Source organism: Albimonas pacifica (genome assembly GCF_900113695.1).
Classification (GTDB): domain Bacteria; phylum Pseudomonadota; class Alphaproteobacteria; order Rhodobacterales; family Rhodobacteraceae; genus Albimonas; species Albimonas pacifica.
Window position 1 is genome coordinate 57672 of sequence record NZ_FOQH01000001.1, and the last position, 56708, is coordinate 114379.

The 56708-nt window shown below is 72.7% G+C and carries 47 protein-coding genes (2 of these 47 cut by a window edge); 34 read left to right on the top strand and 13 right to left on the bottom strand.

Annotation, left to right across the window (positions count from 1 at the left end):
• Window positions 1-738, bottom strand: partial view of an ABC transporter substrate-binding protein gene (locus BM064_RS00210; RefSeq protein WP_218160903.1) — the 5' portion only. The gene continues 399 nt to the left of window position 1, outside the view; only the first 738 of its 1137 coding nucleotides appear in the window; it begins with the start codon at window positions 736-738; its stop codon lies beyond the left edge, outside the window.
• 146 nt (window positions 739-884) lie between these two features.
• Here BM064_RS00210 and BM064_RS00215 point away from each other — a divergent pair, with 146 nt between their 5' ends.
• The 4 genes from BM064_RS00215 (at window position 885) to BM064_RS00230 (ending at window position 5590) form a co-directional block, all read left to right on the top strand.
• A complete protein-coding gene (locus BM064_RS00215; RefSeq protein WP_092856544.1) occupies window positions 885-1973 on the top strand; it encodes an SDR family oxidoreductase in 1089 nt (362 codons plus the stop codon).
• A 217-nt stretch (window positions 1974-2190) separates the two neighbouring features.
• On the top strand, window positions 2191-2988 hold the full coding sequence (locus BM064_RS00220; RefSeq protein WP_092856546.1) for an enoyl-CoA hydratase/isomerase family protein: 798 nt from the start codon (window positions 2191-2193) through the stop codon (window positions 2986-2988).
• A gap of 69 nt (window positions 2989-3057) precedes the next feature.
• A complete protein-coding gene (locus BM064_RS00225; RefSeq protein ID WP_092856549.1) occupies window positions 3058-4617 on the top strand; it encodes an AMP-binding protein in 1560 nt (519 codons plus the stop codon).
• 91 nt (window positions 4618-4708) lie between these two features.
• A complete protein-coding gene (locus tag BM064_RS00230) occupies window positions 4709-5590 on the top strand; it encodes an alpha/beta fold hydrolase (RefSeq protein ID WP_092856552.1) in 882 nt (293 codons plus the stop codon).
• A 70-nt stretch (window positions 5591-5660) separates the two neighbouring features.
• Here the strand turns inward: BM064_RS00230 and BM064_RS00235 are convergent, their stop codons facing one another.
• The 3 genes from BM064_RS00235 to pncA all read right to left on the bottom strand — a co-directional run bounded on the left by BM064_RS00235 (window position 5661) and on the right by pncA (window position 8120).
• On the bottom strand, window positions 5661-6059 hold the full coding sequence (locus tag BM064_RS00235; protein ID WP_218160904.1) for a Zn-ribbon domain-containing OB-fold protein: 399 nt from the start codon (window positions 6057-6059) through the stop codon (window positions 5661-5663).
• Between the two features lie 4 nt (window positions 6060-6063).
• Window positions 6064-7224 (bottom strand): thiolase domain-containing protein, encoded by a 1161-nt coding sequence (locus tag BM064_RS00240; protein WP_092856556.1) that lies wholly within the window; start codon window positions 7222-7224, stop codon window positions 6064-6066.
• Window positions 7225-7511: 287 nt separating this feature from the next.
• Window positions 7512-8120: a bifunctional nicotinamidase/pyrazinamidase gene (pncA, locus tag BM064_RS00245; RefSeq protein ID WP_092856559.1), complete on the bottom strand. Its 609-nt coding sequence runs from the start codon at window positions 8118-8120 to the stop codon at window positions 7512-7514.
• Window positions 8121-8738: 618 nt separating this feature from the next.
• On the opposite strand from pncA, the gene BM064_RS00250 reads away from it, so the two are divergent.
• From BM064_RS00250 to BM064_RS00290, 9 genes are all read left to right on the top strand, one after another.
• Entirely contained in the window at window positions 8739-10232 is a 1494-nt protein-coding gene (locus BM064_RS00250; RefSeq protein ID WP_092856562.1) for a hypothetical protein, read from the top strand.
• A gap of 143 nt (window positions 10233-10375) precedes the next feature.
• Window positions 10376-11689 carry an ABC transporter substrate-binding protein gene (locus tag BM064_RS00255; RefSeq protein WP_092857612.1) on the top strand — a complete coding sequence of 438 codons (1314 nt, stop codon included), beginning with the start codon at window positions 10376-10378 and terminating at the stop codon, window positions 11687-11689.
• A gap of 150 nt (window positions 11690-11839) precedes the next feature.
• A complete protein-coding gene (locus BM064_RS00260) occupies window positions 11840-12778 on the top strand; it encodes a branched-chain amino acid ABC transporter permease (RefSeq protein ID WP_092856565.1) in 939 nt (312 codons plus the stop codon).
• Window positions 12779-12786: 8 nt separating this feature from the next.
• Window positions 12787-13719, top strand: coding sequence for a branched-chain amino acid ABC transporter permease (locus BM064_RS00265; RefSeq protein WP_092857614.1), 933 nt, complete (start codon window positions 12787-12789; stop codon window positions 13717-13719).
• Entirely contained in the window at window positions 13716-14453 is a 738-nt protein-coding gene (locus BM064_RS00270; RefSeq protein ID WP_092856569.1) for an ABC transporter ATP-binding protein, read from the top strand. Before BM064_RS00265 ends, BM064_RS00270 begins: the two co-directional genes overlap by 4 nt.
• Before the next feature lie 9 nt (window positions 14454-14462).
• Window positions 14463-15158: an ABC transporter ATP-binding protein gene (locus BM064_RS00275; RefSeq protein ID WP_218160928.1), complete on the top strand. Its 696-nt coding sequence runs from the start codon at window positions 14463-14465 to the stop codon at window positions 15156-15158.
• A gap of 321 nt (window positions 15159-15479) precedes the next feature.
• Window positions 15480-17531 (top strand): hydantoinase/oxoprolinase family protein, encoded by a 2052-nt coding sequence (locus BM064_RS00280; protein ID WP_092856575.1) that lies wholly within the window; start codon window positions 15480-15482, stop codon window positions 17529-17531.
• A 2-nt stretch (window positions 17532-17533) separates the two neighbouring features.
• A complete protein-coding gene (locus BM064_RS00285; RefSeq protein WP_218160929.1) occupies window positions 17534-19270 on the top strand; it encodes a hydantoinase B/oxoprolinase family protein in 1737 nt (578 codons plus the stop codon).
• Between the two features lie 472 nt (window positions 19271-19742).
• Window positions 19743-20384, top strand: coding sequence for a MarC family protein (locus BM064_RS00290; protein ID WP_092856581.1), 642 nt, complete (start codon window positions 19743-19745; stop codon window positions 20382-20384).
• Window positions 20385-20481: 97 nt separating this feature from the next.
• On the opposite strand, the gene pncB is transcribed toward BM064_RS00290, so the two are convergent.
• Both pncB and BM064_RS00300 read right to left on the bottom strand, forming a co-directional pair.
• Window positions 20482-21777 (bottom strand): nicotinate phosphoribosyltransferase, encoded by a 1296-nt coding sequence (gene pncB / locus BM064_RS00295; RefSeq protein WP_092856584.1) that lies wholly within the window; start codon window positions 21775-21777, stop codon window positions 20482-20484.
• A gap of 43 nt (window positions 21778-21820) precedes the next feature.
• Window positions 21821-22306 (bottom strand): MarR family winged helix-turn-helix transcriptional regulator, encoded by a 486-nt coding sequence (locus tag BM064_RS00300; RefSeq protein ID WP_245779007.1) that lies wholly within the window; start codon window positions 22304-22306, stop codon window positions 21821-21823.
• A 241-nt stretch (window positions 22307-22547) separates the two neighbouring features.
• On the opposite strand from BM064_RS00300, the gene BM064_RS00305 reads away from it, so the two are divergent.
• From BM064_RS00305 to BM064_RS00355, 11 genes are all read left to right on the top strand, one after another.
• Window positions 22548-23396, top strand: a complete 849-nt coding sequence (locus BM064_RS00305) for an FAD binding domain-containing protein (RefSeq protein WP_092856587.1) — start codon at window positions 22548-22550, stop codon at window positions 23394-23396.
• A complete protein-coding gene (locus BM064_RS00310; RefSeq protein WP_092856590.1) occupies window positions 23393-26140 on the top strand; it encodes a molybdopterin-dependent oxidoreductase in 2748 nt (915 codons plus the stop codon). Before BM064_RS00305 ends, BM064_RS00310 begins: the two co-directional genes overlap by 4 nt.
• 139 nt (window positions 26141-26279) lie before the next feature.
• The gene (locus tag BM064_RS00315; protein ID WP_245779025.1) at window positions 26280-27773 is read left to right on the top strand and encodes a 6-hydroxynicotinate reductase; all 1494 of its coding nucleotides are present in this window, start codon (window positions 26280-26282) and stop codon (window positions 27771-27773) included.
• The gene (locus tag BM064_RS00320; protein WP_092856596.1) at window positions 27770-28651 is read left to right on the top strand and encodes a UPF0280 family protein; all 882 of its coding nucleotides are present in this window, start codon (window positions 27770-27772) and stop codon (window positions 28649-28651) included. Before BM064_RS00315 ends, BM064_RS00320 begins: the two co-directional genes overlap by 4 nt.
• A 17-nt stretch (window positions 28652-28668) precedes the next feature.
• Window positions 28669-29250 (top strand): amino acid synthesis family protein, encoded by a 582-nt coding sequence (locus BM064_RS00325; protein ID WP_092856599.1) that lies wholly within the window; start codon window positions 28669-28671, stop codon window positions 29248-29250.
• A 437-nt stretch (window positions 29251-29687) separates the two neighbouring features.
• Window positions 29688-30731, top strand: coding sequence for a TRAP transporter substrate-binding protein DctP (dctP, locus tag BM064_RS00330; protein ID WP_092856601.1), 1044 nt, complete (start codon window positions 29688-29690; stop codon window positions 30729-30731).
• 131 nt (window positions 30732-30862) lie between these two features.
• Window positions 30863-31930, top strand: coding sequence for a TRAP transporter substrate-binding protein DctP (gene dctP / locus BM064_RS00335; protein WP_092856604.1), 1068 nt, complete (start codon window positions 30863-30865; stop codon window positions 31928-31930).
• A 146-nt stretch (window positions 31931-32076) separates the two neighbouring features.
• Window positions 32077-32640, top strand: a complete 564-nt coding sequence (locus BM064_RS00340; RefSeq protein ID WP_092856607.1) for a TRAP transporter small permease subunit — start codon at window positions 32077-32079, stop codon at window positions 32638-32640.
• Entirely contained in the window at window positions 32637-33953 is a 1317-nt protein-coding gene (locus BM064_RS00345; RefSeq protein WP_092856610.1) for a TRAP transporter large permease, read from the top strand. The genes BM064_RS00340 and BM064_RS00345 overlap by 4 nt, the downstream gene beginning before the upstream one ends.
• A 163-nt stretch (window positions 33954-34116) precedes the next feature.
• Window positions 34117-36453, top strand: coding sequence for a xanthine dehydrogenase family protein molybdopterin-binding subunit (locus BM064_RS00350; RefSeq protein ID WP_092856615.1), 2337 nt, complete (start codon window positions 34117-34119; stop codon window positions 36451-36453).
• Window positions 36454-37001: 548 nt separating this feature from the next.
• Window positions 37002-37211 (top strand): cold-shock protein, encoded by a 210-nt coding sequence (locus BM064_RS00355; protein ID WP_092856618.1) that lies wholly within the window; start codon window positions 37002-37004, stop codon window positions 37209-37211.
• Between the two features lie 187 nt (window positions 37212-37398).
• On the opposite strand, the gene BM064_RS00360 is transcribed toward BM064_RS00355, so the two are convergent.
• Window positions 37399-37995, bottom strand: coding sequence for a cupin domain-containing protein (locus BM064_RS00360; RefSeq protein ID WP_092856621.1), 597 nt, complete (start codon window positions 37993-37995; stop codon window positions 37399-37401).
• Between the two features lie 83 nt (window positions 37996-38078).
• Here BM064_RS00360 and BM064_RS00365 point away from each other — a divergent pair, with 83 nt between their 5' ends.
• Window positions 38079-38717 (top strand): TetR/AcrR family transcriptional regulator, encoded by a 639-nt coding sequence (locus BM064_RS00365; protein ID WP_092856624.1) that lies wholly within the window; start codon window positions 38079-38081, stop codon window positions 38715-38717.
• Between the two features lie 50 nt (window positions 38718-38767).
• Here BM064_RS00365 and BM064_RS00370 read toward each other — a convergent pair whose 3' ends face one another.
• The 3 genes from BM064_RS00370 to BM064_RS00380 are packed head-to-tail and all read right to left on the bottom strand — an operon-like array spanning window position 38768 to window position 41221.
• The gene (locus BM064_RS00370) at window positions 38768-39970 is read right to left on the bottom strand and encodes an acetyl-CoA C-acyltransferase (protein WP_092856627.1); all 1203 of its coding nucleotides are present in this window, start codon (window positions 39968-39970) and stop codon (window positions 38768-38770) included.
• A gap of 16 nt (window positions 39971-39986) precedes the next feature.
• On the bottom strand, window positions 39987-40745 hold the full coding sequence (locus BM064_RS00375; RefSeq protein WP_092856630.1) for an SDR family NAD(P)-dependent oxidoreductase: 759 nt from the start codon (window positions 40743-40745) through the stop codon (window positions 39987-39989).
• Window positions 40746-40768: 23 nt separating this feature from the next.
• Complete coding sequence (locus tag BM064_RS00380; protein ID WP_177236097.1) at window positions 40769-41221, bottom strand: PaaI family thioesterase; 453 nt, start codon at window positions 41219-41221, stop codon at window positions 40769-40771.
• A gap of 253 nt (window positions 41222-41474) precedes the next feature.
• On the opposite strand from BM064_RS00380, the gene BM064_RS00385 reads away from it, so the two are divergent.
• The 5 genes from BM064_RS00385 to BM064_RS00405 all read left to right on the top strand — a co-directional run bounded on the left by BM064_RS00385 (window position 41475) and on the right by BM064_RS00405 (window position 50649).
• Complete coding sequence (locus BM064_RS00385) at window positions 41475-43586, top strand: 3-hydroxyacyl-CoA dehydrogenase NAD-binding domain-containing protein (RefSeq protein WP_245779008.1); 2112 nt, start codon at window positions 41475-41477, stop codon at window positions 43584-43586.
• Entirely contained in the window at window positions 43586-45238 is a 1653-nt protein-coding gene (locus tag BM064_RS00390) for a class I adenylate-forming enzyme family protein (RefSeq protein WP_092856637.1), read from the top strand. Before BM064_RS00385 ends, BM064_RS00390 begins: the two co-directional genes overlap by 1 nt.
• 35 nt (window positions 45239-45273) lie before the next feature.
• A complete protein-coding gene (locus BM064_RS00395) occupies window positions 45274-46473 on the top strand; it encodes an acyl-CoA dehydrogenase family protein (RefSeq protein WP_092856640.1) in 1200 nt (399 codons plus the stop codon).
• A gap of 7 nt (window positions 46474-46480) precedes the next feature.
• On the top strand, window positions 46481-47620 hold the full coding sequence (locus tag BM064_RS00400; RefSeq protein WP_092856643.1) for an acyl-CoA dehydrogenase family protein: 1140 nt from the start codon (window positions 46481-46483) through the stop codon (window positions 47618-47620).
• Between the two features lie 350 nt (window positions 47621-47970).
• Window positions 47971-50649, top strand: coding sequence for a phosphatidylglycerol lysyltransferase domain-containing protein (locus tag BM064_RS00405; protein WP_092856646.1), 2679 nt, complete (start codon window positions 47971-47973; stop codon window positions 50647-50649).
• 293 nt (window positions 50650-50942) lie between these two features.
• Here the strand turns inward: BM064_RS00405 and BM064_RS00410 are convergent, their stop codons facing one another.
• From BM064_RS00410 to BM064_RS00420, 3 genes are read right to left on the bottom strand one after another with little or no spacing between them, the layout of a single operon-like run.
• Entirely contained in the window at window positions 50943-51674 is a 732-nt protein-coding gene (locus BM064_RS00410; RefSeq protein WP_092856650.1) for an SDR family NAD(P)-dependent oxidoreductase, read from the bottom strand.
• Window positions 51675-51719: 45 nt separating this feature from the next.
• Complete coding sequence (locus BM064_RS00415; RefSeq protein ID WP_092856653.1) at window positions 51720-52592, bottom strand: MBL fold metallo-hydrolase; 873 nt, start codon at window positions 52590-52592, stop codon at window positions 51720-51722.
• Window positions 52593-52648: 56 nt separating this feature from the next.
• On the bottom strand, window positions 52649-53560 hold the full coding sequence (locus BM064_RS00420) for a polysaccharide deacetylase family protein (RefSeq protein ID WP_092856655.1): 912 nt from the start codon (window positions 53558-53560) through the stop codon (window positions 52649-52651).
• Between the two features lie 505 nt (window positions 53561-54065).
• Here BM064_RS00420 and BM064_RS00425 point away from each other — a divergent pair.
• The 4 genes in view from BM064_RS00425 to BM064_RS00440 are tightly spaced (each overlapping or abutting the next) and all read left to right on the top strand, a layout consistent with a single transcriptional unit that may run on beyond the window.
• Window positions 54066-54983, top strand: coding sequence for a branched-chain amino acid ABC transporter permease (locus BM064_RS00425; protein WP_092856658.1), 918 nt, complete (start codon window positions 54066-54068; stop codon window positions 54981-54983).
• Window positions 54983-55912 carry a branched-chain amino acid ABC transporter permease gene (locus tag BM064_RS00430; protein ID WP_092856662.1) on the top strand — a complete coding sequence of 310 codons (930 nt, stop codon included), beginning with the start codon at window positions 54983-54985 and terminating at the stop codon, window positions 55910-55912. The genes BM064_RS00425 and BM064_RS00430 overlap by 1 nt, the downstream gene beginning before the upstream one ends.
• Window positions 55909-56694, top strand: a complete 786-nt coding sequence (locus tag BM064_RS00435) for an ABC transporter ATP-binding protein (protein WP_092856665.1) — start codon at window positions 55909-55911, stop codon at window positions 56692-56694. The genes BM064_RS00430 and BM064_RS00435 overlap by 4 nt, the downstream gene beginning before the upstream one ends.
• Window positions 56687-56708: the 5' portion of an ABC transporter ATP-binding protein gene (locus tag BM064_RS00440; RefSeq protein ID WP_092856668.1), read on the top strand. Its footprint extends 704 nt past the window's final position; 22 of the gene's 726 nt are visible here — the first part of the coding sequence; it begins with the start codon at window positions 56687-56689; its stop codon lies off the right edge, out of view. The genes BM064_RS00435 and BM064_RS00440 overlap by 8 nt, the downstream gene beginning before the upstream one ends.

The following is a 56708-nucleotide window of genomic DNA, read 5'->3' on the forward strand; positions in this document are numbered from 1 at the left end:
CAGGCGGGAGCGGGAGGCCTGGCGGATCAGGGCGGGCATGCCGAGCCCTTCGTTCGCGTTGATCGCGATGGTGATCTCGGGGTCCGCGGCCTTCACCGTCGACAGCGGCACGCGGAAATCGGCCTGGTCGAAGGGGAACTTCTCCACCGCCACGATCTCGTAAGCGTGGCCCGAGGCGTTCAGCGCCGCCTCGATCGAGGCCTGGGCGCCGTTGCCGTAGGCGTCGTTCTCGGTGAGGAAGGCGATGCGCGTGGCGCCCTGGTCGACGATGTATTTGGCGATCACCGCGCCGTCGAGCGCGTTGGAGCTGTTGAAGCGGATCGCCAGCGGGTTGCCCTCGCCCGACAGGATCGGGTCGGCCTTGGAGATCGCGGTGATGTCGAGGATCCCCGCACGCGCGATCACCGGCTGCATGGCCAGCGTCACGGGGCTGTTCCAGCCCTCGATGATCACCTCGACCCCCTCGCCGATCAGCTCGTTGGCGCGGGAGACGCCCACCGCGGGGGTGGATTCGTCGTCGCGCACGTGCAGCTCGATCTTGCGGCCCATCACGCCGCCCTTGTCGTTGATCATGGTCGCCATGGCGTCCAGCGACTCGGCGATGTGCTGGCCCTGCGGACCCGCGCCGCCCGAGAGCGGAAAGATCACCCCGACCTTGACCGTGTCCTGCGCCCAGGCGGCCCCCGCCGCGAAGGCGGCGGCGGCGACGAGCAGCCCCGTCCCGATCATGCGCTTCATGTCGTTCCTCCCTTAATTGGTCGCTTAATTGATTCGACCTTGTGCGGACCTTAGCATCCTCGTCGACGTCGGGGCGAGAATCGTATGCCGTCGCGTCCAACGCTGGCGATCCCGCACGGACGGGCGCCGCATGAGGGGAGAACCGCATGACCCATGTCGTCGTCGCAGGAGGCGCGGGAGTGGTCGGCTCGGCCGCGGTCGAGGCCTTCGCGGCCGCCGGCTGGCGCGTGACCGCCATCTGCCGCCGCCCGCCGCCCGCGCTGCCGGGGGTGGAGCACCTGGCGCTGGACCTCATGGACCGCGAGGCCTGCGCCGCCGCGATCGCCGGGCTGGGGGACGTCACCCACGCCGTCTACGCCGCCCTCTACGAACTGCCGGGCCTGGTGGCGGGCTGGCTGGACCCGGGGCAGATGGAGACCAACCGGGCGATGTTCGCGAACTTCCTCGACCCCCTGGTCGAGGCGGCGCCGGGCCTGCGCCACGTCTCGATCCTGCAGGGCACCAAGGCCTACGGCGGGCACGTGAAGCGCACCATGCCGGTGCCGGCCAAGGAGCGCTGGCCCCGCGACGACCACCCGAATTTCTACTGGCTGCAGGAGGATCACCTGCGCGCCGCGGCCGAGACCGCCGCCTTCGACTGGACCATCCTGCGCCCGCAGGTGGTGTTCGGCGGAGCCGTCGGCTCGGCCATGAACATCGCCCCCGTGCTGGGCGTCTTCGCCGCCCTCTGCGCCGAGGAAGGCCGCCCCTTCGGCTTCCCCGGCGGCCCGGCCTACCTGTGGGAGGCGGCCGATTCCCGCCTCGTCGCCAAGGCCCTGCTGTGGGCGGCGGAGGCGCCGACGGCGGCCAACGAGATCTTCAACGTGGCCAACGGCGACGTCGCCGACTGGCATCGGCTGTGGCCCTCGATCGCCCGGGCGCTGGGCCATGAGCCGGCCGAGCCCGAGCCGCTGGAGCTCGCCGCCTGGCTGCCGCAGCGCGCCGAGGCCTGGGACCGGATCCGCGCCCGCCACGACCTGCTCGCGCCGCCGCTGTCGCGCTTCCTGGGCGAATCCCACCACTACGCGGACCGGGTGATGGCCCATGGCGGCAAGCGCCCGCGGGACCCGTGGATCGTCTCCACGATCAAGATCCGCCAGGCCGGATTCCACGCCTGCCAGGACACCGAGGACATGTTCGCGGAGTGGTTCGCCCGCCTGGTCGGGGACCGGATCCTGCCGCCGCCGGGGGCGTGAGGCTCACGGAAGGATTGCTGTTTAAGCGACCAGCTAATATCTTCGCGCAACGGACGTCGGCGCAGACCGGCGGCGCCCCGAAGGGGGAGGAGACACCCGGACGCCCTCGTCCCGCGACGGACGAGGGCGTCGTCGCGACCCCTCCGCGAGGCCACCCGAAAGACCGACGACGGCCCGCCGCCTCCCGCGGACGGCGCCGCGGGGAGGAGACGACGCCATGGACGGAGCCGCGCCCGGTTTCGACACCCTGATCTACGATGTCCGCGACCACGTCGCCCGCATCACCCTCAACCGGCCCCACCGGCGCAACGCGCTGAACCGGCAGGCCTACGACGAGCTCGAGGCCGCCTTCCGCCGCGCCTCCGCCGACAACGAGGTCCGCTGCGTGCTGGTCACCGGCGCCGACCCCTCGTTCTGCGCGGGCGAGGACGTGAAGGAGATGATGACGGGCGAGAAGAAGCCCCCCTCCACCCTCGCCAAGCGCCCGCCGACGCCGGCCGCGATGGCGGCGCTGGACTGCCCCGTGCCGGTGATCGCCGCGGTCAACGGCTCGGCCGTGGGCTGGGGGATGGAGCTCGCGCTCTACGCCGACATCCGCATCGCCTCCGAGAAGGCGGTCTTCGCCGAGCTCTTCATCCGCCGCGGCCTGATCTGCGACATCGGCGGGCTGCTGCGCCTGCCCGCCATCGTGGGGCCCGAGCGGGCGGCGGAGCTGCTCTACACCGGCGACGCGATCGACGCGGCCACGGCGCTCGACTACCGCCTCGTCTCCCGGGTCGTCCCCCACGAGGACCTGATGCCCGAGGCCGAGGCGCTGGCCGCGCGCATCGCGCGCAACCCGCCGCTGGCCCTGCGCTGCATGAAGGAGGGGCTGCGCCGCTCCGCCTGCGGCGACCCGCGCGAGCTGGGCTCGTGGGCGATCGACACGATCTACCGCCTCTTCGACACCGAGGACCACCGCGAGGGCGTCCGAAGTTTCCTCGAGAAGCGCGAGCCCTCGTTCACCGGCCGCTGAGACCTGCAGGCGCGCCGCCCCGCCCGGCCGGCGGCGCGCTCCGATGAGGCCGGGCGCGGGAGATGCTCCATGACCGTTTCAAAACCCTGGGTCCGGATCGGGGACGAGACCCGCTCCCACGCGCAGATCGACGTCGAGGCGCGCCGCGCCGCCGCCGGCTTCCGGGCCATGGGGGTCGGCGAGGGCGACGTGGTCGCCGTGCTGATGCGCAACAGCTTCGAGTTCATCGCCGCCACCCTCGCCGCCGGCCTGGTCGGCGCCTACGTGGTCCCGGTGAACTGGCACAACACCCCCGAGGAGGTGCGCTACGTCCTCGACAACTGCGGGGCCAGGGCCGTGGTCGCCCACGCGGACCTGCTGCGCCGCGCCCGCGCCGCGATGCCGCCGGGCGTGCGGGTGATCGCCGCCCCCACCCCCGCCCTGATCCGTGAGGACTACAGCGTCGGCGAGGCCGAGGCGGCCGTCCCCGAGGGCGTCGAGGTCTGGGCCGATTTCGTGGCCGCGCACGACGAGCTGCAGCCGCCCTTCGCCGTCTCGCCCGGCTCTATGATCTACACCTCCGGCACCACCGGGAACCCCAAGGGCGTGCGCCGCCTGCCGCCGACGCCCGAGCAGACCGAGGCCTCGGGCGAGATGCTGCGCATCGTCGGCGGGCTCGAGGGCTGGCAGGACCGCATGACCGACGCCGTGTTCCTGATCCCGGGGCCGGCCTATCACTCGTCCCCCAACGGCTGGCTCTTCGGCGTCTACGGCATGGGCGGCAACCTGGTGGTCGAGCCCCGCTTCCGGGCCGAGCGGGTGCTGGCGCGCATCGCCGAAAGCCGCATCACCCATGCGCTGATGGTCCCCACCATGTTCGTGCGCCTGCTGGCGCTGGACGAGGCGACGAAGCGCCGGCACGACGTCTCCTCGCTGGTCAGCGTCAACCATGTGGGCGCGCCCTGTCCGCCCCACGTCAAGCGCGCCATGATCGACTGGTTCGGCCCGGTGATCACCGAGCACTACGGCTCCACCGAGCTCGGCGCCGTGACCTACTGCACCGCGCAGGAGTGGCTCGCCCATCCCGGCACGGTCGGGCGCGCCCTGCCGGGCTGCGAGATCGAAATCCACGACCCTGACGGCGCCCCGCTGCCCCCGGGCGAGAGCGGGGAGATCGTCGCGCGCCGGGTCTGCTATCCCGACTTCACCTATCACGGCGACGACTCCAAGCGCCGCTCGACCGGGCGGGCCGGGGGGCTGCTCGCGCCCGGCGACATGGGTCATCTCGACGAGGACGGGTTCCTGTATCTCTCGGGCCGGGCGTCGGACATGATCATCTTCGGCGGCACCAACGTCTATCCGGCCGAGATCGAGGCCGAGATCCACAAGCTCCCCGGCGTCGCCGACTGCGCCGTCTTCGGCATTCCCGACGAGACCTATGGCGAGGTGGTCTGCGCCCATGTCCAGCCCGGCCCCGGCGCGACCCTGACCGAGGCCGGGCTGAAGGACGCGCTGAAGGCGACCCTCGCCTCCTACAAGATCCCCCGCCGGGTGGTCTTCGAGACGAGCCTGCCGCGCGAGGACACCGGCAAGATCTTCAAGCGCAAGATCCGCGCCCCCTACTGGGAGGCGCTGGACCGCGCCATCTGACCGGCCCGCAAGGCCGCCGACGCGGGCGGCGGGTCGCCTCGCCGCCCGCGATGCGTCATCATCCGGCAAGACGCCGATGGAAGGACCACCGATGCTCGAGACATTGCGGGACGCGCCCGAGGACTGCGCCTGGGAAATCGACGGCCTGCGCTTCGCGGGCCTCGCCTGGGGGCCGAGGGGCGGCACGCCCGTGCTGGCGCTGCATGGCTGGATGGACCACGGCGGCAGCTTCGCCGAGCTCGCGCCCCGGCTGACCGGCTGCCGGGTGGTGGCGCCGGACCTCAGCGGGCAGGGGCTCAGCGGCCACCGGGCGGCGCACGCGACCTACAACATCTGGGACGACCTCCCCCAGCTCGCGGACCTGATCGACCAGCTCGGCTGGGAGGACTGCGTGCTGCTGGGGCATTCGCGCGGCGCCAACATCTCCTCGCTGCTGGCCGCGGCGCTGCCGGAGCGGGTGCGCGCCTACGTGGCGCTCGACGCCCTCGTCCCCCAGCCGATCGGCGAGGACGTGGCCGCCACCCTGCGCGCCTTCGTCCGCGAGACCCGCGGCAGCCGCCCCCTGCGCAGCTTCGCGAGCCCGGAGGAATACATCCGCCGCCGCGGCGACAAGGGCAACGCCGAGCGCACCGGCCAGGCGCTGGCCGAGCGCGCCCTGATCGAGACGCCCGAGGGCTACCGCATCCGCGGCGACGCGCGGCTGTTCGCCTCCTCCGCAGTGAAGCTCAGCGAAGCGCAGGTCGAGAGCGTGCTGCGCGCCATCCGCTGCCCGGTGCTCAACATCTGGGCGACCGAGGGCACGCTGAGCAACCGCCCCCAGAACGGCGGCGTCGCCGAGCGGGCCGCGGAGATCATCCCCGACTACGAGCGGATCGAGCTGAACGGCGACCACCACTTCCACCTCGACCCCGAGGCGGCCGCGCCGATGGCCGAGGCGATCCTCGACTTCCTCGACCGCAAGCGGGTGCGCTGAACCCGGGGGGAGACGAAAAAGGGCGGCGCCGGGATCCCCGGCGCCGCCCTTGTCTTTGCGTTCGCCCCGATCAGGCGGGGGTGAACACCAGGATGTTCTGGCCCGAGGCCGAGGGGCGGAACGCCGCCTTCACCTTCTGGCCGATCTGCAGCGCGTCGGGGTCGCAGTCGACGATGTTGGTGATGGCGCGCACCCGGTCGGCGATCTCGACATAGGCGTAGACGTACTTGCCCCCGCCCTTCACCTGCTGGGCGGTGAACGAGTAGATCGTCCCGGTCCCGTCGCTCTCCTTCCACTCGAGGTTGGAAGAGTAGCAGTGCGGGCACATGGCGCGGGGGAAGTGGTGGCCGCGCCCGCAGTCGTTGCAGGTGCGGATCACCAGCTTCCCGTCGTTCAGCGCCTCCCAGAAGCCCTTGGTCTCGGGCAGCATCCAGGGATCGGCGTAGGTCATCTTGTGGTCTTCGGCCATCGGATCAGTCCTCCCGCGCCAGGATCAGGGTCGAGGCGCCGTGGCGGGTGCCGAGGCTCCCCCCGGTGCCGTGGGCGAGCGCCAGCGCGCAGTCGGGGACCTGGACGGCCGGATGCGCCTCGCCGCGCAGCTGGCGGACCGCCTCGATCACCTTGGTCATGCCGCCGCGGTTGCCGGGGTGGTTGGAGCACAAGCCCCCGCCGTCGGTGTTGAACGGAAGCTTGCCCTTGCCCGAGATCAGGTTCCCCTCGGCCACGAAGCCGCCGCCGTGGCCGGGCTTGCAGAAGCCGAGATCCTCGATCTCCAGCAGCACGGTGATCGTGAAGCTGTCGTAGATCGAGGCGTACTGGATCTGGTCCGGCGTGCAGCCCGACATCTTCCAGGCCTTCTCGGCGGCCCACTTGCCCGCGGTCCAGGTCAGGTCGATGTCGCCCGCGCCCTGATGCTTCACCGCCTCGCCGGTCCCCAGGATCTTGACCGAGGGCCGGTTCAGGCGCTTCGCGATCTCGGATTTCGCCAGGATCAGCGCGCCGCCGCCGTCGGTGATCACGCAGCAGTCGAAGCGGTGCAGGGGCGAGGCGACCATCGGCGAGTTCACCACGTCCTCGACCGTCACCACGTCCTTCAGCAGCGCGTGGGGGTTGTGCTGGGCGTGATGGGAGGCCGCGACCTTGATCCAGGCGAGCTGCTCCGACGTCGTGCCGTACTCGTACATGTGCCGCTGGGCGGCGAGCGCGTAGTTCGCCGGCACCGTGGGGTGGTAGGTCAGCTCGAAGTCCTGGTCGGGCTTGTTCGAATCCGTCATCGGGCGCGAGCCCTTGGCCGGCGTCCGCGGCTTGCCCGCCAGCGTGATCAGCGCGACGTCGCAGAGCCCCGCGTCGATCGCCCGGGCCGCGCGGGCCACGTGGGAGACGTAGGAGTTGCCGCCCGTCTCGGTCGAATCCACGTAGCGCGGCGTGATGTTGAGATACTCGATCAGGCTCATCGGCCCCATGCCGGGCGTGTCGCCGCCGCAGAAGAAGCCGTCGACGTCCTTCAGCGAGAGCCCCGCGTCCGCCACCGCGCCCAGCGCGGCCTCGGCCTGCATCTGCGCGAGCGACTTGTCCGGCGCATGCCGGTACGGGAGTTCGTAGGCGCCCACAAGGCGCGCGTCATGTGCGGTCATCTTCCCTCCTGGTTCGTCCTTCCCCGTCCCCGCGGATCGCCTCGTCCTGGGGGAGGCGGCGGGGGCAGGTGCGGCGCGGCAAGCCTGCCGGCCGGTCGGATATTCGCCGGTAATGCGCCCGAGCGCCAGAGCCTCGGCGCGCCCGCGACGGTTCCGCCCTCTCTTCTGGAGCCTCGGGGGCGGTCGGGCCTCGTCGGGCTGGACGAGGCGGGGTGCGGGCAGGGCGCGCGGACGGGGCGGGCGAGGGCCTGGGCGAGGGGATGGGCGAGGGGACGGGAGGCGCCGCCTCAGCCCTCGATCAGGGTCACGCCGGCGGCGCGCATCTCCTCGATCGCCTGGGCGAGCGAGCCGTCGAGGTCGATGGCCCGGCAGGCGTCCATGCGCACGGCGGCGCGGAAGCCCAGCCGGGCGGCGTCGACCGCGGACCAGCGCACGCAGAAGTCAGTGGCGAGGCCGCAGAAGGTCAGGTCGGCGATCCCCCGCTCGCGCAGGTAGCCGGCGAGGCCGGTGGGGGTTTCGTGGTCGTTCTCGAAGAAGGCCGAGTAGCTGTCGATCGCCGGCCGGAACCCCTTGCGGATCACCAGGTCCGCGCGGTCGGTCGCGAGGTCCGGGTGAAAGGCCGCGCCGGGCGTGCCCTGGACGCAATGGACGGGCCACAGGACCTGGGGGCCGTAGGGCGCCTCGGTCAGCGAGAAGGGCTCGGCGCCCGGGTGGTTGGCGGCGAAGGAGGCGTGATCGGCCGGGTGCCAGTCCTGGGTCAGGATCACCGAGGCGTGCTCGCCCTGGAGCGCGTTGACGAGGGGGACGATCTCGTCCCCGCCCGCGACGGCGAGCAGGCCGCCGGGGCAGAAGTCGACCTGCAGGTCGATGACGATCAGGGCGCTGTCGGCGGTCATCCGGGGCTCCGGGCTGGGAAGGGACGGGCTGGCGGCGAGCCTCGGGCAATCGTGCCGGACGATCAAGGGGGCGCGCCGGGGCCGGGCGAAGCGCCGCGTCGGGCGGAGCGCCTGGGGGTCGGTCGCGCCCGCGGCGCGCGGCAGGCGTCGCGCGGGAGGCGCGGGGGCGGGCGTCGCGCGGGGGGCGCGGGGGAGGGCGGCCTGCGGTGCGACGCCCTCCGGCGAAGCCTGGGCGGCGGGCGCCGGAGGGGCGCGCCGGTCCGGCGCGGCGCCGCGTCGGGCGGAGCGACGGGGGCAAGGGCGCGCCCGCGGCGCCGGGGCGGGCGGCCGGCCGCGCGCCGACCTCGCCGGGCGCAAGGGCGGCGGCCGGCCCGGCGGCCGCCGCGGCGCCCGGCCGCCGCGTCGCGCCGCGCGCCTGCCGCAAGCGCCGGCCCGCGGCGCGAGGGCGGACCGCGCGCCCGGGGCGGCGGTCGCCCCGGGCGGCGGCGCCGGGACGCGCCGCGGGTCTGCGGCCGGCCCCGGGCGCGAGGCCCGACGCGGCGCCTTCGGCGCGCGGGCGGGGCCGGCCGCGACAAGGCGTCGGTTGCCCGGCGCGCGCGGATGGCGCCGAGTGGGGTCATGCTGGATCGGGGGTTCTCTGCACATCGTCCCGGACGCCGCGCGGCGCGCGCGGCGCCGGGGCTCGCCGTCACGGCGGCGGCGGCGGCGGCCGCGTGGCTCGCGGCGGGGCTCGCCGCGCCGGCCCGGGCGCATGTCTCCGAGGGCGCCGTCGCGCTGCTGCTGCCCACCGCCTACTGGATCCCGGCCGGCGCCGCGGCGGTGGCGGCCTCGGCGCTGGCGCTGGCGCTGGCGCCGCCGGCCTGGGCGCGGGCGGCCGCCCGCGCGGTCCGCCTGCCCCTGCCGGCCCCGGCGGGGGGCGAGCGGCTGCTCGGCCTCGCCTCGGCCCTCGGCTTCTGGGCGCTGGTCCTGATCGGCTGGTTCGGGCCGCGGGACCCGCTCGAGAACCTCGCCTCTCTGGGGCTGTGGTGCGGGCTCTACATCCTGCTGCCGGCGGCGATGCTGGCGGGCGGCGACCTCTGGGCCTGGATCTCCCCCTTCCGGGCCGCGACGCGGGAGATCCGCGCGCGCCTCCTGGGCGGGCGCCCGCCGCCTGCGCGCCTGCCCGCGGGGCTGGGGATGTGGCCCGCCGCCCTCTCCTGGCTGCTGGTCATGGCCTTCGCGCTGGCCGACCCCGCGCCCTTCGACCCGGCCCGCGCCGCCTCGGCCATGGCGCTGTGGTGGCTCGGGCACGTCGCCCTCGCCCTGGTCTTCGGCGAGGCCTGGCTGGAGCGGGGCGAGGGCTTCGGGGCCTGGCTCTCCCTCTTCGCCGCCCTCGCGCCCGTCCGGGCCGGGGACGGTCGTCTCGTCCTGCGCCTGCCCGGGGCCGCGCTCGCCGAGGGCGGGTCGGGCGCGCTCGCAGGCGCCGGCGCGGCGGGCTTCGCGCTGGCGGCGCTGGGGGCGGGGATCTTCGACGGGCTGAACGAGACCTACGTCTGGCTCGGCTGGATCGGGGTGAACCCGCTCGAGTTCCCGGGCCGCTCGGCGGTGATCGCCGAATCCCTGCTCGGCATGGCCGGCACGGTCGCGCTGCTGACGCTGGCCTGCGGGGGCTGCGTGGCGGCGGGACGCGCGCTCGCCGGGGCGCCGGGGCCCGGGGATCCGGCGCAGCCCGGCCTGCCGCGCGCCTTCGGGCGGCTCGGTCTCTCGCTCGTGCCCATCGTCGCGGGCTATCACGTCGCCCACTACATCCCCGTGGCGCTGGTGCAGGGGCAGTATCTGTGGGCGGCGCTGGGCGACCCGCTGCACCTGCACTGGGCGCTGACCGGCTTCACCTCGCACGAGGTGACCACCTCCTTCTTCAACCATGTCGACGACGTGCGCCCGATCTGGCTGTCGCAGGCCGCGGCGATCGTCGCGGGCCATGTCGTGGGGGTCTTCGCCGCCCATGCCGCGGCGCTCGAGCTGTTCGGCTCCGCCCGCCGCGCGGCGCGCAGCCAAATCCCGCTGGCCGGCTTCATGGTGCTGGCAACCCTGCTCGGATTGTGGCTCCTTGCCGCTCCGAAGGGCGCCTGAAGCCGCCTGGTGTGAAAACGCTGGACAACTCGTTTGCACACATACAGCCTGAGCCTACAAAACCGGCGGCGAGCCGGGGACCGACAGAGGAGGGTCCTATGTCCGAGAACGTGAAGAAGTCCGCGTCCGGGGGGACGGCGAAGATGGAGACCACGGCCACGGGCGCCGGGACCTCCAGTCTGCTGACCCGGCGCACGGCGCTCAAGGGGCTGGCCGGCCTCGGCGCCGCGGGGGCGGGCCTGGGCGCGATGCCCGGCTTCGTGCCCTACATCCAGGCGCAGAGCTCGGCCCCGATCAAGATCGGCTTCCAGGTCCACCGCACCGGCATCGGCGCCGCCTATGGCCGCTGGTACGACCGCGTCACCACCGCCGCCGCGACCCTGATCAACGAGCAGGGCGGCATCAACGGCCGGCCGGTCGAGATCGTCGCCGAGGACGACGGCACCGATCCCAAGCGCGGGGCCGAGGTGGTCGAGAAGCTCGCCACCCAGGCCGGCTGCGACGTGGCCTACGGCACGCTCTTCTCCCACGTGGTGATGGGCTCCGCCCCCCGCGCGGGCGAGCTGAAGATCCCCTATTTCGTGGTCTCCGAGGGGCACCACGTCGCCTCGGGCGCGCTGAACCGCTGGACCCTCCAGCCGGGCATCTGCGACGTGAAGAGCCAGGTCTCGGCCATGGCGCCCTACATCACCTCGACGCTCGGCAAGAAGGTGACGATGGTCTACCCGGACTACGCCTTCGGCCACGACCACCGCGACAGCCTGGTGCCCGCGATCCAGGCCCAGGGCGGCGAGGTCATCGCCCAGATCGCGATCCCGCCGACCGAGACCTCGTTCACCAAGTACTTCCCGCAGATCCCGCGCGACACCGAGGTGCTCTACCATGTCATGGTCGGCCCCGCGGTGCTGACCTTCGTCAAGGAGATGGGCGAGTTCTTCGGCCCCTCGCGCCCCGAGATCTTCGGCTTCATCGACAGCCTCGAGGCGACCGACCTGACCAACCCCGGCCTCGAATACCTCGACGGCACCTACTTCTGGGAGGGGATGCCCCGCTACGCGCAGGAGGGCGGGCCGCAGTTCGACGCCTTCTACCGCGAGAAGGTGGGCTGCGACGCCAACGGCGCCTCGGTCTCCGACCCGAAGGACATCTCCACCTACGCCCACATGTTCGGCTGCTGGGAGACGATGTTCGTGATCAAGGCGGGCATGGAGGCCGCGGGCTACGCCGGCCCCTCCGACCGCCAGAAGCTGATCGAGGCGGTCGAGGCGATGGGCGAGATGCCGGCCTCGGAGATGCACCCCCAGGGCGCCAAGATCTTCAACGGCAAGACCCACCAGGTGTTCGGGCCGCAGTACATCTCGAAGGTCGAGGGCGGGAAGCTGGTCCTCCAGCACACCGCGCCGATCGAGGCGGGGATGTATCCCGACGAGGTCGACTACACGACCATGTCGTTCTGATCCTCCCCGGGCGCCGGCCGGTCCCGGCCGGCGCCCGCGCCCAGCTTCCGACCCGATCCGACGCCGCGCCGCCCGCGCGCCGCGGCCCGTCCCCTCGCGCCCTCGGGGCCGGCCGTCCGGCCCTCGCGAACCGCCTGAGAGACCCCGCCCATGGACTTCGGCCCCTACCTTCTGCTGGCCTCGCTGGAGGGCGCGGTGCTCGCCGCCGTGCTGTCGCTGACCGCGCTGGGCCTGAGCCTGGTGTTCGGGGTGATGCGGGTGGTGAACGTGGCGCATGGCGAGTTCTTCATGCTCGGCGCCGTCGCCTCCTGGTTCGTGGCGACCTTCGTGGACGAGACCCTGGGCGCCCCCGCCTGGCTCGGCTTCGCCGTGGCGCTGGCGGTCGCGCCGCTGGCGGTGGGGGCCTTCGCCTGGGCCGCCGACCGGCTGGTGCTGGAGCGGGTGGGCTACGACCCCGAGCGGACCATCGTGGCCACCATAGGCCTGCTTTACATCGTCCAGCAGGCGACCCTGATGGGGTTCGGCCCCGACGCCCGCCCCGTGCAGCCCCCCTTCAACCACCGCCTGGCGCTGCCCTGGATCGAGTGGGGGGAGGAGGGCCTCGCCCTCTACTGGCCCTGGGGCCTGTCGACGACCTCCTACAAGCTCTTCGTCATCGCCGCGGCGGTGGTCCTGCTGATCGCCGTCTGGCTGGTCCTCTCGCGCACCCGCCTCGGCCTGGTGATGCGCGCGACGCAGTTCGACCGCGAGACCGCGCAGGCCTTCGGCATTCCCGTCGACCGCGTCTTCGCGATGACCTTCGCCATCGGGGCGGGGCTGGCGGCGATCGCCGCGGTGCTGATCGTCCCCATCCAGCAGGCCCACTACCTGATGGGCGGCGACCCGCTGCTGCTGAGCTTCATCGTCGTCATCATCGGCGGCCTGGGGAGCCTTCGCGGCACGGTCCTCGCCGCTCTGCTTATCGGCATGTCCGACGGCATCATCTCCGTCTTCTTCTCGCCGACGCTTGCAAAAATCCTGGCGACGCTGCTGGTGGCGATGGTGCTCGTCTTCCGCCCGCAGGGCCTGTTCGGAGCGCGCCCCGCATGACCGGCCTCATGAAACCCGGCGCCCTGCATGTCGGCGTGGCGCTGCTGCTGCTGGCGGCGAACTTCCTGCTGCCCGAGTATCACCACGGCGCCATGGCCCGGGTGCTGACGCTGGCGGTCTTCGCGATGGGCTACAACGTGATGTTCGGCTACGCGGGCCTGCTGTCGCTGGGCCACGCGCTGTTCTTCGCCGCGGGCCTCTACGGCATGGGCCTGCCGATGCAGCACCTCGGCCTCGCCGCCGAGCCGGCTTTCCTGCTGGGGATATTTTCGGGGGCGCTCGTGGCCGCGGTGGTCGGAGCGCTGGCCCTGCGCACCGCGGGCGTGGCCTTCATGATCGTCACCCTGATGTTCGCCCAGGCGGGGTACCTCACGATCCTCTACTTCCTCGAATACACCCGCGGCGACGAGGGGTTCGTCATCGCCCGCGAGGCCCGCACCGTCTTCGGCCTGGACCTCGCCGCCCCCGAGGTCCGCTACCTCGCCGCCTGGCTCCTGTTCACGGTCGCGATGTTCGTCGTCCTGGCCCTGGTCCGCTCCCCCGCCGGCCGCGTCCTCGTGGCGATCCGCGAGAACGAGGAGCGGGCCCGGATGCTCGGCTACGACGTCGCGCGCTACAAGCTGGGGGCCATCGTGGTTTCGGGCGCGCTCTGCGGAGCCGCGGGGGCCGCCTACGGGCTGCTGTTCGGCTATGTCGGGGCGACCTTCGCCTCGGTGCAGTATTCGATCCTGCCGTTGTTGTGGGTGCTGCTGGGCGGGGCCGGGACCGTGCTGGGGCCGCTGCTGGGGGCGACCTTCATGTTCTACCTCATCGACCTCTCGTCGGGGATCACCGACGCCTACATGCTGATCGCGGGCGCCGCGCTGGTGGCGCTGACCCTCTTCGCCCCCGCCGGCCTGCTGGGCGAACTGCGCCGGAGGGCGTGTCCGTGGCTGCCATGACCGCCCCCGCCGCCGCGCCCTCCGCCGAGCCGCTGCTGTCCACCAAAGGCGTGACCCGCTGGTTCGGCGGTCTCTGCGCCGTCGACCACGTCGACTTCACCCTGCCGGCCGGCGAGATCCGCGCCCTGATCGGCCCCAACGGCGCCGGCAAATCCACCTTCGTGGGGCTACTCGCCGGCCGGATCCTGCCCACCGAGGGCCGCGTGACCTTCGCCGGCGAGGACGTCACCCGCCTGCCGGCGCACGCCCGCATGGCCCGCGGCATGGCCTACACCTTCCAGATCACCTCGATCTTCGCGAACCTCGCCTTGTTCGACAACGTGGCCCTGGCCGTCCAGCGCCGCCTGGCCCCCGGCCAGTCGCTGGCGACGGAGGTCGAGGCGGCGCTCGCCCGCGTCGGCCTCGACGACCGCCTCGACCAGCCGGCCGGAGACCTCAGCTACGGCCACCAGCGCCTGCTGGAGATCGCCATGGGACTCGCCCAGAACCCCCGCCTGCTGATCCTGGACGAACCCACGCAGGGCCTCTCGGACGGCGAGATCGAGGGCTTCAAGGTCCTGGTGCGCGAGGTCGCGAAAGACGCCACCGTCCTGCTGATCGAGCACAACATGGACGTGGTGATGAGCCTCGCCGACCGGATCACGGTGCTCGACATGGGCGCGGTCCTCGCCGAGGGAACCCCGGCCGAGATCCACGCCGATCCGGCGGTGCAACGCGCCTACCTGGGGGGCTGAGGGATGGCTCTGCTCGAGGTCCGCGGGATCGACGCCTTCCACGGCAAGGTGCAGGCGCTGCGGGGCGTCTCGCTCGCGGTCGGCGCGGGCGAGATCCTGTGCGTGATGGGCCGCAACGGCGCCGGCAAGACCACGACGATGAAGGCGATCATGGGCCTGGTTCCGGTGCGCGCCGGCTCGGTGACGCTGGCGGGCGAGGAGCTGGTCGGGCTCAAGCCCCACGAGATCCCGAAGAAGGGCATCGGCTACGTCCCCCAGGGGCGGCGGCTCTTCGCCGAGCTGACGGTGGCCGAGAACCTCGAGGTCGGCCTGATGACGCGCTCGACCGGCGAGGCGACCCGCGAGCGGATGCTGGAGATGTTTCCACGTCTGCGCGACCGGCTGCGCCAGCGGGCCGGCACGCTCTCGGGCGGCGAGCAGCAGATGCTGGCGATGGCCCGCGCCCTGTGCCTGGAGCCCTCGGTCCTGCTGATGGACGAGCCGACGGAGGGCCTGCAGCCCTCGATGATCGCCCTGATCCGCGAGGCGGCGCTGGAGATGAAGTCCCGCGGCGTCGCCATCGTGCTGGTCGAGCAGCGGGCCGACGCGGTGCTGCAGATCGCCGACCGGGTGACGTTCCTCGACAACGGCCGCACCGCCGAGACGGTCGAGGCCGCCGCGCTGCGCGCCGACCCCGGCCTCCTGCACCGCCATGTCGGCGTCTGAGGCCTCCGCCTGCGGCGGAGGCGCCGCGTCGACCCGCGTCCCCCGGGCTCGCGTCCGGCCCGCGGCGCGGGGCGGGCGCGGCGCCGGAAGCGGGCGTCGCGCGGGCCGGGGCCTTCGCCCCGCCCCGCGCGGAGGCGCCGCGTCGGCGGTTTCGCCCGCGGCAGGCGCCCCGCCCGCGGCGCCGGTCCGGCGTCGGCCCCCGGGCGGCGGTCGCCCCGGGCGCGCCGACAGCCCCGCGCCGCGGGCGCGGCGGAGCCCCCGGGCGCAGGCGTCGACGCGGCGCCTCGGCGCCCGGTCGAGACACGAAACGGAGAACTCGGAATGAGCGTGGTCGCAGGCATCGACGTGGGAGGCACCTTCACCGACCTGGTGATGCTGGACGAGGCGGCGGGCCCCGGCGGGCGGGCCGTGCGCCTCGCCAAGGTGCCGACCACGCCCGAGAACCAGGCGGGCGGCGTGCTGGCGGCGCTCGACGCCGCCGGCGCCGACCCCGCGACGCTGGACCTGATCGTCCACGGCACCACCGCCACCACCAACGCGGTGCTCGAGCGGCGACTGGCCAAGACCGGGCTGATCACCACTGAGGGCTTCCGGGACGTGCTGGAGCTCGGCCGCCGCACCCGCCCGCAGGCCTACGGGATGGTCGGCAGGTTCGTGCCCGTGATCCCGCGCGACCTGCGGCTGGAGGTTCCCGAGCGGATGGACGCCTCCGGCGCCGTGCTGACGCCGCTCGACGAGGTCGCCCTGCGCGCCGCGGCCCGCGCGCTGCTGGCGGCGGGGTGCGAGAGCGTGGTGGTCCATTTCCTCCACGCCTACGCCAATCCCGCCCATGAGCTGCGCGCCGGAGAGATCCTGCGCGAGCTCTGGCCCAACCCCTACGTGACGCTGGGCCATGCGCTGCTGTCGGAGAGCCGCGAGTTCGAGCGGGGGGTGACGGCGGCGGTGAACGCCTCGGTCCAGCCGCTGCTGCAGCGCTATGTGGACCGGCTGGCCGGCGAGCTGGCGACCCGCGGCTATGCGCGCGACCTGCTGGTGATGAACGGCAACGGGGGAATGGTCTCGGCGCGGCTGGTGGCGCGGGAGGCGGCGAAGACGGTGATGTCGGGGCCGGCCTCCGGCGTGATGGCGGCGGCCTATACGGGCCGGCGGGCGGGGGCGGCGAACCTGCTGACCTACGACATGGGCGGCACCTCGACCGACGTGGCGCTGATCAAGGGCGCGCAGCCGGCCGTCTCGAACGAGATCGAGGTCGAATACGCCATGCCGATCCACGTCCCCATGGTGGACGTGCGGACGGTGGGCGCGGGGGGCGGCTCGATCGCCCATGTGAACGCGGCCGGCCTGCTGGAGGTGGGGCCCGAGAGCGCCGGCGCCCAGCCCGGGCCGATCTGCTACGGGCGCGGCGGGATGCGGCCCACGATCTCGGACGCCAACCTGATCCTGGGGCGGCTCGATCCCTCGCGGCTGAATGCGGTGGAGGGGGGCGTCTCGCTGGAGACCGTGCGCGAGGTGTTCGCGCGGGAGCTGGGCGGGCCGCTGGGGCTCGACGCCGAGGGCGCGGCGGCGGCGGTGATCCGGGTGGCCAACGCCAAGATGGCGGGGGCGATCCGCATGGTCTCGCTGAGCCTGGGCGAGGATCCGCGGGACTTCGCCCTCTTCGCTTTCGGCGGCGCGGGGCCCCTGCACGCGGTGGCGCTGGCGCGCGAGCTGGGGGTGGGGCGGGTGCTGGTGCCCGCCCGCCCCGGCATCACCAACGCGCTGGGCTGCGTGGTGGCCGACATCCGGCATGACTTCGTCAACACGCTCAACCAGCCGCTGGATCTCGCGGACATGGAGCTGGTGCACGCCACCCTCGCCCGCCAGGCCGAGGAGGGGCGCGCCCTGATCGCGCAGGAACGCGTCGAGGTCCGCGAAGTGCAGGAGAGCTTCTCCGCCGACATGCAGTTCATCGGCCAGACCCACCTGCTGCGGGTGCCGTTGCCTTCGGCGACGCCCTCGCGCGAGGAGCTCCACGCCCTCTTCGCCCGCGCCTACTGGGAGCGGTTCCGCGTGGACCTGCCGGAGATCCGGCCGGCGCTGGTGAACCTCGCCGCCTCCATCGTCGGCGTGCGGCCGGAGATCGACCTCGCCCTGCTGATCCCCGCCGAGGGGCGCGCCGCGACGCTGGCCGAGGCGCGGACCGGCGCACGCCGGGTCTGGTTCGAGGACGGCTGGCACGAGACGCCGGTCTATCGCCGCGAGAAGCTGCCCGCCGACGCGGTGCTGGAAGGCCCCGCCGTCGTCGAGCAGCTCGACAGCACCCTGGTCCTCGACCCCGGCTGCCGGGCGAGCGGGGACGCGGACGGCAACCTGATGATCGAGGTCCCGGCATGAGCGTGGAACTGGACCCCATCACTCTCTCGGTGATCCAGGCGGGGCTGAGCCAGGTCTGCGAGGAAATGGACCTCGCCTTCACCCGCGCGGCCTTCTCCCCGATCATCGCGGAAGCCAACGACCGCGCCGACGGGATCTATGCCGCGGACGACGGCTCGCTGATCGCCCAGGGCCCCAACGGCCTGCCGGTGTTCGTGGGGGCGATGCAGGAATCGACCCGGATCCTGTTGGAGCGGATCGCCCAGGGGCTGACCGCGGCGCCAGAGCCGGACGACGTCTACATCGTCAACGACCCCTATCTCGGCGGCACCCACCTGATGGACGTGCGCTTTGCGAAGCCCTTCTATCGGAATGGAAAAATCTGGTGCTGGCTGTCCAACACCGGGCACTGGCCGGACACCGGGGGGGCGGTGCCGGGGGGCTTCTCGGCCTCGGCCACGGCGGTGGAGCAGGAGGGGCTGCGGCTGCCCCCGGTGCGGCTCTTCAAGAAGGGCGTGCTGGATCCGGAGATCTACGCGATCATCTGCTCCAACATCCGGGTGTCGGAGCAGCGGATCGGCGACGTGAAAGCCCAGGCCGCGGCGCTGCAGGTCGGCGCCGATCGCCTGGAAAAACTGCTGGACCGCTACGGCGACGCCACGGTCGAGGCCGCCATCGCCGAGCTTCGCCGCCGCGCCGCCGCCCAGATGCGGGTGCATGTGCGCGAGGTGCCGGAAGGGCGCTGGGAGGGCCTCGCCCATGTCGACAGCGACGGGGTGGTGAACCAGCCGCTGGAGATCCGCTGCGCGGTCGAGCGCCGGGGCGACGACCTGCATTTCGATTTCGCCGGCAGTTCCGCGCCCTGCACCGGGCCGATGAACTCGGTCCGCGCCACCACCCTCTCGGCGGTCTACCTGGCGGTGAGGCACATCTTCCCGGACGTGCCGATCTCGGCCGGCGCCTTCGAGCCGCTGAAGGTGGAGGGGATCGAGGGCACCTTCCTCGACGCCCACTACCCGCGCCCGGTCTCGGGCTGCGCGGCGGAGACCTCCCAGCGCATCGCCGAGGCGGTGTTCTCGGCGCTGGTCAAGGCGATCCCCGCGCGGGTGACGGCGGCGCCGGCGGGGACCTCGGGCAACTTCGGCCTGGGGGGCTTCGACCCGGAGAAGGGGCGCGGCTTCGTGATGTACCAGCTCTCGGGCGGGGGTTACGGCGGCGGCGCGGGGGGGGACGGGCTGGCCAACGGCTGCTCGACCATCGGCATCTCCAAGGCGCCGCCGGTGGAGATCATGGAGCAGCAGTTCCCGGTGCTCTATCGCCGCTATGCGCTGCGCGAGGACTCCGGCGGGGCCGGCGAGCATCGGGGCGGCCTGGGGCTGAGCTACGAGATCGAGCTGCGGCGGGGCGAGGCGCGGGCCTCCTTCGTGATGGACCACGGGCGCTTCGGGCCGCCGGGCGCCCTGGGGGGACGCGACGGGGCGCCGAACACGGTCGAGGTGATCCGCGGCGGCGAGGTTCACGTGCCGCCGCATCTCTCCAAGGAGCAGGACATTCCCATGGGCCCGGGCGACCGGGTGCGGGTGGGAACGCCGGGCGGCGGAGGCTACGGAGACCCGGCGGCGCGGGACCCGGCGCTCGTCGCCGAGGACGTGCGGCTGGGCCGGGTCGGCGCGGAGGCGGCGCGGGAGATCTATCGCGTGGCGCTGGACGCGGACGGCGGGGTCGACGCCGAACGGACGGAGCGGCTGCGCGCCAGGTGACGGGGGAGCGGCCTGCAGGCGCCCTGCGGGCGGGCCTGGCTGCGTCGCGCGGCCTGGAGGGGAGCGCAGGGCGGGAGAGGGGGGAGCCTCCGGCGGGCTCCTGACTCGCCCAAGAACAGGCCCCGCGCCTGTCCTCCGGACCCGTCCATCGCGTCCGATGCCTGAGCTGCTCGCCCGCCCCGGTCAAGGACAAGCCCTCCTTCGGAGGGTCGCGTGCCGCGATCCTTGACCGGGGCGGGCGGGCAGCTCCGATCGGCATCCGCGACGGACGGCTCCGGAGAACAGGCGCTCCCGCCGGGCGGCCGGCGTCGCCCCGGCGCAGTCCGGCGACCGGGCAGAGGCGGGGGCCGCGGGCGCTGGCGGCGTCGGCCGGCGCCGGCGCGGCGCGGTCCCTGCGCGCGCGGGGCGGGTTGCGCCGGCGCGGCGGGGGCTGGCAGCATATGGGGCCGGGATCGCGGAGGGGGCGAGAGGGATGCACGAGACGCTGCTGGTCGCCTTCGCGACGATGTTCGCCACCGTCGGGCCGCTGGACGTGGGCATCGTCTTCGCCACGCTCACCGCCGGGCAGACCCCGCGCGAGCGGCTGGGGACGGCGCTGCGCGGGCTCGCCATCGCCTGCACGATCCTGATGACCTTCGCGATCTTCGGGGACTCGGCGCTGGACCTGTTCGGGATCTCCCTCCCGGCGCTGCGCATCGCGGGCGGCATCCTGCTGTTGCTGATCGCCATCGACATGGTCTTCGCCCGCCCCTCGGGCGCGACCTCCACGACCGAGGACGAGGCGCGCGAGGCGCGCTCGCGCCCCGACATCTCGGTGTTCCCGCTGGCGACGCCCCTGCTGGCGGGGCCGGGAGCGATGGGCGCGGTGGTGCTGCTGATGGCCGACACGGACGGCGACTGGGAGAAGGGGGCGGGCGTCGCCATCGCCGTCTTCGCGGTGCTGGGCGTCGCCTTCGCGGCGATGATGCTGGCGAGCCAGTTGCAGCGCCTGATGGGGCGCACGGGCGTGCACGTGATCGCGCGGGTGTTCGGCGTGCTGCTCGCGGGGCTCGCCGTGCAGTTCATGCTCGACGGGCTCGCCAACAGCGGGCTGTTCGCGCTGGGGCGGCTGTAGGGCGCATTGAAATGCGCCGCTGCGCGCGGCCGGGGTCAGAGCCCCCGCAGGGCGCGGAGAGCCGACCCCATAGCGACCAGGCGCATTGAAATGCGCCCTACACCATCACCGGCCGAGCCGCCTGCTCGCCCACGCCGAAGACGCGCTTGTAGCGGGCGATCTCCTCGGCCGGGCCGGTCGCCTTCACAGGGTTGTCGGAGAGCTTCACGCAGGGCCGGCCCTCGGCCGAGACCGCCTTGCAGACCAGCGAGAAGGGCGCCAGCCCGTCGCGCGGCGCCAGGCCCCGGAAGTCGTTGGTCAGCAGCGTGCCCCAGCCGTAGCTGACCTTCACCCGGTCGGCGAAGCGGGCGTGCAGACGCTCGATCACGTCGATGTCGAGCCCGTCGGAGAAGATGATCCGCTTCTCGCGCGGGTCCTCGCCGTGGCGCTTCCAGAAGGCGATGGCGGTCTCGGCGCCCTCGGCCGGGTCGCCGCTGTCGATGCGCGCGCCGGTCCAGCGGGCGATCCACTCCGGCGCATGGGCGAAGAACCCGGCCGAGCCGATGGTGTCGGGCAGCACGATGCGCAGGTTGCCCTCGTAATCCTTCTGCCAGTCCTCGAGCACCTTGTAGGGCGCCTGGGCGAGCGCGGCGTCGTCCTCGCCCGCCAGCGCGCAGTAGACCATCGGCAGCTCATGGGCGTTGGTGCCGATCGCCTCCAGGTCGCGGCGCATGGCGATCAGGCAGTTCGACGTCCCGGAGAACCGCGGCCCCAGCCCCTCGATCATCGCCTGCACGCACCAGTCCTGCCACAGGAACGAATGCCGCCGCCGCGCGCCGAAGTCCGAGATCTGCAGGCCGGGCAGGGCCTGCAGCCGCTCGATCTTCTCCCAGATCCGGGTCATGGCGCGGGCGTAGAGGATCTGCAGCTCGAACTTGCCCAGCTCGCGCAGGACCGCGCGGGTGCGCAGCTCCATCAGGATGGCGAGCGCGGGGATCTCCCACATCATCGCCTCGATCCAGGGGCCCTCGAAGGTCAGCTCGTACTGGTCGCCGCGGCGTTCCAGCCGGTACTCGGGAAAGCGGAAGTTCTCCAGCCAGTCCATGAACTCCGGCTCGAACATCCAGCGCTTGCCGTAGAAGGTGTTGCCGCGCAGCCAGGTGCTCTCGCCGCGGGTCAGGCGCAGGGTGCGCACGTGGTCGAGCTGCTGGCGCAGCTCCCCCTCGTCGATCAGGCGCGCCAGCGGCACGTCGTCGGAGCGGTTGATCAGGCTAAAGGTGACGCGCGCGTGAGGGTGGTTGTGGAACACCGTCTGCGCCATCAGCAGCTTGTAGAAGTCGGTGTCGATGACCGAGCGGACGATCGGGTCGATCTTCCACTGGTGGTCGTAGACGCGCTGGGCGATGTCGTTCATCGAGCCGGCTCCGGGAAGCGCCCAGGCGCGCTGGGCGGCGGCGTCAGGAAATGCGGTCCAGCAGCGCCGTCAGCAGGCGCCGCTCTTCGGGGGCGAGGGGGGCGAGCGTCTCCTCGGTGATCTCCAGCGCCACGGGGGCGGCCCGGGCGAAGAGCTCGGCGCCCGCCTCGGTCAGCGAGACGATCAGCCGGCGGCGATCCTCCTGGCTGGGCTCGGTGGCCACCAGACCGCGCCGGGCCAGCCGGTCGATCACGCCCTTGATCGTCGCCGCGTCCATCGAGGTCGCGCGGCCGAGCTGGTTCTGGGAGGCGGGGCCTTCCTCGTCGAGCTTGGCCAGCGCCGCGAACTGGCGCGGCGTGAGGTCGGGCATGCGGGCCGAGAAGATCGCCAGGTGCCGCTGGTTGGCGCGGCGCAGCAGGTGGCCCGCCTGCGCGGTGAGCCGGTAGCCGGTCCCGTCCCGCGGGTCCGCGCCCTGCGGATCCTCGCCCGCCGGGCCCTTGCCAGTGGTCGCGTCGCCGGCCGCGGTCACGTCGTCTCCTCCCCCGCCAGGTGCGGTTTCCTCTTCCCCTAACGCAGGATGCGGGGAAAGGACAGGCCTCCCGACCGGTCGGCAAGCGCTTGATCGCGCGGGAGCGGGGGCGCCGCCCGATTGCGCGATTGACAGGCCGGGGGCGCCGGGCCCAGACTTTCATTGGCATGCAAACGACCCGCATGGCCCGATCTCCGACGCCCGCCCTCGCCCCTGCGAGCCGGCCAGCCCCGAGGGTCCCATGAGCTACGAGCGTCCCGCCGATCTCGCCCGCGCGCTGGCGCTGCGCGCCGAGGGCGGGCGCGTGGTGCTGGCGGGGGGCACGGACCTGCTGGCCGCCACCCGGGCGCGGGAGCTGCGGGGGCCGGTGCTGGACGTGACCGGCGTGGCGGAGATGCAGGGCGTGACGCTTTCCGCCGAGGGGCTGCGGCTGGGCGGCGCGGCGAGCTGGACCGCGGTGGCGCGCGCGCCCCTGCCGCCGGCCTGCGCCGGGCTGCAGGCGGCGGCGCGGGTGGTGGGCTCGACCCAGATCCAGAACCGCGGCACGGTGGCCGGCAACCTGGTCAACGCCTCCCCCGCCGCCGACAGCGTGCCGCCGCTGCTGACGCTCGACGCGGAGGTGGAGCTCGTCTCCCTGCGCGGAACCCGGCGCCTGGCGCTGGGCGCGTTCCTGCTGGGCCCGCGGCGCACCGCTCTGGCCGCGGACGAGCTGCTGGTCGCCGTCCATGTCCCCGCCGCGGCGCTGGCCGGGCAGGGGGCGTTCGAGAAGCTGGGCGCAAGGGCGCATCTGGTGATCTCCATCGGCATGGCGGCCGCCCGACTGGTCGTCGCCGGGGGGCGGGTCGTCTCGGCCGCGCTGGCCGTCGGCGCCTGCTCCCCCGTCGCGCAGCGGCTGGGGGCGGTCGAGGCCGCGCTGGTCGGCCGGCCGCTGGCCGAGCTGGGCGAGGCGCTGGACCCCGCCGCGGCGGCGGCTGCGCTCTCGCCTATCGACGACGTGCGCGCGGACGCGGGCTATCGCCGCGCCGTCGCGCCGGAACTGCTGCGACGGGCGCTTCTCGCCTGCGCGCCTGCGCCGGAGACCGCCCTGTGAGCCTCGACGCCGCCGCCCCCGGCCTTGCGCTGACCCTGAACGGGGAGAGCGTCTCGCTGAGCGCGCCCCCGGGCCGGCGGCTGTCCGAGGCGCTGCGGGCCGCCGGCGCGCTGGGGGTGAAGTCGGGCTGCGACGCGGGCGACTGCGGCGCCTGCACGGTGCTGCTCGACGGCGCCCCGGTCTGCGCCTGCCTCACGACCGTCGCCCAGGCCGAGGGGCGCGCTGTGCGCACGGTCGAGGGGCTGGGCGGCGCGAGCGTCGACGCCCTGCAGCGCAGCTTCCTGCGCCACGGCGCTGCGCAATGCGGGATCTGCACGCCGGGCATGCTGATGACCGCGACCGCCCTGCTGGCCGAGACCCCGCGCCCCACCCGCGCGCAGGCCGAGCAGGCGCTGGGCGGCGTGCTCTGCCGCTGCACCGGCTACGCCAAGATCATCGACGCGGTCTGCGAGGCCTGGCGCGAGACGCCCGGCGCCGCCCCCGTCCGGGCCCCCGAAGGCGCCCCCGTCGGCGCCCGGATCGAGCGGCTGGACGGCCTCGCGAAAGTCACCGGGGCCGAGGTCTTCGGCGCCGACGCGATCCCCGCCGGCGCGCTCGCGATCCACGTGATCCGCTCCCCCCACCACCACGCCGCCTTCGCCTTCGGCGACCTCAAGGCCTGGGCTGCCGAGCAGGGGGTCGAGGCGGTGCTGACCGCGGCCGAAGTCAAGGGCACGAACCGCTTCGGCGTGATCCCGCCCTTCGCCGACCAGCCGGCGCTGGCCCCCTCGCCCGCCCGCTTCAGGGGCGAAGCGGTGGCCCTGGTGGTGGCGGAGCCCGAGACGCTGGCCGCCCTCGACCTCTCCACCTTCCCCGTCGAGTGGACCGAGCGCCCCGCCGCGCTCGACCCCGAGACCGCGAAGACGGCGCCGCCCCTGCACCCCGACCGCCCCGGCAACCTGATGACCGCGGGGTTCGTGGCCCAGGGCGACGCGCAGGCCGGCCTCGCGGCCGCCGCCGTGACCGCCACGACCGCCCTCGAAACCGCCCATGTCGAGCACGCCTATATCGAGCCCGAGGCCGGCTGCGCCTGGCTCGACGGCGAGACGCTGGTGATCCAGGCCTGCACCCAGGCCCCGGTGATGGACCGCGACGACACCGCCCAGACCCTCGGCCTGGACCCGGCGAAGGTGCGGATCGTCCCTACCGCGGCGGGGGGCGGCTTCGGCTCGAAGCTCGACCTCTCGGTGCAGCCGCTTCTGGGGCTCGCGGTGCTGGCCACGGGGCGGCCGTGCCGGCTGGTCTACAGCCGGGCGGAGTCCCTCGCCTCCACCACCAAGCGCCACCCGGCGCGGATGACGGCCACCATCGGCGCGGATGCGGACGGGCGCATCTGCGGGATGGTCTTCGACGGGGACTTCAACACCGGGGCCTACGCCTCCTGGGGGCCGACGGTGGCGAACCGGGTGCCGGTGCACGCCTCGGGCCCTTACCGCACGCCCAACTACCGGGCCGAGGCCCGCGCCATCCACACCCACGTGGTCCCCTCCGGCGCCTTCCGCGGCTTCGGCGTGCCCCAGGCGGCGCTGGTTCAGGAGGCGCTCTACGACGAACTGGCCGAGCAGCTCGGCCTCGACCGGCTGGAGTTCCGCATCCGCAACGCGCTGCGCGACGACGAGCCGACCGTCTGCGGCCAGCGCCTGAAGGGCGTGGGCATCGGGCCCTGCCTCGAGGCGCTGCGCGAGGACTGGGCGGCGGCGCTCGCCCGCGTCGCCGCCCACAACGCCGCGCACCCCGAGCGGCCGCGCGGCGTCGGCGTGGCGGGGTGCTGGTACGGCTGCGGGAACACCTCGCTGCCCAATCCCTCGACCATGCGGGTGGGGGTGACGCCCGACGGGCGGCTGCGCCTGCACCAGGGGGCGACGGACATCGGCCAGGGCTCGAACACCGTGATCGCGCAGATCTGCGCCCAGGCGCTGGGCGTGGCGCCCGAGGCCTTCGAGCTGGTCGGCCCCGACACCGCGCTGACGCCCGACTGCGGCAAGACCTCCGCCTCCCGTCAGACCTTCGTCAGCGGCAACGCCGCGAGGCTCGCCGGCGAGGCGCTGCGCGGCGCCGTCCTCAGGCTCGCGAACATGGGCGAGGGCGCCTCGATCCGCCTCGCCCCCGGCGGGATCCTGGTCGAAGAGGGCGGGCAGGCCCACCGCATCGACCTCTCCCGCCTGCCCGTCGACGCGAACGGCTACGCGCTGGCGGCCGAGGAGACCTACGACCCGCCCACCCTGCCGCTGGACGAGAACGGCCAGGGCAGCCCCTACGCCGTCTACGGCTGGGGCGCGCAGATGGCCGAGGTCGAGGTGGACCGGGCGCTCGGCACGGTGAAGGTCGTCGCGATGACCGCCGCCCACGACCTCGGCCGCGTGATCAACCCGATGCTCGCCGAAGGGCAGGTGGAGGGCGGCATCGCCCAGGGCCTCGGCATGGCGCTGATGGAGGCCTTCGTGCCCGGCCGCACCGAGAACCTGCACGACTACCTGATCCCCACCACCTCGGACATGCCCGCCATCCGCACGATCCTCCTCGAAGTCCCGGACCCCGAAGGCCCCTACGGCGCCAAGGGCCTGGGCGAGCACGCGCTGATCCCCACCGCGCCCGCGATTCTCAACGCCGTCCGCCACGCGACCGGCGCCCGCATCGACCGCCTGCCGGCCCTGCCGCACCGGGTGAAGGCCGCCATCGACGCGGCGCAGGAGGCCAGGTCATGACCGCTGCGACCCGCCCGCCGCAGGCCGCGCGCCAGGCCCGTGGCGCCGCGCGCCCGGCCCGCCCCGCGCGGGTCCCGGGCCCGACCCGGGACCTCCCGCCGCCCGCCGCCGGGCGCCTCGCCGGGGGGATCGCGCGATGATGGACGCCTCCGACCCCGCCGCCCCCGAGGCCCGCCGCAAGGTGGAGAAGATCCGCTGCGACGCCTGCCCGGTGATGTGCTACGTGGCCGAGGGCAAGACCGGCGCCTGCGACCGCTACGCCAACCAGGGCGGGCGGATCGTGCGCTGCGACCCGCTGACCGTGCTCGACCGCCGGATCGAGGCGGGCGACAGCGTGGTCCCCTTCCTCGGGGCCGAGTGGGACGGCGCCATCGTCCCGGACGCCGACCGCTTCGTCACCGGCATCGGCGCGGGCACCACCTATCCCGACTACAAGCCGGCGCCGTTCATCGTCAGCCGGGAAGTCGAGGGCGCGGACCTGGTCACCGTCGTGACCGAGGCCATCTTCTCCTACTGCGGCGTGAAGGTGAAGATCGACACCGACCGCCACCTGGGGCCGGAGACGGCGACCGTGCGCGCGAAGGGAGAAGCGGTGGGCCACGTGACCACGGCCGAATACGGCTCGCAGATGTTGAGCCTCGGCGGCGTGCGCCACCTGACCGGCGGCGAGAAGGCCGAGGGCCGCGTCACCTGCGACACGCTGCTGGCCCTGTGCAACGGCGAGGCGGTGGAGCTGACCGTCGACGGCGGCGAGACGGTGATCGTCCAGGCCGGCGAGGCCCCCATCGTCAACGGCATCCGCGAAACGAAGATGCGGGTCGGCTGCGGCTCGGCCACCATCGGCATGTTCGCGACCCAGTGGCAGGGGCTGGTGGACGAGGTGGTGGTGGTCGACGACCACATCACCGGCGTCGTCTCCGAGCACCAGGCGGGCAAGGAGATCGGCTGGCCCGACACCGGCATCAAGATCCTCGGCCGCCGCTCCACCCCCGGCCGCTACTTCCGCGTGGCCGAGCCCGGCACCGGCTGGGGCGGCACCAACGTCTCGGACCCGCTGACCATCCTCGGGCCGTGGAACCCCAGGAAGGGCGCGCGTCCGGGCCTGACCCTGCTGATGGTCTCCACCACCGGCGAACAGCACGCCTATTACGTGCTGGACGAGGACCTGGTCCCGCGTCCCGCCCCCCTGCCGGAGGCGCTGCGCGAGCCCGTCGAGATCATCGCCGAGAACTGCGAGCCCGCGCTCTGCACCGTGCTCTTCATGGGCGGGGCGGGGGGCTCGCTGCGCGCCGGCGTCACCCGCAACCCGGTCCGGCTGACGCGCTCGGTCCAGGGGGCGGAGACGACGCTGACCTCCGGGGGCGCGCCGGTCTACGTGTGGCCGGGCGGGGGCATCACGATGATGGTGGACGTGACCACGCTGCCCGCGCGCAGCTTCGGCTACGTGCCCACGCCGGCGCTGGTCGCGCCGCTGGAATTCACCCTGCCGCGCGCCGCCTACGCCGCCATGGGCGGCCACGAGGGCGCGATCCGCGAGGTCGAGGACGTGCTGGCCACGGGCGGCGACTACGGCGACGCCGCCCGCTCGCTGGGCGCGAGGGGCGGCCCCGCCTGGCCGCCGCGCCGCAGATGAGCGGGCCGCAGAAGCGGCCGGCCAGGGGCGGGCCCCAGGGCCGGATGCTGCCCGACGGCCGCCGCCTGCACCTCAACCACGGCCCCATCGACCTGGTGATCGAGGCCGAGGGCGACCACGACGAGGCGCAGGCCGCCCTCCTGCAGGCCGCCCGCCGCTTCGACGGGCTGCTCGAGGAGCTGACGGCCGAGCTGCCGCTGCTGCGCCGCCCCCTCGACCCCGCCGACCCGCCGGCGCTGGAGGGGCCGATCGCCCGGCGGATGCTGGCGGCGACGCTGCCCTTCGCCGGGCGCTTCATCACCCCCATGGCCGCCGTCGCGGGCGCCGTGGCCGACGAGGTGCTCGAGGCGATGATCGTCGGGCGCCGCCTGACCAAGGCCTACGTGAACGACGGCGGCGACGTCGCCATCCATCTCGGCCCGGGGCAGGAGATGCGCGCCGCGCTCGCCGTCGGCGACCACGCGCGCAACGCCGGCACGGCGGTGATCCGCCACGAGGATCCGGCGCGGGGCATCGCCACCTCCGGCCGCGGCGGGCGCAGCCTGTCGCTGGGGATCGCCGAGGCGGCGACGGTGCTCGCGCCCTCGGCCGCGCTGGCGGACGCCGCCGCCACCCTGATCGCCAACGCCGTCGACCTGCCGGGCCACCCCGCCGTGACCCGCGGCCCCGCCCGGGACGAGGACCCCGACAGCGACCTCGGCGAGCGGGAGGCGACGCTCGCCGTCGGCCCGCTGTCGGCGGGGGACGCGGCGCGGGCCCTCGACGCCGGGCTCGCGGTCGCCGAAGAGTTCCGGGCCCGCGGCCTGATCCAGGCCGCCGCCCTGTTCCTGCAGGACCAGGCGCGGGTCTGCGGACCCATCGCGCCCGTCCTCGACTGATCCCAAGGGGGGAGACCATGCCCGAATTCCGCATCCGCCGCACGGCGCTGACCGTCGAGGAGATCCACCACGAGGGCGGCCCGGCCCCGCACACGCCGCGGATCCGCGCCTCGATCGTGGCCGTGGTCTCCAACCCCTTCGCCGGCCGCTACGTGGCCGACATCCAGGGCGCGATGGAGGATCTCAAGCCGCTCGGCGAGACGATGGCGAGCCGCCTCGTCGAGGCGATGGGCGGCCCCGGCAGGGTCGACGCCTACGGCAAGGGCGCCATCGTCGGCGAGGGCGGCGAGATCGAGCATGGCGCGCTGTGGCATGTGCCGGGCGGCTACGCGATGCGCGCGCTGGTCAGCCCCTCGAAGGCGATCGTGCCCTCGGCGATGAAGGTCGGCGGGATGGGCGCGCGGCTGGACGTGCCGCTGGGCCACGTGAACGCGGCCTACGTCCGCTCGCATTTCGACGCGATGGAGGTGGGCCTGCCGGACGGGCCGCGGGCGGGCGAGATCCTCTTCGCCCTGGCGATGTCCCAGGGCGGCCGCGTCCACAGCCGCATGGGCGGGCTCGAGGCCTGGGACGTGACCGGGGAGGACGGGCTGCGCTGAGCGCCTGCCCGCGCGCCCGGCCCGCGGCGCCCGCGCCCGCGCCGGCGCCGGGGCGCGGGCGCGCAGATCGGCCGGCGCCCCCGGGGCCTGTCGCCTGCACGTTTCCTTGAACGACGAATGCGGGGAGGCGCGCGCCCGGCCCGAACCCGGGGCCGGATCCGGGACCGTGCGGTCGCGGCCGGCCCGCCGCGCCCGCCCCGCGCCCGCCGCGCGGGCGCGTCCGGCGCGCGACGCGGGCGCCCTGACGCAGCGTCCGCAGGCGATTGTTCGCCCTCCTGACGACCGCCGGCAGGGGAGCGGCCCGCCGCGGCCCGGACCGCACGCCAGTTTGAAACCCGTGTTTCATCTTTGTTGACTGACCGGCAGGACGATGGTCTGAATGGCCCAAAGCGCCGCGGGCAGACCAAGACGTGCGGCGCGCCCAAAGGGAGGAGCTCATGACCAACGAATCGCGCGGCGTCAGCCGTCGCGGGATGCTCGGCGGCGCGGCCGCCGTCGGCGTCGCCGCCCCCGCCTTCATCGGCAAGGCCATCGCCCAGGGACAGGTGACCTGGCGGGTCCAGTCGCACTGGCCCAAGGCCTCGGTGTCGTTCAACGACAGCCTGGTGAAACTGGCCTCGATCCTCGAGGACAAGACCGAGGGCGCCTTCAAGATGGAGCTCTTCGGCGCCGGCGAGTTCGCCAAGGGCCCGGAGATCTTCGCCATCACCCAGCGCGGCATCGTGCAGATGGGCACCGGCTCGGCCTCCTACTACGAGAACGAGGGCACCTGCGCGGGCTTCGCCTACGGCATCCCGGGCACGCTGCGCAACGCGCTCGAGCAGATGCACTACATCAAGAACATGGGCGTGGAGGAGCTGTTCGCCTCCGAGCTCGCCGAGAAGGGCGTCATCTACAAGGCCGAGAAGGCCTACCCGACCGAGCTGGTGGTGTCGAAGAAGGTCAACTCGGTCGACGACTTCAAGGGGCTGAAGCTGCGCTCCTCGGGGACCATGCTCGACTACCTCACGGCCGCCGGCGCCTCGGCGAGCTACATCGCGGGCTCCGAGCTCTACCAGGCCCTGTCCTCGGGCGTGGTCGACGGCGCCCACTGGGGGGCCGCGCAGGGCGCCCAGTCGATGTCGCTGTGGGAGGTGTGCAAACATCACTACCGCCCGCCGCTCGGCTTCACCGACGACGCCTGGATCTTCAACGCCGACGCGGTCGAGGCGCTGCCCGACGACATCCGCACGGTCTTCGAGGCGGCGGTCGAGACGCGCTACTTCCTGCGCTCGGCCGAATACATGCACCTCGAGGCCAAGGCCCTGACGGAGGGCGTGGAGACCCAGGGCATCACGGTCGAGGAGTTCCCCGACGACGTGCTGGCGCTGTTCACCGAGGCGTCGGGCCAGATCATCGAGAAAGAGGCCGCCAAGTCGGAGAAGGCCGCGACCTGCGCCGACAGCCTCAGGACGCTGATGAAGGACCTCGGCTACTCCTGAGGAGCGCCGACGTGACCGCCGCGCCCCGCGTCAAGCGCGGGCGCGGCTCGCGCGCGGCTCCGCCCGGCGACGGGCGGAGCCTGCGTCATGCGCATCCGGCGACAAGACCGGATCGTCAGGGGAGGAGACCCATGACCCACGAGACCCCCAGCCCCGCGCCCCCCAGCCGGCGCGCGCTGCTGCGCGGCGCGGCCGGCGTCGGCGCCGCGGCCCTCGCCGCCCCGGCCCTGATCGGCCCCGCCATCGCCGCCGGCGAGGTGGAATGGCGCGTGCAGGCCGTCTGGCCCAAGGCGTCCTCGTCCTTCGAGGGCTCGCTCGGCAAGCTCGCCTCGATGCTCGAGGAGCGCACCGACGGCCGCTTCCGCTGGCAGCTCTTCGGCGCGGGCGAACTGGCCAAGGGCCCGGAGATCTTCAACATCGTCAGCCGCGGCGTGGCGCAGGCGGGGACCTCGTCCGCCTCCTACATGGCCGACGTCTCCTCGGTCGCGGCCTTCGCCTACGGGATCCCGGGCACGCTGCAGGACTACTGGCAGCAGAGCCACCTGCAGAAGAACCTCGGCATCGAGGCGATGATGAGCGCCGAGACCGAGAAGCACGGCGTCATCTACAAGGCCGAGAAGTCCTATCCGACCGAGCTGATCCTGAAGGCGCCGATCGCCTCGGCCGAGGAGTTTTCGCGCCTCAAGCTGCGGGCCTCGGGGGCGCTGCTCGACTATCTCGCGGCCGCGGGCGCCTCGCCCAGCTTCGTGCCGACCTCCGAGCTCTACCAGGCGCTGTCGACCGGCGTCGTGGACGGGGCCCACTACGGGGCGGCGGTGGGGGCCAAGACCCTCTCGCTGTGGGAGGTGTGCAAGTACCACATGAAGCCGGCGCTGGCCTTCAGCTCGGACGCCTGGGTGTTCAACGCCGACGCGATGGAGGCGCTGCCCGACGACCTGCGCCTGCACCTGACCGCCCTGCTGGAGGACCGCTACTACGCGCGCACCACCGAGTACCAGCTGCTCGAGACCCTCGCCATCAAGGACGGGGTCGAGAACCAGGGCGTGACGGTGATGGAGTTCCCGCAAGACGTGCAGGAGCGCATGGCCAAGGCCTCGGCCGAGATCCTGGCGCGGGAGGCCGAACGCTCCGAGGCGGCCGCCACCGCGGCGGACCGGCTGAACGAGTTCATGTCCCAGCTCGGCATCGACCGCGGCTGAGCGGCGCGCCGGCCGGCCCGCGCCCCCGGCGCCCCGGCCGCCGTCCGCTCCCGAAGATCCGCCGCCCGTCCCCGTCGGGGCGCGGGCGGTCCCCCTCCTGACCCGGTTCCGGACCCCGCGCCGGACCGCGTAGTTCCCGAGGTCCCATGTTCGCCTCCTTCGCCCGAGCGATCACCGCGCTCAACCGATGGATCGGACGGATCGCCGCCTGGGTGGTGATCCCGCTGTTCCTGCTGCTTCTATGCGACGTGGTCATGCGCTACTTCGCCGGCCGCCCGCTGATCTGGACGTCCGAGACCGCGCAGCTCGTCTTCGCCGTCTACGGCACCATCGCCGGCGGCTGGCTGCTGGCCGAGCGCGGCCACGTCAACGTCGACATCTTCTACGGAACCTTCAGCGCGAGGCGGAAGGCGCTGGCGGACCTGTCCACCTGCTTCCTGTTCCTGCTCTTCGTCGGGGTTCTGCTGTGGCAGGGCATGGACCTCGCGATGGAGAGCTACGAGAAGCTCGAGCGCTCGAACTCCGCCTGGAAACCGCAGATCTGGTTCGTGAAGTTCTTCATCCCCCTCTCGGCGCTGCTGCTGTTCCTGCAGGGGATCGTGCGCATCGTCGCCGACGTGCGGGTGCTGATGGGGCTGCCGGTCCCCGACGACGTCTACGGGGCGCCGGCCATCGACGGTCCGGCCCATGGCGAGGAGGGCGAGGCATGAGCGTCGAAGTCATGACCCTGATCTTCTTCGGGGCGCTGCTGTTCTTCCTGTTCCTGGGAACCCCGCTGACCTTCGTTCTCGGCGGCCTGTCCTCGATCTTCCTGTGGTGGAAGTGGGGGGACATGGCGTTCTACCTGATCGCCTCGAAGCTCTGGGACTCGATGTCGAGCTTCACGCTGGTGGCGATCCCGCTCTTCGTCTTCATGGCGATGATGCTCGAGCGATCAGGCGTGGCCCATGACTTGTATCGCATGATGCACGTGTGGTGGGGCGGCGTGCGGGGCGGCCTCGCCATCGGCACGGTGGCGATCTGCGCGATCTTCGCGGCGATGTGCGGCATCTCCGGCGCGGCTGTGGTGACCATGGGCACCATCGCCCTGCCGCGGATGCTCGAGCGGGGCTACGACAGCAAGATGGCGCTGGGCGCGATCAACGCGGGCGGCGGATGGGGCATCCTGATCCCGCCCTCGATCCTGATGGTGCTCTACGCCCTGCAGACCGAGGTCTCGGTCGGCCGGCTCTTCGCCGCGGGCATCGGGCCGGGGTTGCTGCTGTTCGTGCTGGTCTCGATCTACATCGCCGTGCGCTGCTGGCTGCAGCCCTCGATGGGCCCGGCCCTGCCGAAGGAGGAGCGCGCGGGCTGGGACATCAAGCTCAAGTCGCTGGCCGCGGTGATCCTGCCGCTGTTCATCGTCTTCATCGTGCTCGGCTCGATCTTCGGCGGCTTCGCGACGCCCACCGAGGCGGCGGCGATCGGCGTCTTCGGCGCCATGGCGGCGGCGGCGGTGAACCGGCAGCTGAACCTCAAGAACATCTCGGATTCGGCCAAGGCGACGCTGAAGCTGACCACGATGATCATGTGGATCCTGTTCGCGGCGCACGCCTTCTCGGCCGCCTACACCGCGCTCGGCGCCCAGGCGCTGATCTCGGACGTGGTCGAGCTGATCCCGGGCGGCAAGTACGGCGGCCTCGCCTTCATGATGGCGGTGCTGTTCTTCCTGGGCATGGTGCTCGATCCCGTGGGCATCATGCTGATCACCCTGCCGGTGTTCCTGCCGATCATCGCGGCCAACGGCTTCGACCCGATCTGGTTCGGCATCCTGTTCGTGATCATGATGGAGGTCGGCTACATGACGCCGCCCTTCGGCTTCAACCTCTTCTACCTGAAGGGCGTGGCGCCGGCGGGCATCGGGATGGGCGAGATCTACGCCTCGGTCATCCCCTACGTGCTGGTGACGCTGCTCGGCCTCTCGCTGATCATCATCTTCCCGCAGATCGCGCTCTACCTGCCCGAGCTGTTCTTCTCCCGCTAGGGAGGACGGCTCCGGCCTGACGGGGGGCGGCGAAGGCTCTGGCCATCGCCGCCCCCTTGTGCATTCATGCGCCCGGAGCGGAGGCCGCCTCCGCTCCCCGCGCCCGCCTCCCAGGGCCCGCCCTCCTCTCTCGCCGACGATCCCGGATCGAAGGAGCCCCCCCATGACCGAGACGCGCCCCGATCCCCGCACCGACATGCGCCGCGGGCGGCGCGAGGACCTGCGCTTCACCACCGGCCGGGGCCGCTATTCGGACGACGTGAAGGTGGAGGGGGCGCTGCACGTGGCCTTCGCGCGCGCCCCGCAGGCGAGCGGCAGGCTCTCGGGGCTCGACGTCTCCGCCGCGCGGGAGGTTCCCGGCGTGGTCGCGGTGCTGACGGCGGCGGAGCTCGCCGCCGACGGGATCGCCCCGTTCTCCGTCCCGATGAAGGTCAAGGGCGTCGAGCCCGACGGCACCGGCGAGCGGCTGTGGACCCAGACGCCGCGCCCGTTCCTGGTCGCCGACCGCATCCGCCATGCGGCCGAGCCGGTGGCGATGGTCCTGGCCGAGACCGCCCACGCCGCCGCCGACGGCGCCGAGGCTGTGGTCTACGACGTCGAGGAGAGCGCCGCGGTCCTGACCCTCGACGACGCCCGGGCGGAGGGGGCGCCGCTGCTCTGGGACGACCGCCCCGGCAACGTCGCCTATGCCTGGGCGAAGGGCGACTGGGAGGCCGCGGGCGAGGCGCTGGCCGCCTCCGCCCACGTCACCCGCCTGCGCAGCCAGGTCAGCCGCGTCGCCGCCGCCACCATGGAGCCGCGGGCCTGCGTGGCGGTCCCCTCCGCGGACGGGCGGCTGTCGGTCTGGGCCTCGATCCAGAACGCGCCCTCGATGCGCGCGACGCTGGCCGCGATCCTCGGCCGCCCGGCGGAGGAGATCCGGGTCATCGCCCCCGACGTCGGCGGCAGCTTCGGCATGAAGTCCGGTCCCCTGCGCGAGGAGGTGCTCTGCGCCTGGGCCGCGACCCGACTGGACCGCCCGGTGCGCTGGACCGCCACCCGCTCCGAGGCGCTGCTCTCGGACGAGCCCGGCCGGGACATGCTGGCCGAGGCGGAGCTGGGCCTCGACGCGGAGGGGAACTTCACCGCCCTGCGCGCCCGGCTGACGCCCAACGTGGGGGCCTACGTCTCCGGCCGCTCGACGGTCGCCATCGGCAACTTCGGGGGCGTCTCGGGGACCTACCGCTTCCCGGTCACGGCGGGGCAGGTGATCGGTGTCTTCTCCAACGCCACGCCCTCGGCCCCCTACCGCGGCGCCGGCCGGCCGGAGGCGACCTACCTGACCGAGATGGCGATCGACCAGGCGGCGCGCGAACTGGGCCTCGACCCCGTCGAGCTGCGCCGCCGCAATCTGGTCCCGCCCGAGGCGATGCCCTGGGACACCGGTTTCATCTTCTCCTACGACAGCGGCGATTTTCCCAAGGTGATGGAGCAGGCCACGCAGCTTGCCGACCTCGCCGGCTTCCCCGAGCGCCGCGCGGCCTCGGAGGCGCGCGGCCTGCTGCGCGGCCTCGGCGTCGCCAACTGCATCGAGGTCGCGGGCGGCCCCTTCGGCGTGCTCTCCCCCGACCATTCCGAGGCGACCGTCGGCTCCGACGGGCGGATCCGGCTGGCGGTGGGCGTGATGTCCGCGGGGCAGGGGCTGCAGACCGCGATGACCGGCCTCGCCGCCGCCCAGCTCGGCGTCTCGGAGGATCTGATCGACTACGTGCAGGCCGACACCGACGTGCTGGAGGTGGGCAAGGGCATGGGCGGCTCGGCCGCCATGACCACCGGCGCGCCGGCCGTGCGCGAGGCGGTGGAGAAGGTCGTCGCGGCCGCCAAGGAACTGGCGGCCGAGGCGATGGAGGTCTCCCCCGCCGATCTCGAATACGCCGAGGGCGAGGTGCGCATCGCCGGCACCGACCGGGCGATGACGCTGGCCGAGATCGCGCGGGCGGCGGAGGCGCGGGACCTCGCGCTGAGCGCGCGCGGCTCCTTCAAGCCCTCCGACTGCACCTATCCCAACGGCTGCCACGTCTGCGAGGTGGAGATCGACCCCGAGACCGGCGCCTGCGCCGTCGTCGCCTATTCGGGCGTCGAGGACATCGGCCACGTGATCTACCGCCAGATGGCCGAGGGGCAGGTGCAGGGCGGCGTCGTGCAGGCGCTGGGCCAGGTGCTGTTCGAGCAGGTGGTCGCGGACCCCGAGGGGCAGGTGCTGTCGGCCACGTTCATGGACTACGCCATGCCGCGGGCCTCCGACCTGCCCGCCATCGACTGCGCCTTCGCCGAGGGGATGCCGACCGCGATCAACCCGCTCGGCGCCAAGGGCGTGGGCGAGGCGGGCTCGGTCGGCGCGCTCTCGGCGGGGATGTCGGCGGTGCGCGACGCGCTGGCCCGCGCGGGCGTCCGCGACTTCGACATGCCCGCCACCCCGGTCCGGGTGTGGAGCGCGCTGCAGGCCGCGCGCGGGGCCTGATTCGCCTGCGCAGGGCGGCTTCGGGGCCGCTCCGGGGACAGGGCGGGCTTCCGCGCCCGTCAGCCTGCGGCGCCGGCGCGACGGCGGCGAGGGAAACCAATCCTTTGCCCGATACGGCTTGCAAAACCGCTTGCGCGGAGCGCGTGACCTGTGAGATTGCGGATTCAGCGCTGCGTGCTTCGGGCCGGTCCCGCGGTGCGCGCCCCTCGCCCAGCGTCTCCGCCGGAAGAGCGGAGAGCCGGTCGATAGCGCTGGTTGGGGGAGGCGCCTGACAGGGCGCCCTGCACCCCGGTCGAAGAACCGCGTCGGTGCGCGCGGCACGGCAACCTGTCGCCGGCTGGCCCAAGCGCCGCCGCGCGCGACGAACGAAAGACCCCCTTGCAGAATTTCGCGGCCCCCGGCCTCGCCGAATACGTCACAGCGCTCCCGCAGGGCGCTGGCCGCGTGCCGGCATCGCCCCGCAGCCTTTCGGCGGGGTCGCGGAGGATTCGTCGTCGCGCCCGGGTCGGCGCGGCGCGGATGGGCGCCCGGTAGAAGGAGACATCACCATGATGACGGGTACGGTTAAGTGGTTCAACGGCACCAAGGGCTACGGCTTCATCGAGCCTGAGGACGGCGGCAAGGACGTGTTCGTCCACATCTCCGCCGTCGAGCGCTCGGGCCTCAAGGGCCTGAACGAGGGCCAGAAGATCGGCTTCGAGATCGAGGTCGACAAGCGTCGCGGCAAGTCCTCGGCGGTGAACCTGCAGGAGCTCTGAGCTCCAGAGCGGACCGGGCCGACCCGGGTCGGGGAGCCCCACGCCCCCGACCTCCCGGCCCGGACCGTTCCCTTTCCGGAGCGCGCTCCGGACGGGCCCGCGGGCGGGCGGGGCTTCGGCCCCGCCCGCCCGTGGTCTTTTCGGGGGCCGCCTGCCCGTGCCCGTGCCCGTGCCCGCGCGCCGGCGCTCAGGCGCCGATGCGCTCGGGCGCCCTGGGGAAGGCCGGCGCGCGCTGGCTGCGCGGATCGACGGGCGACCAGCCCTTGGGCTCCAGCCGCTCCCCGGGGAAGACCACGCCGAAGCGTTCGCAGAGGCCCGGGATCGAGTCGAAGTCCATCTCCAGCCCGTAGCGGGCCGACAGGGCGGCGACCTCGGCCGGCTCCGCCCCGGTCACCCCGCCCATGTCCGACAGCGCCTTGAAGAACTGCTCGAACCCGGCGGGCGCGATGATCTCCAGGATCCGCGCCGGGGCGTCGCCGTCGTTCCAGAACGTGTGCCACTGGCCCCGCGGCTTGAATACAAGGTCGCCCGGAGTCGCCACCCGCACCTCGTCCCCCAGCAGCGCCCCCACCCGGCCCTCGAGCACGAAGCTGTATTCGTCCTCGTTCACGTGCCGGTGCAGGGGGGCCGCCAGCACGCGCGGGGACATCGGATGCTCGACCAGGCTGAACCCGCCGCCGGTGTCGGCGCCCGACGCCAGGAACCGCACCCCGATCGTGCCCAGGAACCCCAGCTCGCCGTCCTGCGGGCCCACCACCCGCGCGGTCTTCGCTTCGCCTTCCATCGCCCTCTCCTTTCGCGATACAGTGGCGTCTGATGAAATCCATGGCGCGCGCCGGCGCGCCTGTCAACTTTGATCGAACATGCATGTCCAATGAAAATCGCCCCTACCGGAAACGCCTGAGGGCGGAGCAGGAGGCCGAGACCCGCCGGCGCATCGCCCAGAGCGCGATGGAGCTGCACGGCAGCGTGGGCCCGGCGCGCACCTCGATCAGCGCGGTGGCGGAACATGCGGGGGTGCGGCGGGCGACCGTCTATCGCCACTATGCCGACGACGCGGCGCTGTTCTCGGCCTGCTCGTCGCTGTGGGCGGACCTGAACCCGTTCCCCGACCTCGGCGCGCTGGCCGGGATCGCCGATCCGGACGCGCGACGGGAGGCGGGCTTCGCCGCGGTCTACGGCTTCTACCGCGCCAATGCGGCGATGCTGGCGAACGTCCTGCGCGACGCGGCGCTGGTGCCCGCGCTGGAAGCGCCGGTGGCTGGCTTCCGCGCGGTCCTGGCCGAGGCCGCCGCCGGCCTCGCCCCGGACCTGCCCGAGGCGCCCCATGCCCGCCGCCGGATGCTGGCGGCGCTGGAGCTGGCGCTGTCCTTCCCCGGTTGGCAGGCGCTGACCGGCGGCGTGGAGGCGCTGGACGACGCCGAGGCCGCGGCGCTGGCGCGCGACCTGGTGCGCGCGGCGAGGGACGGAGGAGACCGGGGCGGGCGCCCTTCGGCCCCCCAATAGAAGGGGGCGCGGCCTGCGCCGCGCCCCCGGGTCTCGTCATGGGCGAGGGATCAGGCGACCTCGAACAGGCCCGCCGCCCCCATGCCGCCGCCCACGCACATGGTGCAGACCACGTACTTGGCGCCGCGGCGCTTGCCCTCGATCAGGGCGTGGCCGACCATGCGGGCGCCCGACATGCCGTAGGGATGGCCGACCGAGATCGCGCCGCCGTTGACGTTCAACAGCTCGTCCGGGATGCCCAGCTTGTCCTTGGAATAGAGCACCTGCACCGCGAAGGCCTCGTTGAGCTCCCACAGGCCGATGTCCTCGATCTTCAGGCCGTGGCGCTCCAGCAGCCTGGGCACGGCGTAGACCGGGCCGATGCCCATCTCGTCGGGGTTCAGGCCCGCGACCGCGATGCCGCGGTAGTAGCCCAGCGGCTGCAGGCCGCGCTTCTCGGCCTCCTTCGCCTCCATCAGCACCGACGCCGAGGCGCCGTCCGAGAGCTGCGAGGCGTTGCCGGCGGTGATGTGCTTGCCCTGGGCGATCTTCTGGCCGTCCTTGAAGACGGGCCCCAGGCCCTGCAGGCTCTCGAGCGTGGTCGAGGGGCGGTTGCCCTCGTCCTTCTCCAGCGTGACTTCCTTGAACGAGACCTCCTTGGTCTCCTTGTCCACGACCGCCATGGTCGAGGTCAGGGGCACGATCTCGTCGTCGAAGGCGCCGCGCTGCTGGGCCGCCGCGGTGCGCTGCTGGGAGCGGAGCGCGTATTCGTCCTGGTAGTCGCGCGAGACGTTGTAGCGCTCGCCCACGATCTCCGCCGTCTCCAGCATCGACATGTAGAGGGCGGGCACATGCTCCTTGATCCACGGGTCCGCGGCGCGGAAGCCGTTGCGATGCTCGTTCTGGCAGAGCGAGATCGACTCGACCCCGCCGCCGACGGCGATGGTCATGCCGTCGTCGATGATCTGCTTGGCGGCGGTGGCGATGGCCATCATGCCGGACGCGCACTGGCGGTCCATCGACATGCCGGCGATCGAGTCGGGCAGGCCCGCGCGGATCACCGCCTGGCGGCCGATGTTCAGGCCCTGCGCGCCCTGCTGGATGGCCGCGCCGATCACGCAGTCCTCGATCTCGGAGGGATCGACCTTCGAGCGCTCGACCGCATGCTTCACGGCATGGCCGATCAGCTCCTGGCTCTGGGTGTTGTTGAAGGCGCCGCGATAGGCCTTGCCGATCGGCGTGCGGGCGGTGGAGACGATGACGGCTTCACGCATTTGGGTGCTCCCTGTCTTAGAAGATGGTCTCGCCGCCGTCGGCCACGATCAGCTGGCCGGTGACGTAGGCGGAGGCGTCGGAGGCGAGGAAATGGGCCACGCCCGCGATGTCGTCGGGCTGGCCGATGCGGCGCAGCGGAGTCTTGTTCTCGATCCGCTCCAGCCGCTCGGGGTCCTCCCACAGGGCCTTGGCGAAGTCGGTCTTCACCAGGCCCGGCAGGATCGCGTTCACGCGGATGCCCTTCGGCCCCCAGTGCAGCGCCAGGTTCTTGGCCAGGTGCGCCTCGGAGGCCTTGGAGATCGAGTAGAAGCTCAGCGTCTCCGACGCCCGCAGCGCGGCGATCGAGGAGATCATCACGATCGAGCCGCCGCCCTGCTTGGCCATGATCGGGGCCACGATGTTGTTGGCCAGGATGTAGGGCGATTTGACGTTGTTATCCATGACCTTGTCCCAGGCCGCCTCGGGCAGCTCGGAGATCGGGCCATAGACCGGGTTGGAGGCGGCGTTGCAGACCAGGATGTCGACGCGGCCCCATTTCTCGACCGTCTTGGCGACCAGCTCCTCGAGCTGCTCGCGCTCGCCGATGTGGCAGGGGATGGCGATGGCCTCGAAGCCGGCGTCGGCGATCTCGTCGCGGACCTGCCGGCAGACCTCGGCCTTGCGCGACGAGATCACCACCTTGGCGCCGGAGCGGGCGAACTGCCAGGCGATGGCCAGGCCGATGCCCTTGGTCGAGCCGGTGACGATGGCCACCTTGCCCTTGATGTCGAACACGTGCGGTCTCCTCCCTGGGGTCGTCAGGCGCCGCCCGCGGCCGGCTCGGCCGGCGGGGCGGAATAGCGGAAGCTGCCGAGCGCATGGGCCAGCACCGTCCCGTCGGGGGCGGTGGCCTGGGCCTCGGCGGTGAAGCTGCGCGCGGTGCGCTGCACGAGGCGCGAGCGCAGCGCGACGCGCCCCTCGCTCGCCCGCCCGGTGAAGTTGACGGTCATCGAGACGGTGACCGCCGGCCGCCGGCGCGCCGCCCCGTCGGCGTAGGTTCCCGCCGAGGTCATGATCGCGTCGAGCATGGTGGCGTAGACGCCGCCGTGGACGATTCCCTGCCGGTTCAGGTGGTCCTCGGTGATGTCGAAATGGCCGATCATCTCCGCGCCCCGCTTCTCGACCACCACCAGGCCGTGACGGTCCTGGTAGCCGAGGCTCGGGGGCGCGGGGATCGGTTCGGCGACGGGTTCGGGGAGGTCGGCGGTCACGGGCGGGTCCGCAGGGCTGGGGTCGGGGCTGGGATCGGTGTCGAAACGGGGCGCGCGGCGGCGCGCGCCGCGCCGTTCGGCGGCTTCTGGGGCATCCAGTCTCGCCTCCCTTCGTCGGTTGCGCGTCTGGTCCCCGCCCATATCTTGTGCGGGAGGCGCAATCCGGTTGACTTGGAATTCAGCACTTCCTAGCCTTCGCGTCAAACTGCAAAATTAAATTCTGCAATGCAGAAATCGCATGCAGGATATCTTCATGAGCCGGGAGGAGAAGCTCGTGTCCGACCCCATTTCGTCGACCCGCATGGTGGGTCGCGTTCTTGTCGTGGAATCCGACAACCCGCCGGTGAACGCGCTGGGCCATGCGGTGCGCAAGGGGCTCCACGACGCCGCCAAGGCGGCCGAGTCGCCCGACGTCGACGCGGTGGTCATCGCCTGCAAGGGCCGCACCTTCCACGCCGGCGCCGACATCCGCGAGTTCGGCAAGCCCCCGCAGGCCCCGGGCCTGGGCGAGGTGATCGACGCGTTCGAGGCGCTGCAGAAGCCCGTCGTCGCCGCGATCCACGGCACCGCGCTCGGCGGCGGCCTCGAGGTGGCGCTGGGCTGCGACTACCGCGTCGCTGCGCCCTCGGCCAAGATCGGCCTGCCGGAGGTGAAGCTGGGCCTGCTGCCCGGCGCCGGCGGCACCCAGCGCCTGCCGCGCCTGATCGGCGCCGTCGCGGCCCTGGGCCCCATCGTCACCGGCGAGCCGATCCCGGCCAAGAAGGCCAAGGAAATGGGCGCCATCGACGAGATCATCGAGGGCGACCTCGTGGAGGGCGCCGTCGCCTTCGCCCGCAAGCTGGTGGCCGACAAGGCCCCGCTGCGGCCGCTGTCGAAGATGGACGCGCCGAAGACCGACATGGCCGCCTTCGACGAGGCCGCCGCCAAGCTGCTGCGCCGCTCGCGCGGGCTGAAGGCCCCCTCGGTCAACGCGCAGGCGGTGAAGAACGCCGTCACGCTGCCCTTCGCCGAGGGCATGAAGAAGGAGCGGGAATACTTCCTCGACCTCGTCTCGGGCGAGGAATCGAAGGCCCAGCGCCACGCCTTCTTCGCCGAGCGCGAGGCCGCCAAGGTCCCCGGCGTCACCAAGGACGTGAAGGCGCGGCCGATCAACAAGATGGCGGTGCTCGGCGCCGGCACCATGGGCGGCGGCATCACCATGTCCTTCGCCTCCGCGGGCATCCCCGTCACGATCATCGACCTCAACCCCGAGGCGCTCGATCGCGGCATGAAGATCATCGAGAAGAACTACCGCGCCACCCAGGCCCGCGGCGGCCTGACCGAGGCGCAGGTGGACAAGGCGCTGGCCAACATCACGCCCAGCTCGAACTTCGACGACGTGGCCGACGCCGACATGGTCATCGAGGCCGTGTTCGAGAACATGGATCTGAAGAAGAAGATCTTCAAAGACCTCGACGCCAAGTGCAAGCCGGGCTGCGTGCTGGCCTCGAACACCTCGACGCTGGACGTGGACGAGATCGCGGCCGTCACCTCGCGGCCCCAGGACGTGCTGGGCATGCACTTCTTCTCGCCCGCCAACGTCATGCGCCTGCTCGAGATCGTGCGGGGCGATAAGACCGCGCCGGACGTGCTGAAGACGGCCATGGAAGTGGGCAAGAAGGGCGGCAAGGTGCCGGTGGTCGTGGGCGTCTGCTACGGCTTCGTGGGCAACCGCATGCTCCACGCCCGCGGCGCCCAGGTGCGCAAGCTGCTGCTGGAGGGCGCCTCGCCCGTCGAGGTCGACGGCGCGCTGACCAAGTTCGGCATGGCGATGGGCCCGCTGCAGATGTCCGACATGGCCGGCCTCGACGTCGGCTGGCGCATCCGCCAGGAGACGGGCGCCAAGGATCCCGTCGGCGACGCGCTGCACGAGATGGGCCGCCACGGGCAGAAGACCAAGGCGGGCTATTACCTCTACGAAGAAGGCTCCCGCACGCCGATCCCGGACCCCGAGGTCGACGCCCTGATCGCCAAGGTCGCCAAGGAGCAGGGCATCAAGCGCCGCGAGATCGACGAGAAGGAGGTGTTCGAGCGCCTGATGTTCTCGATGATCAACGAGGCCGCCAAGATCCTCGACGAGGGGATCGCGCTGCGTCCCTCCGACATCGACGTGATCTACCTCTACGGCTACGGCTTCCCGATGGGCAAGGGCGGCCCGATGTTCTACGCCGACAGCGTGACGCCCGCCTACATCGCCGATCGGCTGAACATCTACGCCGACAACACCGGCGACGAGGAGCTGCGTCCGTGCCCCTACCTCGCCCGCCTGGCCGAGCAGGGGACCACCTTCGCCGCCGACGCGGCGGCCGGCTCGAAGGCCGCCTGATGGGGGCGCCCCGGTCGAAGTGGCATGCCGAGGGGGTCGACCCGGACTATGTTCCGGCGTCGACCACCCTCAACGCCCTCTTCGCGGACTACGCCGCCCGGTACGCCGGGCGGGTCGCGATCGACTACAACGACCGGGAGCTGAGCTATGAGGGGCTCGCGCGCGAAAGCGCGCGGGTCGCCGCCGGGCTCAGGCGGATCGGGGTCGGCAAGGGCGACGTGGTCGCCCTCTACCTGCCCAACACCGTCCTGCACCCGATCTTCTTCTTCGGCATCCTGCAGGCCGGGGCGGCGGTCACCCACCTCAGCCCGCTGGACGCCGTGCGCGAGCTGGAGCACAAGGTCCGCGACAGCGGCGCCCGCCTGCTGATCAGCCTCACGCAGCCCCCCTTCGCCCAGCGCACGCTGGAGCTGCTGGCGGCCGGGATCCTGCCGCGCGCGGTTCTGGCCGACGACGCGGCCTGGGGCGGGACCGGCGGCCCGGTCCCCGCCGACGACCGCGTCCTGTCGTGGGAGACGCTGGTCGAGGGCGCCGACGCGACCCTCCCCCCCGTCCCGGTGACGCCCGAGGACCCCTCGCTTCTGCAATACACCGGCGGCACCACCGGCCTGCCCAAGGCCGCCGTGCTGACCCACGCGGCGCTCGCTGCCGCCGCCCAGCTCTACCGCTACGCCTGGGAGCATGACCCCGAGCGGGTGGAGAAGGGGGAACGCGGCCTCTCGATCAGCCCGCTCTTCCACATCATGGGCCTCTCGGCGATCATGATCCGGCGCATCGCGACGGGGGGCGTGCTGATCCTCCAGCAGCGGTTCGAGCTGGAGAAGTTCGTGGACGCGATCGAGCGCAAGCGCCCGCACTCCACCGGCGGCGTCCCGACGCTGTGGATCGCCGTCGCCAACATGCCCGGGGTGGAGACGCGCGACTTCTCCTCGCTGCGCACCATCGGCGCCGGCGGCGCGCCGCTGGCGGTCGAGACCTGGCGGCGGATCAAGGCGCTGACCGGGCTGGGCCTGCGCGGCGGCTGGGGGATGACCGAGATCGGGGCCGCGGGCACCATGGTCCCCGCCGGCACGCCCGACGCCAAGATGGGCACCATCGGCCTGCCGATCCCCGGCATCCGCATCGAGATCGTCTCGGTCGACGACCCGCGAAAGGTCCTCCCCGCCGGCGAGACCGGCGAGATGCGCATCAAGTCGCCCACCCTGATGAGCGGCTATCACAACAACCCCCAGGAGACGGCCGAGAGCTTCGTCGACGGCTGGTTCCTGACCGGGGACATCGGCTACGCGGACGAGGACGGGTTCCTCTACCTCGTGGACCGCAAGAAGGACCTGATCCTCTCGGGCGGCTACAACGTATATCCGCTGGCGGTCGAGCACGCGGTGCTGGAGCACCCCGACGTGGTCGAGGCGATGGTGATCGGCCTGCCCGACGACTACCGCGGCGAGAGCGCCTGGGCCTACGTCGTCCTGCGGGACGGCGCGCCCCCGCTGACCATCGAGGCGCTGCGGGCCTTCCTCGACACCCGGCTCGGCCGGCACGAGCTGCCCCAGGGCGTCGAGATCCGCCAGGCGCTGCCCCGCACGGCGGTCGGAAAATACTCCCGCAAGACCCTGCGGGACGAGGTGCTGAACGCGCGGGCGGCGGGCTGACGCCGCCTCCGCGACAGACAGGGAAAGGAAACCCCGTGGAACTCGAGTTCACAGCCGAGGAGAAGGCCTTCCGCAAGGAAGTCCGGTCCTTCATCCAGGAGAACCTGCCCGCCGAAACCCGCCAGCGGGTGAAGGAAGGGCGCGGCACGTCGCGCGAGATGATGGTCGAGTGGATGAAGATCCTGGCGGCCAAGGGCTGGTCCGCCCCGCGCTGGCCCGCCGAGTACGGCGGCCCCGGCTGGACCCCGATCCAGCAGTACATCTTCCTCGAGGAGCTGCAGTTCAACCATGCGCCCGAGCCGCAGGGCTTCAACATCTCGATGGTCGGGCCGGTGATCTACACCTTCGGCAACGAGGAGCAGAAGAAGCACTTCCTGCCCAAGCTGCTGGATTGCGAATACTGGTTCTGCCAGGGCTTCTCCGAGCCGGGCGCGGGCTCCGACCTCGCCTCGCTGAAGACCAAGGCGGTGCGCGACGGCGACCACTACATCGTCAACGGCCAGAAGACCTGGACCACCTTCGCCCAGCACGCCAACTGGATGTTCGCGCTCGTGCGGACCGATCCGGACGCGCCCAAGAAGCAGATGGGCATCTCCTACATCGTGTTCCCCATGGACCTGCCGGGCATCACCGTGCGCCCGATCCAGACCATCGACGGCGGCGTCGAGGTGAACGAGGTCTTCTTCGACGACGTGCGCGTCCCCGTCTCCGGCCTGATCGGCGAGGAGAACAAGGGCTGGGACTACGCCAAGTTCCTGCTGGGCAACGAGCGCATCGGCATCGCCCGCGTGGGCGCCTCGAAGGCCAAGATCCAGCGGATCAAGGAGCTGGCGGCCTCGATGCCGGTCGGCGAAGGCTCGCTGATGGACGACCCGCGCTTCCGCCAGAAGGTCGTCGAGACCGAGGTGAAGCTCAAGGCGCTGGAGATGACGCAGCTGCGCGTGCTGTCGGACATCGCGGTGCGCGGCGGCAAGAAGCCCCATCCGGCGTCCTCGGTGCTGAAGCTGGTGGGCTCCGAGATCCAGCAGACCTGCACCCATCTGCTGATGGACGTGGTCGGCCCCTACGCGATGCCGAAATCCACGGGCGGCGAAGGCTCGAACGAGCCCTCCGTCGGGCCCGACTGGGCGGACGCCATCGCGCCGGGCTACTTCAACTACCGCAAGGTGACGATCTACGGCGGCTCCTCCGAGGTGCAGCGCGGGATCATCGCCAAAGCCATCCTGGGACTGTGAGGGGCACATGGATTTCGAACTGAGCGAGGAGCAGCAGCTCCTCAAGGACATGGTCGCGCGCTTCATGCAGGACCGCTACGGCTTCGAGACCCGCGGGAAATACATGAAGGAGCCGCTGGGCTTCGACCCCGCCATCTGGGAGGCCTATGCCGAGCAGGGCCTGCTGGCGCTGCCCTTCGCGGAGGAGGACGGCGGCATCGGCGGCGGCGGCGTCGAGGTGATGATCGTGATGGAGCAGATGGGCCGCGCGCTGGCGCTCGAGCCCTGGATGTCCACCGCGGTCATCGGCGCCTCGATCCTGCGCAACGGCGCCACCGACGCCCAGCGCCAGGCGCTCGCCGAGGAGATCATCGGCGGCGCCTGCAAGCTGGCCTTCGCCCACTCCGAAGGCCCGGCCCGCTATGACCTCGCCCACGTGGCGACCAAGGCGGAGACGTCCGGCGAGGGCTATTCGCTGACCGGCGACAAGACCCTGGTCCTGTGGGGCGGGGCGGCCGACAAGCTGATCGTCTCGGCCCGCGTCTCCGGCGGGGTGCGCGACGAGGAGGGCGTGGCCCTGTTCCTGGTCGACCCCTCCGCCTCGGGCGTGTCGCTCCAGGTCTACGACACCCAGGACGGCCTGAAAGCCGCCGAGGTGAAGCTGGAGGGCGTCCAGGGCGAGCTGCTGGGCGACGCGCCGGGCAAGGGCATGGCCGTCATCCGCCAGGCCGCCGACGAGGCGATCGCGGCGCTCTGCGCCGAGGCGGTCGGCGCGATGGAGAAGGCGCTGGAGCTCACCGTCGACTACATCAAGCAGCGCGAGCAGTTCGGCCGCGCCATCGGCAGCTTCCAGGGCCTGCAGTTCCAGGCCTCCGACATGTTCGTCGAGCTGGAGCTGGCGAAGTCGATGGCGATGTACGCCTCGATGTGCGCCCGCGACCCGGACCCGGTCGAGCGCTCGCGCGCCTGCTCCGCGGCCAAGGCCCAGGTCGGCCGGTCGCTGAAGGCGCTGGGCGAGCGGTCGATCCAGCTGCACGGCGGCGTGGGCATGACGATGGAGTATTCCATCGGCCACTACTTCAAGCGCCTGTCGATCATCGACCGCATGTTCGGCGACGTCGACCACCACCTCCAGAAGCTCGACGAGGCCGGCGGCCTCGCCGCCTGATCGCCCTCGCGATCGCGGGACATCCGAAGGGGGCGCGGTTCCGACCGCGCCCCCTTTTCCGTTCGGCCCTCCGTGGCCGCCGGACGCCTGCACGCAGGCCCCGCGTCTCCCCTTGCTCCGCCCCGCCGAAGCCCGCCGCCTCACCCCATGCAACCGCAGGGCGCCCGCGCACCCCCCCCGCCGCGGCAGGGCGCCGGCCGCCCCGGGATCGCGCGCCGATCCCGCGCGATTCCCTTCCGCGGCGGCCCTCCCGGCCTGCATTGTGGGCGATTCCTTCATTTCCATCTGCGATCCCCTCGCCCGTGGGTGGGGCCTCGACGGTCCCCGGTGGACGACGATCGAGGTGGATCATGGGCGCGCGCTTTCAGGCGTCGCCGCGCAGGGGCGCGGGCGACGGGACGACTTCCGGCATCTCGGATCGCGTCGCGGGGCTTCGCGCCGCGCTGAAGGCCAACCGGCGGCGGATCGCGGTCGCGACCGTGCTCGCCATCGTGGCGCTGGCCTTCGCCGGCCTCGCCCGCATCGCCGAGGGCGTGGACCGCGCCCAGCTCCTGCACGCCATCGAGGCGACCTCCGGCTGGCGTCTCGCCGTCGCGGCCGGCGCCACCGCGCTCAGCTTCCTCGCGCTGACCCTCTACGACTGGACCGGCTTCGCCGCGATCGGCAGGCCGCGCTCCTGGCGCCAGGTCGCCCCGGGCGCCGCGGCCGCCTTCGCGGTCGCCCAGACCGCCGGTCTCGGCCCCGTCACCGGCGCCGCCGTGCGCTGGCGCTTCTACGCCCCGATGGGCGTCGGCGCAGGCGAGATCCTGCGCCTCGTCGCCTGCTGCACCCTCTCCTTCGCCATGGGCCTGGCGCTGACCGCCGGCGCCGCCGTGCTGTGGTCGCCCGCCCCCGCCGCCGCCATGCTGGGGGTGGGCGAGCCCGCCGCCGTCCTCCTCGCGCTGAGCGTGATCGGCGCGACGCTCGCCGCCCTCGCCACCTGCGGGCGCTGGGGCGCGCGCCTCGCCGCCGGCCCCTCCGACGCCGCGCCGGCGGACAAGGCCCGGCCCGCCACGCCCGCCGAGCAGGCCGCCGCCCAGGCCGACGCCGAGACCGCGCCCGTCCCCTCGGCCCGCGTCCCCGCCGCCCGCTTCCGCCTCGCCATGGCCCGCCAGCTCGTCGTCACCGTGGCCGAGGCCGTGGCCGCCGCCCTGGTCCTGTGGGTGCTGCTGCCCGCAGGCTCCATCGACTTCGCGGGCTTCCTGCCCCTCTACGCCCTGGCGCTCGCGCTGGGCGTGCTGTCGCACGCCCCCGCCGGCATCGGCGTGTTCGAGATCGTGATCCTCGCGGGCCTGTCGAAATCCACCGACCCCGCCGACGCGGCCGCCGCCCTGGTCCTCTACCGGCTGATCTACCACGTGATCCCGCTGGCCCTGGCGCTGGCCGCCATGGGCGGGGGCGAGGCCCGTCGCCTGGCGCGTCTCGCCCCCGTCGCCGCCGCTCTGCGGCTGGCGGCCGAGGCCGCGCCCCGCCCGCTCGCCGCCCTCGCCCTGGCGCTGGGCCTCGCCTCGATCTTCGCCCGGGCGCCGTCGGCCGACGCCGCCTCCGCCTTCGCCGTCGCCGCCCTCGCCGGGGCCGTGCTGGTGGCGAGCGTGCAGGGCCTCGCCCGCGGGCTCGACCTCGCCTGGCGCCTGGCCGTCGCGGCCGCGCTGGCGGCGGGGCTGGCGCTGACCCTCTCCCAGGCGGCGCCCTGGCTCGCGGCCGCCCACCTGGCGCTGGCCGGGCTGCTGGCGCTGCTGCGCGCCCGCTTCCAGCGCCCGACGCGCCTGCGGCTGCCCGCCTTCTCCACCCGCCGCGCCCGCGCCTTCGCCTCGATCCTGGCGATGACGGCGGTCGGCGCGCTCTCCTGGCGCCTGTCCTCGGTCGAGGCGCAGGCCGCGCAGGCCCTGATCGCCGCCGCCGAGGCGCACCAGGCCTGGGGCGTCGGGGCCCGGGCGGGCGTCGCCGCCGCCTTCGCCCTGCTGGGCTTCCTGCCGGCCCTGCGCCTGCCGCTCGACGACGCCCCCGACGCCCGGGCGCTGGAGCGCGCGGCCGAGATCGTCGCCGCCCAGCCCGTCGCCGCCGCGCGCCTCGCCCTCTCCGGCGACAAGCGCCTGCACTTCTCCGCCGACGGCGAGGCCTTCGTCATGTACGCCCGCCGCGGCTCCACCTGGCTCGCCCTGCACGACCCGGTGGGCCCTGAGCACCTGTGGCCCGAGCTGATCTGGTCCTTCATCGAGAGCGCCCGCGCCGCCGGCGCCGTCCCCGCCTTCTACCAGGTGGGCCCCGAGCGCCTGTCCCTCTACGCCGAGGCCGGGCTGAGCTTCTGGAAGATGGGCGAGCAGGCCCGCGTGGACCTCGCCGCCTTCACCCTCGAGGGCTCGAAGCGCCAGTCCCACCGCCGGGTGATCTCCCTCGCCGCCCGCGACGGCCTGACCGCCGAGATCCTCCCCCCCGAGGCCGCGGCGCGCGAGATCGACCGCCTGCGCAAGGTCTCCGACGCCTGGCTCGCCGCCCGCGGCGCGCGCGAGAAGGGGTTCTCCCTCGGCGCCTTCTCCCCCGACTGGGTCGCCGCCGGCCGCGTCGCCGTGGTGCGGCGCGAGGGCGAGATCGTCGCCTTCGTCTCCCTGATGGAGACCGCCCGGGGCCACGAGGTCGCCATCGACCTGATGCGCCACGTCGACGACGTGCCCGCCAAGTGCATGGAATTCCTGTTCCTGCGGATGTGCGAGGATCTCAAGTCCGACGGCGTCGCCTGGCTCGACCTCGCCATGGCCCCGCTCTCCGGCCTCACGCCTCGCGCCGGCGCCCCCGCCTGGCAGAAGCTGGCCCATGCCCTCTACGAGCACGGGACGAAGACCTACAGCTTCACCGGCCTGCGCCGCTTCAAGGAGGGTCTGAAGCCCGAGTGGCGCCCCCGCTACCTCGCCGCCCCTCCCGGCGCCGCCCCTGCACGCGCGCTGCTCGCCGCCAACCGCCTGATCAACCGCCCCGATCAGACCGAGACGTAAGCCAAGGGCGCCCGGCGCAACGCCAGCCCCGGGCGCCAAGCGCCTGTTCTCCGGAGCCGTCTCTCGCTGATGCCGATCAGAGCGACTCGGCCGGAGGGGTCAAGGATCGCGCAGCGACCCCCGAAGGGGGCTTGTCCTTGACCCCTCCGGCCGAGTCGCTCAGGCATCTTCAGCGAGAGACGGATCCGGAGGACAGGCGCGCCCCCTGTTCTTGGGTGAGTCGGGAGCGGCCTTCCCGCGCGAAGCGCCCCCCGAGCGAGCCCCGCCTCGCGAGGCTCGCCTCCGGGCGAGGCTCAGGGCATGTAGGCCCCGCCGTTCACCCACAGCACCTGGCCGGTCATGAAGCCGCTGTCCGGTCCCAGCAGGAAGCGGATGGGTCCGGCGATGTCCTCGGCGACCGCGACGCGGCCCATCGGGGTCACGCGCTTGTGGAACTCGAGGTCCACGATCGAGTCCGCCCGCTCGTCCGAGCGGCCTGCGCCGCCGCGGATGAAGCCGGTGTCCACCACCGCCGGCCCGACCGCGTTGACCCGCAGCTTCGGCGCGCATTCCAGCGCCAGCGTCTTGGTCAGCGCGATCACGCCGGCCTTGGCCATGGCGTAGGGCCCGAAGCCCGGCCGGATGAACTGGCCGAGACCCGACGAGATCAGCACCATCGCGCCGCCCTCGCGCATCAGCGGCAGCACGGCCTTCGCCGCCACCCACTGGCCGCGCAGGTTGCCCTCGATCACCTCGTCGAAATGCTCGGTGGGGATCTCGCTCACCGGCTTGATCACCGCGTTCCAGCCGGCGAGGTTGACGAACCCGTCCACCCCCTCGGGCCAGATCCGGGCCACCTCGGCCATGGCGTCGGCGACCGCGACCTCGGAGGTCACGTCGATGTCGACGCCCGGGCAGTCCTGGGGATGCGCCTCGAGCGAGGCGGGCAGGTCCAGCACCACCACCTCGTCCCCCTGCGCCAGCAGGGAGGAGACCAGCGCCCGGCCGATGCCGCCGGCGCCGCCCAGCACGGCGACGCGGCTCATGGCTTCAGGCTTTCGCGGGGGGAGACGTGCATGGAGGAGGTCCTTTCACAGATAGACGGGACGCCAGTGGTCGCCCACGCGCTCGGGCCGGAAGCCCGTGGCGCCGCGCAGGTGCACCGGCAGGATCATGCCGCCCGAGCCCTCGGCCTGTTCGAGCATCGCGCGGCGGGTGAGGGCGGCCTGCACCGGATCGGTGCAGAAGGCCGAGGACCAGTCGGGCCGGCGCAGCTGCACCGGCGAGTGCAGGGCGTCGCCGCAGAAGATCGCCGTGCCGCCGGGGTGCTTCAGCGACAGGCCCATCTGGCCGGGCGTGTGGCCGGGCAGAGCGATCAGCGACAGGCCCGCGGTCAGCTCGAACCCTTCCTCGACCGGCTCGGCGAGGCCCGCCTCGACCACCGGCTTCACGGAATCGGCGAAGAGGCCGTGGTTCGCCTCGCCCGGCGCGCGGGCCTCCTCGGCGGTCCAGTGGTCGAGCTCGGCGCGGCCCATCACGTAGCGTGCCCTGGGGAAGGTGGGGACCCAGCGGCCGTTCTCCAGCCGCGTGTTCCAGCCGGCGTGATCGGCGTGGAGATGGGTGCACATCACCACGTCGACGTCCTCGGGCCGCACGCCGGCGGCGGCGAGGCGGTCGAGGTATCCGGTGTCGCGCCGCTCATGCCAGTCGGGGCGCCTGGGGCGGGGCTTGCACTCGCCCACGCAGGTGTCGACCAGGATGGTCAGGCCGCCGATGCGCAAGAGGTGGCTCTGCACCCCCAGCAGCACCTGGCCGGTCGCGAAATCGAGGCTGTGAGGCTCCAGCCACGCCCGCGCGTCCTCCAGCGCCTCCAGCGAGGCGTCGGGGAAGATCTGGGTCAGCCCGAAGCGGAAGGGGTCTATGTCCACGATCCGCTCGATGGTGGCGGCGCCGAGGGTCAGCATGGTCGGGGATCTCCTTCCGCGAGGGGCCCGGCGCGTCGCGGCGCCGGGCGGGGGGCTCAGGCCGTGGGAATGTGGCTCTGGTGGGTCTCCAGATACCACGTCGCGATCTCCTCGCGGGTGGCGAACCACACGTCGTCGAACTGCTTGGCATAGCGGATGAAGTCGCGCAGCGCCCGGATGCGGAACGGCTGGCCGATGACATGCGGGTGCAGGCCGATGTTGAGGAAGCGGCCGGAATGCTCCGACTCGGCGTAGAGCCAGTCGAACGCCTCCTTGAACACCGCGAAGCCGCCGTCGCAGGTCTGCCCCTGGCGCATGAACACGGTGAAGTCGTTGACCTCGGACGTATAGGACACCGAGACCAGCGGCTTCCCCGACTTCGTGTGGATCAGGTAGGGCTGGTCGTCGTTGAGCAGGTCGGTGAAGTAGAGCATCCCCTCCTCCGCCAGCAGATCCGCCGTGTTGGGCGTCGAGCGCAGGGAGGACGACAGCCACCCCTTCGGCCGCTTGCCGGTGGTCTCCTCGCAGATCCGCAGGGTCTCGCGGATCACCTCGCGCTCCTTCTCCGGGTCCTTGTGGAAGTCGGTCAGCAGGTCGGTCTGCACGTAGTTGTGGGCGACGATCTCCCAGCCGCGCTCGACGGCGGCGTCGACCACGGCCTTCCGCTCGATCCCCATCTTGGCGTTCATCGTGCACGACGAGGGCACGCCCTCGGCGTCGAAGACGTCGAACATCCGCCACACGCCGACCCGCTGGCCGTACTCGCGCCAGGTCCAGTTGGGGTTGTCGTAGACGTCGCCCGCAAGCTCGCCCCCCACGATGCCGGGGCCGCCGGGGTAGAAGGGCTTGGGATCCTCGCGCGCGGGGTCCCAGTATTCGAAGTTGGTGGTCAGGATCACCGCCAGGCGCTTGCCGTTCGGCCACTTCAGCGGCTGGCGGTGGGCGATGGGGACGAAATCGTAATGCACGGCTCAGGGCTCCTTCCCCTCAGGCAGGCGCCCGCGCCGTGGGCGCCGGGGGGCAGGCTGCCGAATGTTTCGCTTGACTCCGATAGGGCCGGTTCGCACCGTGTACAAGTTGTCAGGACATTTCAACTGCGCTTGTCAGGGAATGTCCGGCGTTTCGCGGAGCCCAGCCCATCGCCCCGTGGCGTGGGGGCCGGCTTCGGGAGCCGCGACAGGGGTGACGTGACAGCCGGCAACAACCCGGCGGAAAGGGCGAAACGGTGCGGATACGGCCGAATACAGGGTCTGGAGCGGGTCGAACCCGGCACGAGCGGCGGCCGGCGGCCGATCTTCCCGCGGCCGGGGCCGGGCAGGGGGACGCGACGCGCGGGGCCCGGGTCGAGGCTGCGGTTTTGTATACACGCGCCCCGCGCGGGCCTGCGGCGGGCCGCCGCGGCGCCGGGCGCGGAGCGGTCTTGGCGCGCGAGTCGGGCGCGCCCGCGCTCGCCCTGGCGGAGGTCCGGGCCTGATGCTTCTCCTCCAGCAGATCGCCAACGGGCTGATGCTGGGCTCGGTCTACGTGACCGTGGCCGTGGCCTTCACGCTCACCATCTCGATCCTCAACTTCCTGAACTTCACCATCCCCACGCTGTTCATGCTGGCGGGCATGGTGGGCTGGTCGCTGGCCTTCTGGGGCCTGCCCTTCGGGATCTCCGGCCCGCTGCCCTGGCCGCTGGCGCTGGCGGGCGGCGTGGTCGTCGCCATCGTCGCCTCGCTGATCGTCGAGCGGTTCACCTTCCGCTACCTCAAGACCCGCTACGGCGATTCGACCGAGCACGCGATCCCGCTGGTCTCCTCCCTGGGCTTCCTGCTGATCCTCGAGAACCTGGTGCGCATCGAGCATGGCTCCGACGCCCAGCGCTTCCCCGGCCCCTCGGCGGACCTGACGCTGTCGCTTGCGGGGATTCACCTGCGCGTGCCGCAGGTGGTGTCGCTGGCGGTCGTGGTGCTGCTGGTGCTGGGGCTGGTGTGGATGATGAAATCCTCCCGCATCGGCCGGATGCTGCGCGCCATCGCCGAGAACCCCGACGCCGCCGGGATCCTGGGCATCGAGACCCGGCGCGTGGTGCCGGTGGTGTTCATGCTGACCGGCATGCTCTGCGGCCTCGCCGGCGCGCTCTTCGCGGTCAACTACGGCGAGGTCTCCCCGCAGATGGGCGAGGACATCGGCTCCAAGGCCATCGCCGGCATGGTCGTGGGCGGCCTCGGGTCCCTGTGGGGCGCGGTCGCGGGCGGGGTGATCATCGGGCTGATCGAGATGATGACCATCCACTGGGCCGGCGCCGACACGGTGCAGGCGACCGTCTGGGGCGCCCTGCTGATCACGCTGCTGATCCGTCCGCAGGGCCTCTTCGGCCACCATGCCATCGGCAAGGGGAAGCTGTGATGAGCGGCTACTGGATCGGCCTGATCACCATCCTCTCGATCAACGTGATCTTCGCCTACGGCATCTTCCTCGCCGTGGCGACGGGCCAGCTGAACCTCGGCGGCGCGGGCTTCCAGGCGCTGGGCGCCTACGCTGCCGCCTACCTCGCGATGGAGATGGACCAGCCCCTCTTCGTCACCATCGCGTCGGGCATGATCGTGGCGGGCGTCATCGGCTTCGCGATCTCCTTCCCGATCCTCCGGCTGAAGGGGGTGTATCTCGTGTTGGGAACATTCGCCTTCGCCGAGGTCGTGGCCGGCCTGATCCTGAACTCCGACGCGCTGGGCGGGGCCACCGGCCTGCCGGTGCCGACCTTCATCGACTGGGACGTGCCGGCGATCGCCGCGGTGATCGTCGCCGTGGGGGTGTTCTGGCTGATGTCCACCCGCTTCGGCCTCGTGGTCCGCTCGGTCCACGACGACGAGGTGGTGGCCGACCTGATGGGCGTGAACGTGCGCATGGTGCGCGTCTGCGCCTTCGCGCTGGGCGCGGCGCTGGCGGGCCTCTCGGGCGCGCTCTACGCCCATGCCTACAGCTTCGTCGAGATCCAGGTCTTCAACGCCTCGCTCTCGATCTACGTGCTGCTTTACGTGCTGCTCGGCGGCGCGCAGACCGCGTGGGGGCCGCTGTTCGGCGCGGCCTTCTTCACGCTCCTGCCCGAGGCGCTGCGCGACACGCTCCCGGCGCTCAAGGAGGCGGTGTTCGGAGCGCTCGGCATCGAGGGCGCCGCGACGCCGCCCGACGAATCCTGGCGCTTCGTGATCCTGGGCGTCGCCACGGTGCTGATGATGATCTTCCGCCCCGAGGGCCTGATCACCCGCACCATGGTCGAGCGGCTGCGCCCGCTCAACCGCGCCCCCCGGGCCGCGCGCGCGGAGGCCGCCGAATGACCCAGCCGCTTCTCAAGGTCGACGACCTGTCGAAGAGCTTCGGCGGCCTCGCCGTGATCTCCGAGGTCTCGTTCGAGGTTCCCGCCGGCGGCCGCCTCGCCCTGATCGGGCCCAACGGCGCCGGCAAGACCACGATGTTCAACCTCCTGACCGGGGTCTACCGGCAGGACGTGGGCACGGTGACGCTGGATGGAGAGGTCATCGACGCCTATCCCTCGCGCGCCCGCATCGGGCTGGGCATGGCGCGCAGCTTCCAGAACATCCGCCTGATGCCGCACCTGTCGGTGGTCGAGAACGTGATGCTCGGCCAGCAGTCGCGGGCGCGCGGCTGGCGGGACTTCGTCGCCCCGGTCTCGGCCTTCGGCCGCTCCGCCGCCTACCGCGAGGCCGAAGACCTGCTCGCCTCGATGAACATCGAGACGCGGCCCGGCGACGTGGTGGCGACGCTGCCCTACGGCATCCGCAAGAAGATCGAGGTGGTCCGCGCGCTCGCCGCGAAGCCCAAGCTGCTGCTGCTGGACGAGCCGGCCGCGGGCCTCAACGCCGTCGAGACCGCCAGCCTGCGCGACTTCCTCCTGCAGATCTCCGAGACCGGCGTGACCCTGCTGGTGGTCGAGCATGACATGAGCCTGGTGCGCTCGCTGTGCACCTCCACCGTGGTGCTGAACTTCGGGCGCAAGATCTACGACGGCCCGGTGTCGAAGGTGCACGAGGACCCGCAGGTGCTGGAGGCCTATCTCGGTCCCCGCCACGCGGGCGAGAAGGAGGCCGCCCATGTCTGAGGCCTGGCTGGAGA

What these genes read in the sequence shown, in the direction of transcription:
- BM064_RS00320 (WP_092856596.1), top strand. Translation starts at nt 27,770, where the DNA reads ATGAGCGGGCCGCAGAAGCGGCCGGCCAGGGGCGGGCCCCAGGGCCGG.
- BM064_RS00360 (WP_092856621.1), bottom strand. Translation starts at nt 37,995, where the DNA reads ATGGAAGGCGAAGCGAAGACCGCGCGGGTGGTGGGCCCGCAGGACGGC.
- BM064_RS00370 (WP_092856627.1), bottom strand. Translation starts at nt 39,970, where the DNA reads ATGCGTGAAGCCGTCATCGTCTCCACCGCCCGCACGCCGATCGGCAAG.
- pncA (WP_092856559.1), bottom strand. Translation starts at nt 8,120, where the DNA reads ATGACCGCCGACAGCGCCCTGATCGTCATCGACCTGCAGGTCGACTTC.
- BM064_RS00265 (WP_092857614.1), top strand. Translation starts at nt 12,787, where the DNA reads ATGAAACCCGGCGCCCTGCATGTCGGCGTGGCGCTGCTGCTGCTGGCG.
- BM064_RS00355 (WP_092856618.1), top strand. Translation starts at nt 37,002, where the DNA reads ATGATGACGGGTACGGTTAAGTGGTTCAACGGCACCAAGGGCTACGGC.
- BM064_RS00250 (WP_092856562.1), top strand. Translation starts at nt 8,739, where the DNA reads ATGCTGGATCGGGGGTTCTCTGCACATCGTCCCGGACGCCGCGCGGCG.
- BM064_RS00325 (WP_092856599.1), top strand. Translation starts at nt 28,669, where the DNA reads ATGCCCGAATTCCGCATCCGCCGCACGGCGCTGACCGTCGAGGAGATC.
- dctP (WP_092856604.1), top strand. Translation starts at nt 30,863, where the DNA reads ATGACCCACGAGACCCCCAGCCCCGCGCCCCCCAGCCGGCGCGCGCTG.
- BM064_RS00220 (WP_092856546.1), top strand. Translation starts at nt 2,191, where the DNA reads ATGGACGGAGCCGCGCCCGGTTTCGACACCCTGATCTACGATGTCCGC.
- BM064_RS00405 (WP_092856646.1), top strand. Translation starts at nt 47,971, where the DNA reads ATGGGCGCGCGCTTTCAGGCGTCGCCGCGCAGGGGCGCGGGCGACGGG.
- BM064_RS00400 (WP_092856643.1), top strand. Translation starts at nt 46,481, where the DNA reads ATGGATTTCGAACTGAGCGAGGAGCAGCAGCTCCTCAAGGACATGGTC.
- BM064_RS00340 (WP_092856607.1), top strand. Translation starts at nt 32,077, where the DNA reads ATGTTCGCCTCCTTCGCCCGAGCGATCACCGCGCTCAACCGATGGATC.
- pncB (WP_092856584.1), bottom strand. Translation starts at nt 21,777, where the DNA reads ATGAACGACATCGCCCAGCGCGTCTACGACCACCAGTGGAAGATCGAC.
- BM064_RS00345 (WP_092856610.1), top strand. Translation starts at nt 32,637, where the DNA reads ATGAGCGTCGAAGTCATGACCCTGATCTTCTTCGGGGCGCTGCTGTTC.
- BM064_RS00280 (WP_092856575.1), top strand. Translation starts at nt 15,480, where the DNA reads ATGAGCGTGGTCGCAGGCATCGACGTGGGAGGCACCTTCACCGACCTG.
- BM064_RS00235 (WP_218160904.1), bottom strand. Translation starts at nt 6,059, where the DNA reads ATGGCCGAAGACCACAAGATGACCTACGCCGATCCCTGGATGCTGCCC.
- BM064_RS00255 (WP_092857612.1), top strand. Translation starts at nt 10,376, where the DNA reads ATGGAGACCACGGCCACGGGCGCCGGGACCTCCAGTCTGCTGACCCGG.
- BM064_RS00435 (WP_092856665.1), top strand. Translation starts at nt 55,909, where the DNA reads ATGACCCAGCCGCTTCTCAAGGTCGACGACCTGTCGAAGAGCTTCGGC.
- BM064_RS00425 (WP_092856658.1), top strand. Translation starts at nt 54,066, where the DNA reads ATGCTTCTCCTCCAGCAGATCGCCAACGGGCTGATGCTGGGCTCGGTC.
- BM064_RS00385 (WP_245779008.1), top strand. Translation starts at nt 41,475, where the DNA reads ATGAGCCGGGAGGAGAAGCTCGTGTCCGACCCCATTTCGTCGACCCGC.
- BM064_RS00410 (WP_092856650.1), bottom strand. Translation starts at nt 51,674, where the DNA reads ATGAGCCGCGTCGCCGTGCTGGGCGGCGCCGGCGGCATCGGCCGGGCG.
- BM064_RS00215 (WP_092856544.1), top strand. Translation starts at nt 885, where the DNA reads ATGACCCATGTCGTCGTCGCAGGAGGCGCGGGAGTGGTCGGCTCGGCC.
- BM064_RS00260 (WP_092856565.1), top strand. Translation starts at nt 11,840, where the DNA reads ATGGACTTCGGCCCCTACCTTCTGCTGGCCTCGCTGGAGGGCGCGGTG.
- BM064_RS00390 (WP_092856637.1), top strand. Translation starts at nt 43,586, where the DNA reads ATGGGGGCGCCCCGGTCGAAGTGGCATGCCGAGGGGGTCGACCCGGAC.
- BM064_RS00270 (WP_092856569.1), top strand. Translation starts at nt 13,716, where the DNA reads ATGACCGCCCCCGCCGCCGCGCCCTCCGCCGAGCCGCTGCTGTCCACC.
- BM064_RS00315 (WP_245779025.1), top strand. Translation starts at nt 26,280, where the DNA reads ATGGACGCCTCCGACCCCGCCGCCCCCGAGGCCCGCCGCAAGGTGGAG.
- BM064_RS00430 (WP_092856662.1), top strand. Translation starts at nt 54,983, where the DNA reads ATGAGCGGCTACTGGATCGGCCTGATCACCATCCTCTCGATCAACGTG.
- BM064_RS00240 (WP_092856556.1), bottom strand. Translation starts at nt 7,224, where the DNA reads ATGACCGCACATGACGCGCGCCTTGTGGGCGCCTACGAACTCCCGTAC.
- BM064_RS00225 (WP_092856549.1), top strand. Translation starts at nt 3,058, where the DNA reads ATGACCGTTTCAAAACCCTGGGTCCGGATCGGGGACGAGACCCGCTCC.
- BM064_RS00230 (WP_092856552.1), top strand. Translation starts at nt 4,709, where the DNA reads ATGCTCGAGACATTGCGGGACGCGCCCGAGGACTGCGCCTGGGAAATC.
- BM064_RS00290 (WP_092856581.1), top strand. Translation starts at nt 19,743, where the DNA reads ATGCACGAGACGCTGCTGGTCGCCTTCGCGACGATGTTCGCCACCGTC.
- BM064_RS00415 (WP_092856653.1), bottom strand. Translation starts at nt 52,592, where the DNA reads ATGCTGACCCTCGGCGCCGCCACCATCGAGCGGATCGTGGACATAGAC.
- BM064_RS00305 (WP_092856587.1), top strand. Translation starts at nt 22,548, where the DNA reads ATGAGCTACGAGCGTCCCGCCGATCTCGCCCGCGCGCTGGCGCTGCGC.
- BM064_RS00365 (WP_092856624.1), top strand. Translation starts at nt 38,079, where the DNA reads ATGTCCAATGAAAATCGCCCCTACCGGAAACGCCTGAGGGCGGAGCAG.
- dctP (WP_092856601.1), top strand. Translation starts at nt 29,688, where the DNA reads ATGACCAACGAATCGCGCGGCGTCAGCCGTCGCGGGATGCTCGGCGGC.
- BM064_RS00350 (WP_092856615.1), top strand. Translation starts at nt 34,117, where the DNA reads ATGACCGAGACGCGCCCCGATCCCCGCACCGACATGCGCCGCGGGCGG.